Origin of the sequence: Thiohalobacter sp. (genome assembly GCF_027000115.1) — a bacterium.
Taxonomy (GTDB): Bacteria; Pseudomonadota; Gammaproteobacteria; order Thiohalobacterales; family Thiohalobacteraceae; genus JALTON01.
This window is the reverse complement of the sequence record NZ_JALTON010000037.1, coordinates 1-55,584: the sequence shown is the minus strand read 5'-3', so window position 1 is coordinate 55,584 and position 55,584 is coordinate 1. Positions and strand designations below refer to the sequence as shown.

Genomic DNA, 55,584 nt, shown 5'->3' with positions numbered 1-55,584 from the left:
GGATGCCGGCCGCCTCCAGATCGCAGACCTCGTCGCGCAGGGCCAGCGCGATCTGTCGGCAGGTGTCGGCACGCGGCCGGTCGTCGCGGACGAAGGACCAGTTGAGAAGGGTCACCGGGCCGGTGAGCATGCCCTTCACCGGCCGCTCGGTCAGCGACTGGGCGAAGCGCGCCCACTCGACCGTGATCGGCCCCGGGCGCCGGACGTCGCCATAGAGGATCGGCGGCTTCACGCAGCGCGACCCGTAGGACTGTACCCAGCCGAAGCGGGTGATGGCGAAGCCGGCCAGGCGCTCGCCGAAGTACTCGACCATGTCGGTGCGTTCGGGCTCGCCGTGGACCAGCACGTCCAGACCCAGCGCCTCCTGGCGACGAATGATCTCGGCGATCTCATCCCGCAGCAGGCCCTCGTAGGCCGCCGTGTCCAGCCGCCCCTGGCGATGGTCGCGCCGCCACTGGCGGATCTCGGCCGTCTGCGGAAAGGAACCGATGGTCGTGGTCGGAAACGGCGGCAGCCGCAGCCGGGCCTGTTGCAGGGGACGCCGCACGTGGAATGGCGCGTGGCGAGACAGGTCCTCCGCGCCAATGCCCGCCAGCCGCCTGGCCACGGCCTCGCTGTGCAGACGCGGATCGGCCCGGCGTGCCGCGATCGCCGCACGGGCAGCTTCCAGCGCCGGCAAGGCGTCGACATCGCCAGCCAGCACCCGCCGCAACAGGGACAACTCGTCGAGCTTCTGCACGGCGAAGGCGAGCCAGCCGCGCAGGCCCGGATCCAGACTGTCCTCCAGTTCCAGATCCACTGGCACGTGCAGCAGGGAGCAGGAAGGCGCAACCCAGAGCCGTTCGTCGCCGATGCGCTCGCGCGCCTGCGTCAAGGGTTGCAATGCGGCATCCGGGTCGGTCCGCCACACGTTGCGGCCGTCGATCACGCCCAGCGACAGCACCTTGTAGGGCGGCAGCCGGTCGAGCACGGCATCGAGCTGGTCGGCACCGCGCACCAGGTCGACATGCAGCCCGGCCACCGGCAGTCGCGCGGCGAGTCCGAGATTGTCGCCCAGCGCCCCGAAGTAGGTGGTCAACAGCAACCGCGCGCGGCAGGACTGCAACGCATGGTAGGCCCGCTCACAGCCCTGCTGCCAGGCTGGCGGCAGATCCAGCACCAGCGCCGGCTCGTCCACCTGCACCCAGTCGGCCCCCTCGTCGGCCAGCCGCTCCAGCACCTCGCCATAGGCCTCGACCAGCGGTTCGAACAGGTCCAGGCGGTCGAATCCGGCGACCCGCGACTTGGCCAGCCACAACCAGGTGACCGGACCTATGAGCACCGGCTTGAAGGGCAACCCCTGGGCGCGCGCCTCGCGCACTTCCTCGAACAGGCGTTCGCTCGAAATCCGGAACCGCTGCCCCGGCGCCAGCTCCGGCACCAGATAATGGTAGTTGGTATCGAACCACTTGGTCATTTCGCAGGCAGCCAGCGGCGCACCGTCGATGGTCGTGCCGCGGGCCATGGCGAACTGCAGGTCCAGGTCGACTGTGCCTCCCTGCCAGCCGAAGCGGGGCGGCACCACGCCCAGCAGGGCGGCATGATCGAGCATGCTGTCGTAGAAGCTGAAGTCACCGACCGGAATCAGGTCCAGACCGGCCGCGCGCTGCAACGCCCAGTGGCGGGTCCGCAGCTCACGCCCCGTGGCCTCCAGTTGCGCGCGGTCGATGTCCCCGCGCCAGTAGGCTTCCAGGGCCGTCTTCAGCTCCCTGCGCGCGCCGATGCGCGGGAATCCCAGATTGTGTATACGCATGTTGCCGCTCCCTGTTGTATCGGCTGACGGCGGCGAGTATGGTGAGCCGAGGACACTGAATCAAACTCAAATTTTTCACTGCGTCACTGAATTTCATTCATGTTCCTGGAGCTCCGCCATCTGCGCACGCTGCAGGCGCTGGCCGAGACCGGCAGCCTGGCCGGCGCCGCCCGCCGTCTGCACCTCACCCAGTCGGCCCTTTCGCATCAGCTGCGCGCGCTGGAAACCCATTTCGACACCCCGCTGCTGCGCCGCGGCACCCGGCCATTGCGGCTCACCGCCGCGGGCGAACGCCTGCTGGCGCTGGCGCGCCAGGTGCTGCCGGCCGTGGCCGATACGGAGCGGTTTCTCAAGTCCGATGAAGCTGCCGCCGCAGGCCGCCTGCACCTCACCATCGAGTGCCACGCCTGCTACGACTGGTTGCTGCCGCTGCTGGAGGACTTTCGCGACCGCTGGCCGGAAGTGGACATCGACATCCACGCCAGCGCCTTCGACGCCCTGCCCGCACTGCTCGCGGGCGAGGTGGACCTGGTCATCACCTCGGACCGCAGCCGCCACCGCTCGCTGCACTTCGAACCCCTGTTCGACTACGAGGCCCTGCTGGCGCTCGCACCCGATCACCCCCTCACCCGGCTCAAGCGCATCCAGCCCCGGCACCTCGCCGACCAGACCCTCATCACCTACCCGGTGCCACGCTCACGGCTGGACCTGTTCGGCCGCTTTCTCGATCCCGCGGGCGTGGAACCGGCCGCCGTTCGGCCCTGCGAACTGACCGCCGTGATCCTGCAGCTGGTGGCCAGCCGGCGCGGGGTCGCCGCCCTGCCCGACTGGGTGCTTCGGGACGCGCTCGAACGGGAACGGCTGGCCGCACGGCCACTGGGGCGCCATGGCCTGCGCGGACGGATGCTGGCGGCCATCCGCGCCGCCGACGCAGATCTGCCCTGGCTGCGGGACTTCCTCGACCTGGCACGGAAAATGGGGGCTTGCAAGGCACCCTGAACCCCACTATCTTGTGGTTCGTCTCCGGTGCCACCCCAATCCCTTGGGGTGGCTGCAAGAGGGAACCCGGTGCGAATCCGGGACTGACGCGCAGCGGTGAGGGGGAACGAAGGCCGCGCGGCACCGCACCCCGCGGTGCCAGGCACTGTCCGCAGAGGATGGGAAGCCGCGGCCCCAGGCCACATCTGTTCTGCCCCCGAGTCCGAAGACCTGCCGGAGACGACGGCGTCCGCCCGGTCGGCGGCCCGTCCGTAACCCTCGCCTTCGCGTAACAGGCGTCGGGGATGGCGACCCCTTGCGGTTCGCCGGCCGGCCACAAGCCGGCAGACCCAGGTCTTCCCCCACCGTTGACGCGCAGGCGCCCGACCCCAAACCGACGGAGGAGGAAGCGCCATGCCACGACAAGCCCCGACCCCGGGCAGCAACGATCCGATGCCCGGCGTCCCGTTCGCCGGGTCCGCCACAATCCCGCCGACCCTCGACGAGGCGGCCGCGCGCTCGCCGGCAACCACCAGCCACGCGGTGATCCGCCGCAACGGTGCCCGCACCCCCTTCGACCCCACCAAGATCGCCGTGGCCCTGACCAAGGCCTTCCTGGCCGTGGAAGGCGGCCAGGGCGCGGCCTCGCGGCGCATCCACGACACGGTGGCGGCACTGACCGAGGACGTGGTGGCCGCCCTGCTCCGGCGCCAGCCCCAGGGCGGTGCCGTGCACATCGAGGACATCCAGGACCAGGTCGAGCTGGCGCTGATGCGCGGCGGGCATCACAAGGTAGCCCGCGCCTATGTGCTGTACCGCGAACAGCGCGCCCGCGAACGGGCCGCGAGCGCACCCGCCGCCGAGTCCGGGAACGAAGCGCCGCGTCTGAACCTGCGCCGTGCCGACGGCAGCCTGGCCACGCTGGATCCCGCCCTGCTGCGCACCCGTATCGAGCGTGCCTGCGCCGGCCTGGCCGGCGCCGACGCCGGTGCCATCCTGCGGGAGACGGAACGCAACCTGTACGACGGCATGCCCGAGCAGGATGTCGGCCAGGCGCTGATCCTCGCCGCCCGCGGCCTGATCGAGCAGGACCCCGATCACGGGCGCGCGGCGGCACGGCTGCTGCTCGATCGCCTGATCGACGAGGCCCATGCCTTCGTGCTCGATACCCGGCCCGATCTGGACCGGCTGCCGCCGGAGGACCCCTACGCCGACTACTTCGAGCGCTACGTCCGCAAGGCCATCGACACCGAACACCTGGACCCCGAACTCGGCCGCTTTGACCTGGCCCGGCTCGCCGCGGCACTGAAACCGGAACGCGACCGGCAGTTCGGCTACCTCGGCCTGCAGACGCTCTATGACCGCTACTTCCTGCACCACGAGGGCGTGCGCTTCGAACTGCCCCAGGCCTTCTTCATGCGCGTGGCCATGGGCCTGGCCATCCGCGAAATCGACCGCGAGGCACGCGCCATCGAGTTCTACGAACTGCTGTCATCGTTCGATTTCATGAGTTCCACGCCCACCCTGTTCAACGCCGGCACCCTGCGCCCGCAGCTCTCGAGCTGCTACCTGACCACCGTGCCCGACGATCTGGATGGCATCTACAGCGCCATCCGCGACAACGCCCTGCTGTCCAAGTTCGCCGGCGGCCTGGGCAACGACTGGAGCCGGGTGCGCGGTCTGGGCGCCCACATCAAGGGCACCAACGGCACCAGCCAGGGCGTGGTGCCCTTTCTCAAGGTCGCCAATGACACCGCCGTCGCGGTCAACCAGGGCGGCAAGCGCAAGGGGGCCGTCTGTGCCTACCTGGAGACCTGGCACATCGACATCGAGGAATTCCTGGAGCTGCGCAAGAACACGGGCGACGAACGCCGCCGCACCCATGACATGAACACCGCCAACTGGGTACCGGACCTGTTCATGAAGCGGGTGGCGGAGGACGGCGACTGGACCCTGTTCTCGCCCGACGAGGTGCCGGACCTGCACGATCTCACCGGCGCCGCCTTCGAGGCCCGCTATGCCGAGTACGAGGCCATGGCCGAGCGTGGCGAGCTGCGCGTGCACAAGAAGCTCCGCGCCCAGGATCTCTGGCGGCGTATGCTGGGCATGCTGTTCGAGACGGGGCATCCCTGGATCACCTTCAAGGACCCCTGCAACCTGCGCTCGCCGCAACAGCACGCGGGCGTGGTGCATTCGTCCAACCTCTGTACCGAGATCACCCTCAACACCTCCGACGACGAGATCGCGGTGTGCAACCTGGGCTCGGTCAACCTGGCCGCCCACGTCGACGACGAGGGGCTGGACACGGAGAAACTGGCGCGCACCGTGGGCATCGCCCTGCGCATGCTCGACAATGTCATCGACATCAACTACTACAGCGTGCCCCAGGCCCGCCGCGCCAACCTGCGCCACCGGCCGGTCGGACTGGGGCTCATGGGTTTCCAGGATGCGCTGCATCGCCTGCGCATCCCTTACGCCAGCGAGGCCGCGGTCGAGTTCGCCGACCGCAGCATGGAGGCCCTGTCCTACTTCGCCATCCAGGCCTCGACCGAGCTGGCCGAGGAGCGGGGCCGCTATCCCAGCTTCGACGGCTCGCTGTGGAGCCGCGGCATTCTGCCCATCGACTCGCTCGATCTGCTGGCCGAGGTCCGCGGCCCGCTGCTGGAGGTCGACCGCGGCAGCACCCTGGACTGGGAGGCACTGCGCGAGCGCGTGCGCACCGTCGGCATGCGCAACTCCAACTGCCTGGCCATCGCGCCCACGGCCACCATCTCCAACATCTGCGGCGTATCCCAGTCCATCGAACCCACCTACCAGAACCTGTTCGTGAAATCGAACCTGTCGGGCGAGTTCACGGTGGTCAACGAGGCCCTGGTGCGCGACCTCAAGGCGCGCGGACTGTGGGACGCGGTGATGATCAACGACCTCAAGTACTACGACGGCTCGCTGGCCGCCATCGACCGCATTCCCGAGGATCTCAAGGCCCTTTATGCCACCGCCTTCGAGATCGATCCCCGCTGGCTGGTAGAGGCGGCGGCCCGGCGTCAGAAATGGATCGACCAGGCACAGTCGCTGAACCTCTACCTCGCCGAACCCTCGGGCAAGAAGCTGGACGCACTGTACAAGCTGGCCTGGCTGCGTGGCCTCAAGACCACCTATTACCTGCGTACCCTCGGCGCCACGCACATGGAAAAGACCGACGAAGGCGAGCGCGACGCGCCCAAGGCCTGCGCCATAGACGACCCCGAATGCGAAGCCTGCCAGTAACGCGCCAGCCCACGGAATTCAGGAGACGACCGACATGAACGAATGGAACGACCCCCTTGCCGCATTGCTGCAACGCACGACCGCCTCGCCGGAACAGGCCCCGCCGCCGCCCGTGACCCTGCCGGACGACGCCCCGGCCCCGACCGCTGACACGGCACTGGGTGGTCCGGCCCTTCCCGCCGGCCGCTCACAGCCCGCCGCGCGGCCCGTGGACCCCCGCGACAAGCGGGTCGTCAACGGCCTGACCGACATCAACCAGCTCGCGCCCTTCCGCTACCCCTGGGCCTGGAAGTACTTCCTCAACGCCAACCGCAACCACTGGACGCCGCTGGACATCAACATGGCGCAGGACGTGCACGACTATCACCACCGCCTGACCACCGAGGAACGGCATGTCTATGAAAATGTGCTTGCCTATCTCACCACCTCGGACATTCTGGCCATGCGCAACATCGGCCTGGCGGTAATGGAAAAGATGTCGGCACCCGAGCTGCAGATCTACCAGGCCCGGCAGGTCTACGAGGAAGCCCTGCATACCTGGACCTACCAGCACTGCATCGAGACGCTCAACCTCGACCAGGGCGAGATCTACAACCGGTACCGCGTGGTGCCCGAGATCCACGCCAAGATCCGCATTGCCAACCGCCGGCTGGACTCGGTACTGCGACCGGACGTGGACCTCCGCGACCGCGACACCCTGGCGGAGTTCCTGATGGCCTACATCTTCTTCGCTGCCGTGTTCGAGGGCTGCTGGTTCTACAACGGCTTCTCGCCGATATTCGCCTTGCAACGGCGTGGCCTGATGAAAGGCACGGCGGAACAACTCCAGTACATCATGCGCGACGAGGTCATGCATGCCGGATTCGGCATCCGCGTGGCCCGCCAGATCATGGAGGAAGAGGCCATCCGGCCCGACCCCGCCGCCCTGCGCGAGATGTGGGACGAGGCCGAGGCAGCGGAAACCGCCTATGCCCGCTTCCTGCTGCCCGAACCCATCCTCGGCTACTCGGCGCAACTGCATGGCGAGCAGTTCCGCTTCATTGCCAACCGCCGCGCGCGCCAGCTCGGTGTCGAGGAGCCCTTTCCGGGCGCGGAGAACGCCCTGCCCTGGCTGGACGAGCAGGCCAACCTGCGCAAGGAGAAGAACTTCTTCGAGACCCGTGTGACCGAGTACCAGACCGGCGGCGCGCTCAGCTGGGATTGACAAGACCAGTCCGCTTACTGCACCAGAGCACGAGAGGACGCCGACCGACTTCCTGCATTACAGGAAAACAAATGGGATTCGGTTGCCATATCCCAGGGTACGATTTGCGACCGCCCGTTTCCGCCCTGGAGCAATATGCGGGCCAACCAAACCAAGGTCAGCGCACATTGCAACCATGGACAGAATGATTCGCAAGGCCCGTTCGACTCAGGGCTTCATGTTGTCGAAGAAACGCTTGACGCCGTCCAGCCAGGAATGGGACTTGGGATTGTGGTGCGAACCGCCCTTCTCGCCCAGGGTGCGCTCGAACTCGCGCAGCAGCTCCTTCTGCTTCGCCGACAGGTTCACCGGCGTCTCCACCACCACCCGAGCCATCAGATCGCCGACCGGGCCACCGCGCACCGGCTGCACGCCCTTGCCGCGCAGGCGGAACAGCTTGCCGGACTGGGTGCCTTCGGGGATCTTGAGCACCACTCGGCCATCGAGCGTCGGTACTTCCAGCTCGCCGCCCAGGGCGGCGGTGACAAAGGGGATGGGTACCTCGCAGTACAGGTTGTTGTCCTCGCGGGTGAAGATGGCATGCTCCTTTACCCGGATCTGCACGTAGAGATCGCCCGGCGGGCCTCCGTTCTCGCCGGCCTCGCCCTCGCCGGCGAGGCGGATGCGGTCGCCGGTATCGACACCGGCCGGAACCTTCACCGACAGGGTCTTGGTTTCCTGTACCCGGCCATGACCATGACAGACCGTGCAGGGATCGCTGATGATGGTGCCGGTGCCGCGACAGCGCGGGCAGGTCTGCTGGACGGAGAAGAAGCCCTGCTGCATGCGCACCTGGCCGACGCCGCCACAGGTGGTACAGGTTTCCGGCCGACTGCCGCTGCGGGCACCACTGCCGCCGCAGGCCGTACAGGCGGTCATGGTGGGCACCCGGATCTTGACGGTGGTGCCGGCCACGGCCTCCTCAAGCGTCAGTTCCAGGTTGTAGCGCAGGTCCGCGCCGCGGTAGGCGCGCTGGCCGCCGCGGCCACCGCCGCCCCCGAAGATGTCGCCGAAGACATCGCCGAATATGTCCGAGAAGCTGGCGCCACCGGCGCCGAAGCCACCCGGACCAGGGCCGGCATTGGGGTCGACCCCGGCATGGCCGAACTGGTCATAGGCCGCGCGCTTGCGTGCGTCAGAGAGAACCTCGTAGGCCTCCTTGACTTCCTTGAACTTCTCCTCGGCCGCCTTGTCGTCGGGATTGCGGTCGGGATGGTACTTCTGCGCCATGCGGCGGTAGGCCTTCTTCAGTTCGGCCTCGCTCGCATTCTTCTGGACACCCAGGATTTCGTAGTAGTCACGCTTGGACATGATTCCTTACCGGCTCCGGTACGGACCCGGAGCTCGCCGCCCCCACACACGCGAACGCGGCCCGGTGGCCGCCGAACCGCGATTCACGGAAAAGAAGGTGCGGACGGAGCGGCCACCGCCGTTCCGCCCGCACGGGCTCACTTCTTGTTGTCGTCGACTTCCTCGAACTCGGCATCGACGACATCGTCCCCACCAGCCGTGGTGGTCTCGGCCTGCTCGGCGCCCGCCTGCTGGGCACCGGCACCGCCGCCAGCACCCTGCTGCTGCTCGTAGACCTTCTGGGCCAGCTTGCCCGAGAGTTCCGCCAGGGCCTGGGTCTTGGCCTCGATGGCCGCCTTGTCGTCGCCCTTCATGACTTCTTCCAGCGCCTTGATGGCGTCCTCGATGGCGGACTTCTCGCCGGCCTCGACCTTGTCACCCAGGTCCGTGAGCGACTTGCGGGTCGCGTGGATCAGGTTGTCGGCCTGGTTGCGGGCGTCCACCAGCTCGTGGAACTTGCGGTCTTCCTCGGCATGGGCCTCGGCATCCTTGACCATCTTCTCGATCTCGTCCTCGGACAGGCCCGACGAGGCCTTGATGACGATCTTCTGCTCCTTGCCCGTGCCCTTGTCCTTGGCGGACACGTTGAGGATGCCGTTGGCATCGATGTCGAAGGTGACCTCGATCTGCGGCACGCCGCGCGGTGCGGGCGGGATGTCGGTCAGGTCGAAGCGGCCCAGCGACTTGTTGGCGCTGGCCATCTCGCGCTCGCCCTGCAGCACGTGCACGGTCACCGCGGTCTGGTTGTCGTCGGCGGTCGAGAACACCTGCGTCGCCTTGGTAGGGATGGTGGTGTTCTTCTCGATCAGCTTGGTCATGACACCGCCCAGGGTCTCGATGCCGAGGCTCAGCGGGGTCACGTCGAGCAGCAGCACGTCCTTGACCTCGCCACCCAGCACGCCGCCCTGGATCGCGGCACCGATGGCCACGGCCTCGTCCGGGTTGACATCCTTGCGCGGCTCCTTGCCGAAGAACGCCTTCACCGCTTCCTGCACCTTGGGCATGCGGGTCTGGCCGCCGACCAGGATCACCTCGTCGACCTCGCCCACCGACAGGCCGGCATCCTTGAGCGCGGTCTTGCAGGGCTCGATGGTGCGGCTAATGAGATCCTCGACCAGCGATTCCAGCTTGGCCCGCGTCACCTTGATGTTGAGGTGCTTGGGTCCGCTCGCGTCCGCCGTGATGTAGGGCAGGTTGACGTCGGTCTGATTGCTGGACGACAGCTCGATCTTGGCCTTCTCGGCCGCTTCCTTGAGCCGTTGCATGGCCAGCGGATCACCGCGCAGGTCGATGCCCTGGTCCTTCTGGAATTCGTCGGCCAGATAGTCGATCAGGCGCTTGTCGAAGTCCTCGCCGCCCAGGAAGGTGTCGCCGTTGGTGGACAGCACCTCGAACTGGTGCTCGCCGTCGACATCGGCGATCTCGATGATGGAGATGTCGAAGGTGCCACCACCCAGGTCGTACACGGCCACCTTCTGGTCGCCACGCTTCTTGTCCATGCCATAGGCCAGCGCGGCCGCGGTCGGCTCGTTGATGATGCGCTTGACATCCAGGCCGGCGATCTTGCCGGCGTCCTTGGTCGCCTGGCGCTGCGAGTCGTTGAAGTAGGCCGGAACCGTGATGACGGCCTCGGTCACTTCCTCGCCGAGATAGTCCTCGGCGGTCTTCTTCATCTTCTGCAGCACGCGCGCCGAGATCTCCGGCGGGGCCATCTTCTTGCCCTTGACCTCGACCCAGGCGTCGCCGTTGTCCGCCTTGACGATCTTGTAGGGCACCAGCTCGATGTCCTTCTGTACTTCCGGATCCTCGAACTTGCGCCCGATCAGCCGCTTGATCGCGAACAGGGTGTTTTCCGGGTTGGTGACCGCCTGGCGCTTGGCCGCCTGGCCGACCAGCACCTCGCCGTCGTCGGTGAAGGCGACGATCGAGGGCGTGGTGCGATCACCCTCGCTGTTCTCGATGACGCGGGGCTTGCCACCCTCCATGACGGCCACGCAGGAGTTGGTGGTGCCCAGATCGATGCCGATGATTTTTCCCATTTTCGGTGTCTCCAATGCCTGTAGATTGATTCCGTTGTCCGGTCGGTCCGCTCAAATACCCTGAATCTGCCAGCTATCTGAGGGCACCGGCCCTGCGTTTCAAGCCGAACCCGCGGGCGCCTTGGCCACGATCACCATCGCCGGCCGCAACAGCCGGTCGTTGAGCAGGTAGCCCTTCTGGACCACCGTCACTACCGTATTGGGTTCCACGTCGGTGCGTTCCTGCATGGACATGGCCTCGTGAAACTCGGGATTGAACTTCTCGCCTTCGGGATTGATCTCCCGGATGCCGAACTTCTCCAGCACGTCGCCGAGCATCTTCAGGGTCAGCTCGCTGCCCTCCTTGAGCTTGGCAGCGTCGATGTTGTCTCCCTCGGAGGCGGCGGCGATGCCCATCTCCAGGCTGTCCTTCACCGGCAGCAGCTCGCCGGCGAACTTCTCCAGCCCGAACTTGTGCGCCTGGGCCACGTCACGCTCGGCGCGCTTGCGCAGGTTGTCCAGTTCCGCCTGCAGCCGCAGCAGCTGGTTCCAGTGCTCGTCGGCCTTGCTGCGGGCATCCTCCAGCAGCGCGTGCAGTTCGCCCGGGTCCTGGGTCGCGGGCTGTTCCGCGCCGGCCGATTCGGCCTCCTGACCGGAAACCTGTTGCTCTTCGGACATCAAGAAATCCTCCGGATCTCAGATATTGGCTTTACATTCATGCGCTTGCGGGCGACAGGCAATCGCCGCCCGCCTGCTGCACGGGAATATGGGGGTCAAGTCCTGGGATTCAAGGCCGCACCGAGCAATCGCGCGGTGGCATCCACGATGGGAATCACCCGGTCGTAGGCCATCCGCGTCGGGCCGATGACGCCCAGCACGCCGACCACCTCGCCCTCCACCGAATAGGGTGCCGTGACCACGGAGCACTCGTCGAGCACCTGGTAACCCGACTCCTCGCCGATGAAGATTTGCACCCCCTCGGCGGACAGCGACTGGTCGAGCAGGTGCAGCAGATCACGCTTGCTGTTGAAGACCTCGAACAGGTTACGGAGCTTTTCCACATCGCCAAGCTCGCGGAAGGTCATCAGGTTGGTCTGCCCGGCGACGACCACGTCCTCGTCCTCGGCGGCCTCCTCCTTGATGAACACCCGCTCGGCCATCTCCACGGCGGTGTTCATCAGTTCGTTCATGTCCTGCCGGGCCCGACGCATGTCCTCGATCAGGCTGGCGCGCACCTCAGCGATGTCCTTTCCGGCAAACAGCGAATTGAGCAGGTTGGCGGCCTGCTCCAGCTCGGCGGCGGAATAGGCGCGATCGGTCTGGATGATGCGGTTCTGGACCTCACCCTCGTTGAAGATGAGGATCACCAGCACCCGGTTGCCCGACAGCGGCAGGAAATCGAGCCGGCGCAGGGCGGCATGCTCGCGGCGCGGCAGCGTGACCACACCGGCCATGCGGGTGATGCCGGAGAGCAGCGAGGAGGCGCTGGCCACCAGGCGGTCGTGGTTCACCTCGGGGTGCAGCTCGCGGCGCAGCGCGGCCACCTGCTCGGAATCGAGCGGCTGTACCTGGAGCAGGCTGTCTACGAAGAAGCGGTAACCGCGTACCGTGGGCATGCGGCCGGCGGAGGTGTGCGGCGAGCGCACGAAGCCCAGCTCCTCCAGGTCGGCCATGACATTGCGCACCGTGGCCGGGCTCAGGTCCAGCCCGGAGTCGCGCGCCAGCGTCCGCGAGCCGACCGGCTCGCCGCTGTCTATGTAACGTTCCACCAGCACGCGCAGGAGCTGCTGGGCACGCTCGTTGAGCAGCGTCCCGTCCCGATCGGCGGCAGTCTTCTTGGCGGGGCTTCTGGCCACGTCTGTTAGCACTCTGCGCAGGTGAGTGCCAAGCAGGTTAGCAACGCTCCCGGGCCCGGTCAAGAAGCCGACGGCGGGCACAAAACTTCCGTTCCCTTAGGGGGTTCCGGCCGCCCGCCCGATTGCTGGCAATTCGGGCGCGTGCTACTGTCTGCGACCATGAAGGACATCTTCAAGCGCATCGGCATCATCGGGAAATTCGGCGATCCCAACGTCGCCGACACCCTCGCCGCGCTGGTCGACTACCTGAAGCGGCGCCGGCTGGAGGTGCTGCTCGACACCAGCGCGGCCGAGCGCCTGCCCCCGGACACGGCCGAGGTGCTGGAACGCCAGGCGCTGGCCGAGGCCGTGGACCTGGTGATCGTGGTCGGCGGCGACGGCACCCTCCTCAATGCCGCGCGCAGCGTGGCCGACGCCGGCGTGCCCCTGCTGGGCATCAACCTGGGCCGGCTGGGGTTCCTGGCCGATGTCTCGCCGGAACAGATGACCCCGGAACTGGACCGCATCCTCGACGGCAACTTCACCGCCGAGGACCGGACCCTGCTGCATGCCCGGGTCCTGCGCGGCGGCCAGGTGGTGGCCGAGAGCGATGCCCTCAACGACGTGGTCGTGCACAAGTGGGACATCGCGCGCATGATCGAACTCGAGGTGCACATCGACGGCCGCCTGCTGCACACCCAGCGCTCGGACGGCATCATCGTCTCCACCCCCACCGGCTCCACCGCCTATGCCCTGTCCGGCGGCGGCCCCATCCTGCACCCGACCCTCAACGCCATCGGCCTGGTGCCCATCTGCCCGCACACGCTCAACAACCGGCCCATCGTCATCGGCGATACCGCGGAGATCGAGATCGTGCTGCGCAACGGCGCCTACACCCAGGCCCAGATCACCTGCGACGGCCAGATCAACTTCGGCCTGCTGCCGGAGGACCGGGTGCGCATTCGCCGCAAGGGCAAGCCGCTGAAGCTCATCCATCCGCCCGACTATGACTATTTCGGCATCCTGCGCGCCAAGTTCCGATGGGGCGAGCAGGCCTGACGGACAGCGAACCATGCTCGGACACATCCATCTGCGCGACTTCGTCCTGGTCGATGACCTGGAGCTGGAACTCGGCACCGGCATGACCGCGCTCACCGGCGAGACCGGTGCCGGCAAGTCCATTCTGGTCGATGCCCTCGGGCTGGCGCTCGGCGACCGCGCCGACAGCGGCGTGGTGCGGCATGGCGCGGAGCGCGCCGAGATCAGCGTCGGCTTCAGCCTCGATGGCAAGCCCGGGATCCAGGCCTGGCTGGAAGCCCAGGACCTCGCCGACGAGGGCGAGTGCCTGGTGCGGCGTGTGATCCCGCGTGACGGCCGCGCCCGCGCCTACATCAATGGCCGGCCGGTCACCCTCGCCCAGCTGCGCGAGCTGGGCGAGCGGCTGGTCGACATCCACGGCCAGCACGAACACCAGTCGCTGCTGCGCCGCGAGGTCCAGCGCGCGCTGCTCGACAGACATGGCGGACATGCCGAACGGGTGCAGGCCGTCGCCGACACCTGGCGGGAACTGCGCGACTGCCGCGCCCGTCTGGAGGCGCTCCGCGCCGCCGCCCGCGACCGCGCCGGGCGCCTCGAGCTGCTTCGCTTTCATGTCGAGGAACTGCGTGCCCTGGGTGCCGAGGTCGGGGAACTGGCCCGATTGCAGGAGGAGCACCGCAGGCTGGCCAACCGGGGCCGGCTGCAGGAGGCCACCCGCGCCGCGCTCCACCATATTTATGAAGGCGAGCCCAGCGCCCACGGCCTGCTCGGCCAGGCGCTGCGCCCGCTGGAAGAGGCGGCCCGGCTGGACCCGGCCCTCGGCGAGATCGCCGAGCTGGTGAACGGGGCACTGATCCAGGCACGCGAGGCCGCCGACATGCTCGCTCACCATGCGGATGCGGAGGACGAGGATCCCGAGCGACTGGCCTGGCTGGATGCGCGCATCGCCAGCCTGCAGCAGCAGGCCCGCAAGCATCATGTCGATGCCGACGCCCTGCCCGAGGTGCTGGCCGGCTACGAGACCGAGCTGGACCAGCTCGACCATGCCGACGCGCACCTGGAACGGCTGGAGGCCGAACTGGCCGAACTCGACGCCCGCTACCGCGAACAGGCCGCCGCCCTCACCCGCGCCCGGCGGAAGGCGGCCGGCGCGCTGGGCAAGGCCGTGACCGAGGCCATGCAGGGGCTGGGCATGGAGGGCGGCCGCTTCGAGATTGCGGTCACGCCAGCGGAATCCCCCGAGCCGACCCGCCATGGCCCGGACCAGATCGAATTCCGGGTCAGCGCCAACCCGGGACAGCCGTTCGCGCCCCTGTCGCGGGTCGCCTCCGGCGGCGAGCTGTCACGCATCAGCCTCGCCATCCAGGTCATCGCCGCCGACGCCGGCACCACGCCGGTGCTGGTGTTCGACGAGGTCGACACCGGCATCGGCGGCGGTGTCGCCGAAGTCGTCGGCCGCCGCCTGCGCGAACTCGGGGAACGGGTGCAGGTGCTGTGCGTCACCCACCTGCCGCAGGTCGCGGTGCAGGCTCACCACCAGATCCAGGTAAGCAAGCTCTCCGGCAAGGACCAGACCCGGACCCGCATCCGTACGCTCTCCGGCGAGGAACGGGTAGAGGAAGTCGCGCGCATGCTGGGGGGCGTGGAAGTGACCGAATCGACCCTCAATCACGCCCGCGAGATGCTGGAACGCGCGGGTGGGCCGTCCAGACCGCGCCGGAACAAGAAAAGAAAATAGCCACGGAATCCACCGAATCCACGGCAACACTCATGGATATGGCGCCGCGCGGAGCGCGTGCGCCGAAAAAAAGCATTTCGGTGGATTCCGTGGCTATTTCCCGCCCTGTTCCTTGCGGCAGTCGGCGCAGATGCCGTAGATGTACAGGCTGTGATCGGTCATCTCGTAGCCGGCCTTGCGGGCGATCGCCTGCTGGCGCTCCTCGATGACCTCGTCGATGAACTCATCCACACGGCCGCATCTCACACACACGATGTGGTCGTGGTGATGGCCCTGCTCCAGTTCGAACACCGAATGACCGCCCTCGAAATGGTGTCGACTGACCAGGCCGGCGGCCTCGAACTGGGTCAGCACCCGGTACACGGTGGCCAGCCCGATGTCCTCGCCGGCCTCGAGCAGCGCCTTGTAGACATCCTCCGCGCTCATGTGCCGGGAGGTGTCCCGGCTCTCGAGGATTTCGAGTATCTTCATGCGCGGCAGGGTGACCTTCAGCCCTGCCTTCCTGAGATCCTGGGATTCCACGCCTGTGCTCCTCGACAGTGTGAAAGGCGGGGGGCATTGCGCTATCATGCCGCGGTGCCGGACCCGTCATTAAAGCCAATTCATATGCGAAAGCTTCTCATTTTCGGAATCCTGTTGGCAAGCCTTGCCGGCTGCGGTTCCGTGGACCGGATTCCCTTCGTTCACCGCATCGACGTACAGCAGGGCAACGTGCTGACCCAGGAAGCGGTGGACCAGCTTCGCCCCGGGATGACCCGGCGCCAGGTGAAGTTCGTGATGGGCACCCCGCTGCTGATGGACCCCTTCCACGACAACCGCTGGGACTACCTGTACCGGATGCAGCCGGGCCGGGGCGAGGTCGAGCAGAAGCGCGTGACCCTCTTCTTCGACGGGGACCGGCTGGTGGAGATCCGCGGCGACCTGCGGCCCCGTCCCGATGCCGCGACCGATACCGCACCCAAGATCGCCACGGTCACGGTTCCGCCCCAGCCGCGCAAGCCGCGCGGACTGCTGACCCGCCTCTGGAACTGGATGGGGTTCGGCAGCGAGTTCGATGACCTGGGCGTGGACGGCGAACGGCGGCGCCAGCCGGCATCGGCCCCGCACGCCCACTGACCGCCTGCCGCGGCTCAGAGGTCGCCGCCGCCCTTCTTCATGCGCTTGCCCGCCGCGGCACGCTGCTTGCGGACTTCCTTCGGGTCGGCGATCAGCGGCCGGTAGATCTCCACCCGGTCGCCCTCGCGCAATGGGGTATCCAGCTTCTTCAGCTTGCCGAAGATGCCGACCGCCTGCTTCTCCAGGTCGATTTCGGGAAAGTGCTCCAGGATGCCGGACAGGCGGATGGCCTGCTCGATGGTGGCGCCCTTCGGCACCTCCACGGGCAGGATGAGCTGCCGGTCTGGCCGGGCATAGGCGACCTCGACCTGCATCACCTCAGCGCCTGCCATAGACCTGCACCGCACGCTGATGGAAGGCATCGACCAGGGTATTGGCGATCTGGTTGAACACCGGACCGACCATCATCCCCAGCATCCGGCTGGCAAAATCGAACTCGAGATCGAGCGATACCTTGCAGGCGGCGTCGCCGAGGGGATCGAAACGCCAGAAGCCTTCCAGGTGGCGAAAAGGTCCTTCCAGCAGGCGAATCTCGATCATCTTGTTCTTCTGCTCCCGATTGAGGGTGGTGAAGCGCTTGTGCACCGCACCCTTGCTGATCTCGACACAGGCGCGCACCTCGTCGCCCTTGCGCTCCAGCACCCGCGCCCCGCTGCACCAGGGCAGGAATTCGGGATAGGCATCCACATCGCTGACCAGCGCGAACATTTCGGCCGGGCTGTAGGGCACCAGTGCGGAACGGTGAATCTGCGTCGCCATGAAACCCGCGGGGCACTCAGATCAGGCCGGTCTGGTTGAACAGCACCAGGATCACCGCCACCGGGGTGACGTAGCGCACCAGCACCCGCCAGGCGGTATAGCCCATGCCTTCCGGCAGGCCCAGTTCGGCACGGCTGGCATCCCGCGACATCACCCAGGCCGCAAAGATGGCGATCAGCAGCCCGCCCAGCGGCAGCATGACATTGGCCGTCAGCCAGTCGACCAGGTCCATGAACGGCATGCCGAACAACTGGAACTGCTCACCGGACCAGACGTTCAGCGACAACAGCGACACCACTCCCAGCAGCCAGGCAAACAGCCCGGCCCAGGCCGAGGCCTTGACCCGGTTCATGCCCCGGTTCTCCACCAGCCAGGTGACCACCGGCTCCATCAGCGAGATGGCCGAGGTCCAGGCCGCAAACACCAGCAGCAGGAAGAAGGCCGCACCCACGAAGGCACCGCCGGGCATCTGCCCGAAAGCGATGGGCAGGGTCATGAAGATCAGTCCCGGTCCACCGGAGGGCGCCAGGCCGTACTGGAACACCAGCGGGAAGATGGCCAGCCCGGCCAGCACCGCCACCAACGTATCCATGCCGGCGATGATGGTTGCGGTCTTCACAATGGACGCGGTGTGCGACAGGTAGGAGCCATAGATCATGATGGCACCCATGCCCAGGCTCAAGCTGAAGAAGGCCTGGCCCATGGCTTTGAGCACCACCTCCCAGGTCACCTTGGAAAAATCGGGCTTGAACAGGTAATCGATGGCCTGCTCGAACTGCCCGGTGTTCATGGCATAGCCCACCATCGCCACCAGCAGCACGAACAGGGCCGGCATCAGGAAGCGAACCGCCTGCTCCAGCCCGCTCTTCACCCCCCGCGACACCACGATGATGGTCATGACCATAAAGATGGTGTGCCAGCCCAGCAGACGCTCGGGGTCGCCGATGAAGCTGGTGAAGATGGCCTGCACCCCGTCGGCAGTCTGGCCGTCGAAGATGCCGGCCGCGGTGCGCACCGTGTAGGCCAGGGTCCAGCCGGCCACCACGCTGTAGAAGGAGAGGATCAGGAACCCTGCGGCCATCCCCAGCCAGCCCACGTACTGCCAGGCCGGCGTCGCACCCTCCTCCGTGGCCAGGGTACGCATGGTATTGAGCGGGCTCTGGCGCCCCCGCCGGCCGAGCATGATCTCGGCAATCATGATGGGCAGGCCCACCGCGGCCACGCAGATCAGGTAGATGATGACAAAGGCGCCGCCACCGCTCTCGCCGGTGACATAGGGGAAACGCCAGATGTTGCCCAGCCCGACCGCGGAACCGGTCGCCGCCAGGATGAAGGCCATTTTCGACGACCACTCGCCGTGGACCGAGGTGCGACGCGCCATGTGCCCGAATCTCCCTCCCGGAAACTCGCCCCATTGTCCGGGAAATCCCTCCTTGTCTCAACCAATTGGCGCATTTTCCGGGTGAGCGGAACGACCCGGCTGCGTATAATGCGCCAATGGCGAAAAAGAAGAAGCAAGGCAAGGCAGGCGGCGGCAGCACCATCGCGCTCAACAAGAAGGCCCGCCACGAGTACGGCATCGAGGAACGCTTCGAGGCCGGGATCGCGCTGGAGGGCTGGGAGGTCAAGAGCCTGCGCGCCGGCAAGGTGCAGATCACCGATGCCTATGTGCTGCTCAAGGACGGCGAGGCCTTCCTGTTCGGCGCCCACATCACACCCCTGCCCACTGCCTCCACCCACATCCACCCCGATCCCACCCGGACCCGCAAGCTGCTGCTCCACCGCGAAGAACTCAACAAGCTGATCGGCGCTGTGGAGCGCAAGGGCTACGCCCTGATCCCGCTGGCCCTGTACTGGAAGCGGGGCCGGGTCAAGGTCGAGATCGGCCTGGCCAAGGGCAAGAAGGCCCACGACAAGCGCGCCAGCCTCAAGGAACGGGACTGGCAGCGGGAGAAGCAGCGGATCATGAAATCCGGCGGCCGCTGAACCGCCGGGCCTTGTAAAGTACCCCGCCCGCCCCTAACATTCGGGTGGAACTTCCCGCCCCGGCGGGCGTCCAAACGTGCGAAATCGGGGGCGACCTGGTTTCGACGTGGGTTGCGAAACCCGAGGTGCATGCCGAGGATGCAGATTTCCTCGTAAATCCATCTGCAAAATATAGTTGCCAACGACGACAACTACGCACTCGCTGCTTAAAACCCAGTAGGGTGCCGTCCCACTGAAGCCGTGCCTGTGCGTTCAGGTTCGGGGCGTCGACTCTCACAGGATCGCGGTGAAGCGCTCCCGGCGCGGATCCGTTAAAACCCAACCGGGATCGCCCATGGTTTTCCCTGCCCGTCGGGTAGCCATGGGTTAAACGAATAGACGCGGATAAGCATGTAGAGCCGAGGGCGGAGAGCTCACGGACGCGGGTTCGATTCCCGCCGCCTCCACCAAACATAAAGGGCCGCCGCAAGGTGGCCCTTTTTGTTTGGTGGGGGTGGTGTGGATGAGAATCCGCGTATGCGGGTTGCCGGAGCGAAGCGCAGGTACACTTGATGGACCTCCGCAGGAGGTCCTAAGTGTCGATTCCCGCCGCCTCCACCAAATTCCCAAGGCCAACCCATCCGGGTTGGCCTTTTTCGTTGCCGAAGGCTTTGTATTGCCGCGAATTCCTGCGGAAAGCTGCTGACTTCAAGAGCCGCCTCTGCACCCTATCCTGCCCGGGATTTCTCTCTGATCCGGCCGTTCCTCTCTGTTTTCGAGAGGGCGAGCATGTAGCGAAGTCCGGAAGTCGAGAGCTAAACAATTCGAGAGATCAATAGGTTATACGCGGACGGAGCGGAAGGTTAGATGGCATGAATTGCTACCCGGCGGGTACACTGTCGCAGACTGATCGTGCAGGGAGCGTGACGAATCTGTATGAAGAAACCCTCGACCGCAAAGCTCGCCTGGCAAGGCCGCCTCCTCGGCGTGCAGCCTCGTATCCGCCTGTTGCGCTCCTTCGATGAGCGCACGCACAACTATCTGGGGTATGTCCTGCGCATCGAGGGAAGCCTTGGAGACGAGACCGGTGAATTCCTGGTCGCCATCGGCAAGGCCGCCCAGGAGAAGCACCGGTTCCAGGCCGGCATGGTGGTCAGCGGCGCCTCGGTCCCGGTGGCCGATCCCAGGATGGAGACCGCGGGCTACTACAAGACCAGCGGCCTCAAGGTGCTGGAGGAGGTGGCAGATGAGGCACCGGCTGGACCGCCCTTCCATGGCGTGCCGCCGGATCTGCCCACCTACCGGGCCCGGGGACACCGGCGCCTGGACCCGCGCACCTATGAGGCCAAGTGCACGAGCTGTATCTGGGGCTGCCGAATGCCGGTGGAGTTGCTCATCGATCCCTGGAACCCCTCCTATCGCTACCGTTTCGAAACCTTCTGCTATGGCCCCAAAAGCTGCATGTGCTACAAGGCAGGTGCCCCTCGCAAGGTCCCGGGTCGCAAGGGCATGACCTGGGTCGAGGAGGACTGGGTGGATGAGGAGGAGACGGCCCATCGCGGGCCGGATGAGTAAACAGAGGGTAGAACCCGTCTCAATATCGTATCATTTCAAGCTCACGCCACCCCGGCACATGTGCACTCATCAGTGCCTTGAAAACCCGCCCATGGCTTGAATAGCGGAGATGCAATAGTTCATGAACGATGACGTAATCCTGGAAACGCTCATCCTGTTCAACAAGGTCCGCTGACAAGGTAATTGTACCCGCTGATGAGCATGAACCCCATTTGCGACGCATTTCCTGAACCCGAACCACCTTTGGATTGACACGCAGCTTGACCGCCCACGCGATGGTGCGACGTTTGAGCTCCTGAGCCGGATAGAGCGAGCTCTTTGCAGATACCGCTCGAGGTCTCGCCCCCTTCTCACGCCGCCCCGTCCCATTGGCCTTCATCATTCACTCTCCGTCAGTGATAATTTGACCACGAGTTCAACAACGCGGGCGCGCTCTTCCTTGGAAAGCGCCAGAAGGGGTTTGTAGAGAGCCGCCCGGAAGCGCCGCTGCTCATCCGAATTCACTGCCGCATTGGGAAAGCGGATAAGCAGATCTTCGGTCTCCTTTGCGATTTCCATCGCGTCAATCCCAGCTTCAGCAAGCGCCCGATCCTGGCGCAGTGTCCAGTAGACAGAGAAGGCCCGTGGCGACAAACCGCTCTCTTGTGCCGACCTGAGTGCAGCCTCCTTTTCCTCCGCAAGTTGCGCAAGCAGGTCCATGGCTGCCAAGCCCGTGGTCTTGCGCTCCTCGAGATCCTTGAGAATGCGGTCGGCACGATCTTTCAGGGGCTGTAATACGGGTGCGGTTTCTGGATTTTCGTCCATTTCATGCTGCAACCCCCGCACCAGGTTGAACACCTTTCCCTCGTCGGGTCCTTTCTCACTACGCAATGATTCCAGAGTCTGGACGTCGAACGTCACGCTTTTTGTGAGTCGGCCCAGACCTTCCTGTGTTGCACTCTCCTCGATCAACCGTCGGGTCTTGTAGGCAAGATCCGCGACGAACCCCACCTTCTCGGCATAGTAGGCATTGCGAACTGCCGCATACAGCTGGCTCAGGTGTTTATAGGTAGCGATGTGGTCGCGCAGCTCGGGCGATGGAGACAAAATCTCCCACAAGACCTCGATGTCCTTGTAGGCGTCGAAGAAGGCCTTGCGTGCCTCCGGATCGAGGAAACGACCATAGACCAAACGCTCCAACCGTTCGTCCAAACCACCATTTGTTCCAGCCTCGAGGTACTCCTTCTCAGCGTCTGCAATCTTCTCCTGGAAGTCATGAAGCAGGACATCGAGGTCTTCGATGACGCCGCTCACATCACTGGAATCGAATTGCAAGGCCTTCTTGAGCTCGCGGAGCACACCCACGAAGTCCACCACCAACCCCACGCGCTTCTGCACGCCTTTGTCGTCCACGTAGGGACGATTGACACGGGCTATCGCCTGCAGCAGCACATGGTCGCGCATTGGCTTGTCGAGATAGAGGCAGTACAGAAGCGGCGCATCGTACCCCGTGAGCAGTTTGTCTGTGACAATCAGGATCTTGGGGTTCTCGGTCGGCTTCTTGAAGAGGAGCCGGACTTCCTCCTCCTTTTCCGGAGAGAGTTGATGCTTGGCGGCCAAAGGACGGTCGATGGCATCCGCCGCATTCGCCGTATACACGGGCTGCGACCACTCAGGGGGCAAGCGTTTGTCCAAGGCTTCCTTGTATTTGGCGCAGGCCTCGCGATTGACTGCAACGAGAAATGCCTTGTACCCCAATGGCAGCACGTTCTCCTTGAAGTGCTCCGCAACGAACGCTGCCACCTTTTCGATGCGGTCGTCCGCGGACAGGAATGTGCGAAGCCCCACTGCCCGGTCGAGCACCTTGTTGAGTTCCTCGACATCCGTCACGCCTTCACTGTCCGCCAGGGCGAAAAACTCCTTGTCCAGTTGCTCGGCGGGCACGGTCATCGTGCTCGGGGCCATCATGTGCTTGATTGGCAGTGTGGTTTCATCCTCGATGGACTCTGCGATCGAATACTTGTCGAGGTAACCCCGCTCGTCCTGGGCACCGAAGATCTTGAAGGTCCCCTCGCCCTGTGAGGTACGGGCAATTGGGGTTCCAGTGAAACCAATGATAGTAGCATTGGGCACGGCGGCCATCAGGTAAGTCCCCAGTTCCCTGGCCACGGAACGATGGGCCTCGTCGATGAAGACATAGACGTTGTCGCGGGTGCAGCTGTCCTTCTTTATCGCCTCGAACTTGTGGATCATCGAGATGATCAGGCCACGGAAGTCGGCATCCAGAAGGGCCTGCAATTCTGCTTTGTTGTTGGCCCGTTTTACCGCGATATCCTGCTGTTGCATCTCCCCCAATAGCCGTTCGACCCAGCCCTTGAGCTGGCCCTCCAGTTCGGTGCGGTCCACGACCAGCATGACGGTGGCATTGCCAAATCGGGCCTTGTCTTCCAGGATCTGTCGTGCCGCGGACAGCAAGGTAAAGGTCTTGCCGGAGCCCTGGGTGTGCCAGATCAAGCCACGGTTCCTGGCCTTGTCCAGGCACCGATCGAGGATGGCATCGATGGCGCGCCGTTGGTGCTGGCGCAGGACCGATTTGCGCGTCTCCCCGTCCTGAACGTAAAAGAGGATCCAGTGCTGCAAGGTGCGCAGAAAGTCCGTGCGCTCGAAGAACGACTGAACAGCAAAACGATAGGTCTCGTCGGGTTGCTGTTTCCAGCGCGCCATGAAACGCCGATTCACGTTCCAGGTCACCCCGTACCAGTAGTCGAGCAGATGCGTCACATTGAAGAGCTGGGGGGCGGCCAGCAGCTCCGGTGTTTCCAGTTCGTAACGACGCAGCTGCTGGATCGCCCGCTCGATGGCATTACCGTCCTTGGGGTTTTTGTGCTCGACGATACACACGGGCACACCATTGACCACGAACATCAGGTCTGCACGGTTGCCCTTGCGCGCCGGGGGCTTGATTTTCCATTCCCAGGTCACGTGAAAAGCGTTGGCTTCAACATTATCGAAGTCGATGAGCTGCACCCGCCGGTGGCGTTTCTCGGCCTCGTCGTACCATTGGCGCTCGCCCCGCAGCCAAGCCAGCAGCTCACGGTTTCCTTCGATGGTGGCCGGCAGGGCATCCAGCTTCTCCACCACCGCCCGCACCGCGTCCGCCGACAGCCACGGGTTGAACTCGGCCAGCTTGGCCTCCAGCACGTCCCGAAGGAAGGCGCCGGCCTCGCCCCCGCGGCTGGCCAGGGCCTCATAGGGCGTCAACGTCGTCCAGCCAATCTCCTCGACGTGGCGCACCATGGGGAACTGCACCGTGCCAGCCTCGCTGATCTTGAGGGTGGTCATGGCGCACCTCCGGGGCCGGAAAAAGTCAAGTGGACTTGACGGTAGCCGACAGCTATACTGGTACTCAAAGGTCCCCCCCCGATGACAAGAGCCCAAGGGGCTCTCTCCGGTAACGGAGTAGTCGGGGGGGTCGTTTTTTGTGGCGTGGCAAAACCCATATCAGTAGTAATACCTTGTTCCTGTGCGGAAAATATCGAACTCGCTCCGCAGCGCCGGCCTGATCCGGTCGTAGTGCTCCGTCTCCCCTCTCTGCCATTTGCGAAATACCGCCCAGCAGCAGTAATCCGCCACCTGCAGGCCGTAATGGGAGCGAGACTGGTGGTGCAGCACGCGGTAGCGCATCCCCGCCGGCAACATCTCAGCCAGTGTCCCGTGGATCGCTTTCTCGATGGCACGACGTTTCTTTTGCACCGGAATGGTATCGGTGATGACGATCACCTCCTCGGTATCGCCGTTCAGCTCCCTCGGCAGCACATACTTCAGTAGATAGCCCAGCATTTCTGGATAGAAGCGCCTGTCCTCCCGAAGCGCAGGGCCGGTCTTGGGCTTTTCCACGATCAGGCTGTCGATCCGCAGTCCATCCAGATGGGCGGCAATCAGCTCGAACACCCGGCGGCGCACCCGTGGATTGTCCTCGGCGCAGTGGAAATATTCGGTATCGAGTCCATACTCCAGGCAGTCGTGCTTGTAGTCGTCCAATGGCCCGTGCGGGGCGAAAGGACGGCGAGCGCTCACGCTGGTGAGCACGAAGTAGCGGGTTCCGGTAGGCGAGAAATCGAAATTCCCTGCCTCGTCGAGAAAGATGTAGGCGCACCGGCTCAAGCCGCCACCCCGCCCGAATCGGTACCGACACCCTCCAGCGCCGACAGGTCCAGTTCGTCGACCCGGATCTCGCCGGTCATCAACTTGTGGAGCAGGGCTTTGAAAAGTTCCTCCAACACAGCGCGTTTCTTGCGGTGCAGGTCGATCTTGCGTCCAATAGCATCCAGTACAGAAACGACTTCCTTTTGTTCTTCAAGCATGGGGGGAAACGGAACGAGAATTTGCTCAATGCGACTTAGAGCCAGCTTGGGTTGTGCGTTCTTGGACGTGGCACGTCCGATCTGCTCTTGACAAGCGTCACTCGCCAACGCATACATCACATACTGGGGAAGTACATCATCGCGCTCGAACACGATTTTGGCCGCATTTTCCGTAAGATTCGCATCATCCAAATGTTCTGGAACCTGGCCAACCAAACCAATGCTACCAGCGATTGAAATATAGACGTCTTTACTGGAAATTCGATAGCGACGAATGACGTCTTCATAACCAACCGGAACGAACAGAATACCTTCGTCACGCACACTGTGATCCTTGAAGTCAGTGACGCGGATATATGGACGTCCGGTATTCTCCCGAACAAGTGAAACACCTTTCGGCATCCGTTTGCCGCCTTTGACGACTCCGAGCTGAGCAACGGGTATTGCAGCCCAACTCTCCGGCACCGGCCCAATATCAGTTTCCTTCTGCGGCTCACCGCGCAGGCCACGCGTGAACAGCTCACGCATGGCGGCACGTTTAAGATTATGGGCTGTTGAAATAATCGAACCCTCTTGTTCGATCTTCTCTACGAGGTTCCGAAGTATCAATCCGATGGCTACCTGCTCGGCTCTCTCAGGAAAGGGGATATCGAGGTCGTTCAAAGTCGCTTTGTTGACGCTTGCAAACGTCGACCCCGTAGCTCTTCCTTCGAGGACTGGCTTTGAATAGAACAATGCGAAATAGAGGAACCATGGATCAGTTCTTGACCCGGCGCGGATCGCAGCAATACCGCGGCCGATGACGCAATCGCTGGTAGCAATGTTCACATCACCAACGGGCGCCCTGACGGACATCAGGATATCTCCCGCCGCCGCAAACTTTCTCCCAGCGTTACACCATTTCCTAGGAATTGGATGCAACAGACCAAAATCTGCCTTGCCTTGAAAGAAAGGCAGGCCATCACCCACATCGTTATAGGACGATGAAGGCGGTGACTGACCAAGAATAACCTCTGCGACCCCTGGATCGCCGAGTCTGACAGTACTGATCCGACCACTCATTGAAGCTTCTCCAACAGGGAGAATAGTGCTTGGTCGCCTTCGTGTGCTGCGATCGACAACTTCTTCAATTCACTAACTAATTCTTTAACCGAGCCGTGTTCAGCATCAGATATCTGCTCCACCCACCGACTCGGACTCAGGTTGTAATCCGCCTCCCGCGCCTGCTCAATGGTGATCACTGCCAGCTCACCCTCGACCGGCTCCCCCTTCAAGTACATCGCGGCCAGAGGCCGAATGTCTTCCTCGGGCAGGTAGTTCTTGGGCCGGCCCTTCCTGAAACGCTTGCTGGCATTGAGCAGCACGATCTTGCCCTTGCGGGAGGCCGGTTTGCGCTTGTTCAGTACTACGATGACGCCGGCGGCGGTGGTGTTGTAGAAGAGGTTCTCCGGCAGCAGGATCACGCCGTCGATGTAGTCGTGCTCGACGAACCATTTGCGGATATTGCGCTCCTTGTCTTCGTTCTTCGATCCCGAGCCTCGGGTGACCGCGCCCGTGTCGAGCACCACCGCCGCACGGCCATCGTCATCCATGCAGGCCAGTGTGTGCTGCAGCCAGGCCCAGTCACCCTTGCCGCTGGTGATGCCCCCTGCCGGGCGGAAGCGGTCGAAGGGGTCGTTGGCGAAGATGTCCGTGTTGAAGGGCTGGTTCCACATGGGATTGGCGACGACGATATCGAATTGCTTCAGCGTGCCATCCGGGTTGCGAAACTTGGGGTTGATCATGGTGTCGCCGCGTGCGAGTTCCACTTCCATGTCGTGGATGATGGCGTTCATCTGCGCGACGGCGTAGCTCTCGGCCTGGAGTTCCTGTCCGTACAGCTTGAGCGGCACCCGGCTGGTGGGATCGAGTTCGCGGGCGACGAGCTGCAACTTGATGAGTAGGCCTGCCGAACCGCAAGCGTAATCGTGGCAGGTCTCACCAGGCCTCGGCCGGAGGATATGGGCCATGAGGAAACCCACCTCGGTCGGGGTAAAGAACTCGCCAGCGCTCTGACCCGAGCCTTCCGCGAACTTGCGCAGCAGGTATTCGTAGGCCCTCCCAAGGAAATCGGGCTGCACATCGGCCAATCCCAGCCGGTAGCGCGGATCGGAGAAGGTTTCGACGACCCCACGCAGCTTGGCGGGATTGATGTCGCGCTCGCCGTTACGCTCGGCGGCGAAGTCCACCACGTCGATGACGCCCGACAGCGCCGGGTTGTGTTTGGCCACCGCCCGCACCGCGCGTGTCAGGTGCTCGCCGATATCCTTGGGCGCGGTCGAACGGCCCTTCTGATCCAGGGGCCAATCGTAGGATTCCCGCCCGCTAATGATCCCCCAACGAGCCTCGGGTGGGAGGTAGAACCGTAGCAGGGAATGGTCCGACTCGGCGATTTCGAGGGCGGTTTCCCGGTCGCCGTATTCCTCGGCGAGGCGGTCTATTTCGTCATCGAAGACATCAGAGAGGCGCTTGAGGAACAGCAGGGGGAGCAGATAATCCTTGAACTTCGCAGCATCCTTTTCGCCGCGAATGGAACAGGCCGCATCCCAGAGCATCTGTTCCATCGGCTTCGTGGTGGGCTCGCTACTGGCCGGACGCCGCTTTCGTCGCCGCGACACCCTGACCGCCGCTTCCGATGCATCCTGAGGCCCCTCGATGTCCGCTTCCCGCGCCAACTCGGCGATGGCCTCCCTGGCCGCCCGCTGGGGCCTGGTGCCCCCACTCTCCCAGCGATTGACTGTGGCAAAGGAAACACCCAGACGCTCTGCGAGCTGTTCCTGAGTGAGATTGAGCTTGGCGCGAATGGCGCGAAGCGTTGCTGGCAAGGAATCTGTATCTGTCATGTTTGCAATATATGCGATATCGCAAACATTTTCAACCCTCAGTGGCCCGCAGCAACTCTTGACATGCTTAACCCTTTACAAACAATGCGTTATATCGCGATACCACTTGGCGCCAGCTTCACTAACTTGCAGAATCTTTCACCAGGCGAGGGCCCATGTTTGCTGCCTCTGCCGTCGAAGACCTCAGACACTGTTCCTCATAGGCTTCAACGTCAACGATTCGGTATAGCACGCGGCCATGCAGTTTCAGATATTGGGGGCCAAGCCCCTCTCCACGCCAGCGCTCGAGAGTAGCCTCACTCAGGCGCCAGCGTGCGGCAAGTTCGCGTTGGGTCAGATGGCGAATTTCCATGGCTGCCTCCTAATGTCGGATTCGGGAGGCTCATGAAGGCTCGTGGGGGCATGAATAGCAAGTTACGGGATAAGGGTTCGATTCCGGGTGTCGGAATCGAATCGGTTGGCCGCTATGGCGGTTTACGGGCAAAGGTCAGGATTGAAGGCACGCAGCTTTCCGCTGGCTTCTCAATCAGTTATCACGCTCTATAAGGCATCATCATCCTTCTCAGAAGCGAAGGTTTGTAGCGGGAGACCCATCCAGCACCAAACATAAAGGGCCGCCGCAAGGCGGCCCTTTTTGTCTGGTGGGGGTGGTGTGGATGAGAGCCCGCGTTTGCGGGTTGCCGAAGCGAGGCGCAGGTACACTTGATGGACCTCCGCAGGAGGTCCTAAGTGTCGATTCCCGCCGCCTCCACCAATACCGCAAGGCCAACCCGGACGGGTTGGCCTTCAGGGTGTCGTCGATGCGGACGGAAACGCTCATTTCAGTACCCTCGATCCATTTACCACAATTGTAGCCGCGCGAAGATTTTGCAACCATGCGCCTGCCCCATCTCGCCGCCCGCCTCCGCCATGCGCAGATCGCCAGACGTAACCGGGAAACCCGCGCGCACGGGCACGGCACCAGGCGAACCCAGTCTCCTGTACGACCAAATCAGTCTCGCCGACCGGCCGGACGTCCGCCCCCCTGACGCTTGCCACCGCCGGGCCGTCGACGACGGGGATTGCTGTTGTCGCTCTCGTGGCGACGGGTGCCTCGCGCGGCGTGGCCACTGCCGCCCGACTTGTGCCGCTGCCCGCCGTTGCCACCATGGTTGCGCCGGCCCTGCCGGATCGGTTCGGGGCGAATGGAGGGATCGGGTTCAAAGCCTTCGACGACCACCTTGTCGATGCTGCGCTTCATCACGCGTTCGATGTCGCGCAGCAGCTTGTGCTCGTCCACGCACACCAGAGAAACGGCCTCGCCCGAGTTGCCGGCGCGACCGGTACGACCGATGCGGTGCACGTAATCCTCGGGCACGTTGGGCAGCTCGTAGTTGACGACATGCGGCAACTGATCGATATCCAGACCACGCGCCGCGATGTCGGTCGCCACCAGCACCCGCGCCTTGCCGCGCTTGAAGTCGGCCAGGGCCCGGGTACGCGCACCCTGGCTCTTGTTGCCGTGAATGGCCGTGGCACTCAGACCGTCACGCTCGAGCTGCTCGGCGAGCCGGTTGGCGCCGTGCTTGGTGCGGGTGAACACCAGCACCTGGCGCCAGTTGCCGGCACCGATCAGATAGGACAGCAGGGCGCGCTTGCGATCGCGGTCGACCGGATGCACGCGCTGGGTGACTGCAACGGCGGTGCTGTTGCGACGGGCGACCTCGATCACCTGCGGCGATCTCAGCAGACCTTGCGCCAGGCGCTTGATCTCGTCGGAGAAGGTCGCGGAGAACAGCAGCGTCTGGCGTGCCTTCGGAATCGCCGCCAGCAGGCGCCGGATGTCGGGCAGGAAACCCATGTCCAGCATGCGGTCGGCCTCGTCCAGCACCAGGATCTCGATGGCGGACAGATCGACGGTGCGCTGGTTCAGGTGGTCGAGCAGACGACCGGGCGTGGCGATCAGCACATCCACGCCCTGGCGCAGGCGCTTGATCTGGGGAGTGATGCTGACCCCGCCGTGGACGGTGACCGAACGCAGCGGCAGATGCCGGCCGTAGTCGCGGACGCTGTCGGCCACCTGGGCGGCGAGTTCGCGGGTCGGGGTCAGCACCAGCGCGCGCGGCGCCTTGCCGCGACGTTGCGAGGCGCCGAGCCGCTGCAGCATCGGCAGCACGAAACCGGCCGTCTTGCCGGTGCCGGTCTGGGCGGCCGCCATCAGGTCGGCACCGTCCAGGGCCGGCGGAATGGCACGGGCCTGGATGGGCGTAGGGGACTCATAGCCTTGATCGGACAGGGCACGCAACAGCTCGGCCGACAGGCCGAGGGACTGGAAGGTATTCAATGGATAATGCTCCTGGAACCGTCTGTGCCCCCGGGGGGATTCGGTCCAGACGCAATTCACTGGGTTTGACTTCGAGGCTTGCCGGAATGGGGGACCGCGAGGCCGCGATCGCTGACCGAGCGGCGATGCGGATGTGCATCCTAGCACGGATCGTGCCGGAATGCTTGCCGGATCCTGTCGAAGCCGCTTTCGACCCCGGCTGCCGAGTCCGAAAAAATCGCCTGCCCCGGCTCGCATTCGGCGAATTCTTCACCTATACTCAAACGCGATTGCAAATTATTGAGTGCACTCGGCGGTCCCTCCCGGTTCGTTCTGAAAGTTCCCTCGATTATCTGCAAGTCGACACATCTTCTTTTTTGCTTTTGTCAAGGTAAGTTTCATTATGGCTACAGGCACTGTTAAGTGGTTCAACGAATCCAAGGGTTACGGTTTCATCACCCCGGCAGACGGCGGCAAGGACGTGTTCGTTCACTTCTCGGCCATCCAGGGCAGCGGTTTCAAGACCCTGGCCGAGGGACAGAGCGTCAGCTTTGAAGTCGAGCAGGGCCCGAAGGGACCGCAGGCTTCCAACGTCGTCGCCCAGTAACGAAACCTCGTCGCGGAACGGAAGGACCCCGCAGCCGGCTGCGGGGTCTTTTCTTTTCCGATCCCGCAAAAGAAGCCGGGCCGCGCACCCGCGGTTGCCGCCACCCCGCGCCATCCCGCTGCAATCTGCACCATCCCGCGTCCCGCCCCTTGACTCCGTACCCTGCTCCGGGGTTCACAATGCCTCCAACGGTTTCCATCGGAGGACGCATCGACATGAGACCCAACCGCTCCCTCTGGGCGGCCGTGGTTGCCGGCATCGGTGCCTCACTGTGCTGTGTCGCGCCGCTGGTCCTGCTGACCCTGGGCCTGGGCGGCGCCTGGATCAGCCAGCTCACGGCGCTGGAACCCTGGCGCCCGCTCTTCGTCGCCATCACCCTGCTGTTCCTGGCCCTGGCCTTTCGCCACCTCTACCTGCGCCCGCCCGCCTGTGAACCGGGACAGGCCTGCGCCGATCCCCGCACCCTGCGCAACCAGCGGCGGCTGTTCTGGCTGGTCAGCATTCCACTCCTGGCACTGCTGGCCTTCCCCTGGTATGCGCCCCTGTTTTATTAACCCGGCAACCAAATATGTCGTGTTCAGCCGTGCTGTGCCGGTCCACAGCAAGGCGTCGGCGCGCCGCTGTAGCACCCTTACAGCAAGCGACGACAACGCAGACTGTGGACCGGCACAGCCCGGCCTTTCCCTCGATCTTGAATAGGTAAGGGATGCAGAGAAAGCCCCTGTCCGGCGTTGTGGCTCTTGCCAAGGGCTGGGCCATTGCCTGCGAGCCACGCCTTGTTCAGCGGCTTTCTCTGCATCCTGAACACGACATATTTGGTTACCGGGTTAATACTGAAAGGAGACTGGCATGCTTCGCATGTTTTTGCTTCTGAACGCCCTGCTCGCCCTCACCGGCTGTGACGCCGGCGGACCGGAGGCCACCTCCCAGATCGCACCGCAGGCCGTGGCGCGCACCGTTGAAATCGAACTCTCGGTCCCCGGCATGACGTGCCCCGCCTGCCCGATCACGGTACGCAAGGCGCTGGAGGCCGTACCGGGCGTAGGGGCAGTCGAGGTGGATTTCGACCACAAGACCGCGCGGGTACGCTACGATCCCGATCGCGCCACGCCGGAACAGTTGCTGCAGGCCACGGCCAATGCCGGCTATCCCGCGCAACCCGTTCTTGCCAACCGAACCGGAGAATCGCCATGAGCCGGCACTACCGCATCCACGGATTGACCTGTGACCACTGTGTGCTCACCGCCACCGAGGCACTGGAGGCACTGCCCGGCGTGCGGGCCGAGATCCGGCTCGCCGACGGCGACGCCCGCATCGAGGCCCCGGCCTCGGTCTCCGACGCGCAGCTCGCGGCCGCACTCGCGCCCCATGGCTTCCGGCTGGAGCCGGCCCGAGGACCGGATGCGGATGGATTGCGGATCGCCATCATCGGCAGCGGCTCGGCGGCCTTCGCCGCCGCATTGACCGCCGCGGACGCGGGCGCCTCGGTCACCCTGGTCGAGCGCGACACCCGCATCGGCGGCACCTGTGTGAATGTCGGCTGCGTGCCCTCCAAGATCATGATCCGCGCGGCACAGATCGCCCACCTGCAGCAGGCCCACCCCTTCGACGGGCTGGCACACACCCGCCCCGCCGTCGACCGCGCCCGGCTGCTGGCCCAGCAGCAGGCCCGGGTCGATGCCCTGCGCCAGGCCAAGTACGAGGACATCCTGGCCGCACGGCCGGAACTGACCCTGATCCGCGGAGAGGCACGGTTTGCGGACGCGCACACCCTCGTCGTCGACGAAGGGGACGGCCGCGAACGCCGCCTGCAGGCAGACCGTATCCTGATCGCCACCGGATCACGCCCGTACATCCCGGACATCCCCGGCCTTGCCGACAGCCCTTTCTGGACCTCCACCGAGGCCCTGGAAGCGGCCGAACTGCCCCGGCACCTGCTGGTGCTGGGCGGCTCGGTGGTGGCGGTGGAGCTGGCACAGGGCTTCCGCAGGCTGGGCTGCGAGGTGACCCTGCTGGCACGCAGCCGATTGTTGTCGCGCGCGGACCCAGCACTGGGCGAGGGCCTGCGCGCCCAGTTCGAGGCGGAAGGCATCCGCGTGCTGACCGACATGCTGCCACAGGCGGTGCGCCACGGCGCGGACGGCTTCGAGCTGGACACGCCGGCGGGCACCCTGCGCGGTGACCGGCTACTGGTGGCCACCGGCCGGCAGCCGAACACGGATCGGCTCGATCTCGATGCCGCGGGCATCGACACCGATGCCCGCGGTGCCATCCGGGTGGATGCCGGACTGCGCACCTCTGCCGCCGACGTCTTCGCCGCGGGCGACTGCACCGACCTGCCGCAGTACGTCTATGTCGCGGCCGCCGCCGGCACGCGCGCCGCGATCAACATGACCGGCGGCGAGGCGAGCCTGGACCTCGAGGTCCTGCCCGCCGTGGTATTCACCGACCCCCAGGTCGCCACCGTGGGCCTGGACGAGGCACGTGCCGCCGGACAGGGCATCGCCATCGACAGCCGCACCCTGCCGCTCGCCCAGGTGCCGCGCGCACTGGCCAATTTCGACGAACGCGGATTCATCAGGCTGGTCGCGGAACGCGACAGCGGCCGCCTGCTCGGCGCACAGATACTGGCGGCCGAAGCGGGCGAACTCATCCAGAGCGCCGCGCTCGCCATCCGCAACCGGATGACGGTCGACGACCTGGCGGGGGAACTCTTTCCCTACCTGACCATGGTCGAGGGCCTCAAGCTCTGCGCCCAGACCTTCCGCAAGGACGTGTCGCAGCTCTCCTGCTGCGCGGGTTGACTGGGTAAATCCGTCAGGTTCCCGGCTAGCCGGCGCGCCCGTGGGCGTGCATGTCCGGCGGGCAGCAGACCTCGTGCGGCACCACGCCCTCGCGCGCCTCGTACCAGCCCCGGCTGGCGTTGACCCAGCGCACCACCAGCAGCATCACCGGCACCTCGATGAGCACGCCGACCACGGTGGCCAGCGCGGCGCCGGACTCGAAGCCGAACAGCGCAATCGCGGTGGCCACCGCCAGCTCGAAGAAATTGCTGGCACCGATCAGCGCCGATGGCCCGGCCACGCAGTGCGGCGTCCGGAAGGCCCGGTTCAGCAGGTAGGCCAGCCCCGAGTTGAAGAAGACCTGGATGAGGATGGGTACCGCCAGCAAGGCGATGACCAGTGGCTGGGCGATGATCTGCTCGCCCTGGAAACCGAACAGCAGCACCAGCGTGGCCAGCAGCGCGGCCAGCGACAGCGGGTGCAGGCGGTCCAGCACCCGCTGCAGGCGCAGCCAGCCATGCTCGTGATCCAGCAGCCAGCGTCGCCACAGGTTGGCGAGGGTCAGCGGCACCACGATGTACACCAGCACCGACAGCAGCAGGGTGTCCCAGGGCACAGTGATGGCTGCCAGCCCCAGCAGCAGGCCGACGATGGGCGCGAAGGCGAACACCATGATGACGTCGTTGAGCGCCACCTGCGACAGGGTGAAATGCGGCTCGCCACGCGACAAGTGGCTCCACACGAAGACCATCGCGGTACAGGGCGCTGCGGCCAGGATGATCAGGCCAGCGATGTAGGACTCGATCTGGTCGGCAGGCAGCAGCGGCCGGAACAGCCAGCCCACGAACAGCCAGGCCAGCAGCGCCATGGAGAAGGGCTTCACCGCCCAGTTCACGAACAGGGTCACCCCGACGCCGCGCCAGTGCTGACGCACCCCCTTGAGCGCCCGCAGGTCCACCTTGAGCAGCATGGGAATGATCATCAGCCACACCAGCACCGCCACCGGCAGGTTCACCCGTGCCACCTCGAGCGCGCCCACGGCCTGGAAGAAGTCGCTGAAGAAATGACCCAGGCCGATGCCCGCAGCGATGCACAGGAAGACCCACAGGCTGAGATAGCGCTCGAAGAAGCCCATCCCGGCACCCGCTGCCTGCTTCGCGGTGGTTTCGCACTGGACGCTCATGCTTCCTTCTCCCGGTCGATGTTCGACTTACGCAGACGCTCGATCAGGTCGGCCACCCGCTGGCGGATATCATCGCGCGAGGCGCGGAACACGGCCATGATCTCGTCCTCCGCCCCGCTCGCCCGGGCCGGATCGTCCAGCGCCCAGTGTTCCTTCGAGGTGCCCGGCGGCAGTACCGGGCAGTGCTCGTCGGCATGGCCGCACAGGGTCACCACATGATCGGCCCAGGCCAGCATGTCGTCCGTGAGCCGGGTCGAGTCCTGCTCACTGATGTCCACGCCGGCCTCGGCCATGACGGCAATGGCACGCGGGTTCTTGCCGTGGGCCTCGATACCCGCGGAACGCACCTCCAGGTCGGGGCCGCCCAGCGCCCGTGCCCAGCCCTCGGCCATCTGCGAGCGACAGGCGTTGCCGGTACAGAGAAAGAGCACGTGCATGGACTCAACCCCCGCAACCGCCGCCCATCCCGGGCACACAGCAGCGGCCATCGGATGCCGGGCGCTCGCTGAACACGGCCGCCTCGCCCAGGGTATGGAAGGCCTCCCAGGCCACGCCCTGCGGGTCCATGGTCCAGTACTTGTCGGACTCCGCATAGCAGCAGGCAGCGCCACGCTGCGGTGCGCCGGGCAGCCCGGCGGCCTGGATGCGCGCCTCGATGGCGGCCAGCTCGCCGGCATCCTCGGCCTGCAGGCCGAGATGGTCGAGCCCGGACTCGCCGCGGGTGGAAATCGCGAAGTTCATGCGCGGGTCGTCGAGCTGCCACTTGGCGTAGTCCTCGCGCGTGACGCTCGGCTCGGCGCCGAACAGCGCCCGGTAGAAACGGATGGATTGGTCGAGGTCCTCGACCGCGATGTGTACATGCAAACGGGCCATGACGGTCTCCTTCCCTGTTCGGGTGCAGCGGTTCAGGCGCAGCAGCTCGCGCCCGGTCGGTCGGGCATGCCGCACAGGGCGGCACGATCGGATACGAAGGGTTCCAGGCGGGCGGCACCACGTGCACTGGCCTCCAGCACATCCTGTGCCCAGCGCGGCAGATCGGGCCGCAGCCGGTAGTAGATCCACTGGCCCTGGCGGCGGGCCGCCACCACCCCGCCCTCGCGGAGCAGCGCCAGATGGCGCGAGATCTTGGGTTGGATCTCGCCCAGGGCGTGGGTGAGTTCGCACACGCACAGCTCCCCTTCCCGCGCCAGCAGCACCAGCAGGCGCAGCCGGGTCTCGTCGGCGAGCAGCTTGTGCAGTTCAACGGGCTTTATATTCATAGTTCCATATATATGCCAAGCCGAATATAAATGCAACCATGGGATCTACAGGGCATCCGGCCGGTGCTGGTACCGACCCGTTGCCCCGCGCTACCATGCAGGCCGGCGTTCACCGGAGGAGCCGGCATGTCCAGGAAACTCGTTCCCCTCATCATCCTGCTGCTGGCCAGCCTGGGCCTCGGGTGGACCTGGCAGCGCCAGGCCGACCAGAACGCCGATGCCGATGTGTTGCGGCTTTACGGCAATATCGATATCCGTGAAATCCAGCTCGCCTTCAATGGCAGCGAGCACCTGGACGAGATCCTGGTCGAGGAAGGCGCGCGGGTGACGGCGGGACAGGTGCTGGCCCGGCTGCATCGCGAGCGTCTGCAGGCTGCCGCGGCCGCCGCCGAGGCCCGTCTCGCCGCCCAGGTGCAGGCGGTGGCGGCACTGGAGGCCGGTACCCGTCCCGAGGAAATCGAGCAGGCCCGCGCGGCGCTCGCCGCGGCGCGCGCCGATGCCCAGGCCGCCGAACGGACCTACCGGCGCATCGCCGGCCTGGCCCAGCGCAAGCTCGCTTCGCAGGAGCAGCTCGACGAGGCCCGTGCCCGCCGCGATGCCGCGCTTGCCCATGTCGAGCAGACACGTGCCGCGCTGGCGCTGGCCGAGGCCGGGCCGCGCGCCGAGGACATCGCCGCGGCACGTGCCGTACGCGATGCGCTGGCCGCGGAGCTGGCGCTGGCACGGCAGGCGCTCGCGGATGCGGAACTCAAGGCCCCCGCCGACGGCATCATCCGCGACCGCATCCTGGAGCCGGGCGACTTCGCCACCCCGCAGACGCCGGTGCTCACCCTGGCGCGCATCGACCCGGTGTGGGTGCGCGCCTTCGCACCCGAGCCCACGCTGGGCCGCATCCGCCCGGGACTGCCCGCACGCATCCGCACCGACAGCTTCCCCGGCAAGAGCTACCGGGGATGGGTCGGCTACATATCGCCCACTGCCGAGTTCACGCCCAAGACAGTGGAGACACCCGACCTGCGCACCCGCCTGGTCTACCGGCTGCGCATACCTGTATGCAACCCGAACGGGGAATTGCGGCTGGGCATGCCGGTCACCGTGGAAATCGACACCACGGCGGAGCCCCTGGCCAATCCCGGCGACACCCTGTGCCATGCCGCCGATGCCCGGCCCTGAGGCTGCGCCGGCGCTGCGCGCCGAGGGGGTGACCCGCCGCTTCGGCGGCACACCGCCGGTCACGGCGCTGGACGGTGTCGGCCTCGAGGTACGCCCCGGGCAGGTCACCGGCCTGATCGGCCCCGACGGCGCCGGCAAGACCACCTTCATGCGCCTCGCCTGCGGCCTGCTGCGGGCCGACGCCGGCCGCATCGAGTGCCTGGGCATCGATGTCGGCCGCGATCCGGTCTCGGTGCAGGAACGGGTGGGCTACATGCCGCAACGCTTCGGGCTCTACGAGGACCTGAGCGTTCAGGAAAATCTCGACCTCTATGCCGACCTGCAGAACCTTCCCGAAGCGGAGCGCCCGGCGCGCTATGCCGAACTCATGCACATGACCGGCTTGGGCCCCTTCACCGACCGCCTGGCGGGACGGCTGTCGGGCGGCATGAAGCAGAAACTGGGTCTGGCCTGTACCCTGGTGCGCCCGCCGCGACTGCTGCTCCTGGACGAACCGACAGTCGGCGTCGACCCGGTCTCGCGCCGGGAACTCTGGCAGATCGTCTACCGGCTGGTACGTGAACAAGGCATGGCGGTATTGCTGAGTACCGCCTACCTCGACGAGGCGGAACGCTGCGACCGCGTGGTCATCCTGCACCATGGCCGGGTGCTGGGCGAGGGCAGTCCGCAAGGCTTCCGCGAGGCGATGCGCGGGCGGGTACATCATGCCCGGCTCGCCGGCGTCGGCAAGCGCAGCTTGCTCATGGCGCTGCAACGCACCGGAGACATCCTCGATGCGGTGATCGAGGGCAGTCGGGTACGGCTGGTCACGACCGGGGATCGCTTGCCGGACCTGAGCCATCTGAACGAGGCGGGACAGGCAGTGGAGACCCGGGCCGCGGAGCCACGCTTCGAGGACTGGTTCATCACTCGCTTGTGCGAGGAAGGCACGTCCGCCGCCCTGGCCGAACCGCCCGCCGAGGCGCACAAGGCGACAGACGACCGGGTCATCGAGGTAACCGGCGCGGAACGCCGCTTCGGCACCTTTCTGGCCGTACACGACGTCAGCTTCTCGGTGCGGCGCGGCGAGGTGTTCGGCCTGCTCGGCGCCAACGGCGCCGGCAAGTCCACCCTGTTCCGCATGCTCTGCGGCCTGCTGCCCGCTTCCGGTGGCCGGTTGCGGGTTGCCGGCGTCGACCTGCGCCAGGCGCCGGCCCATGCCCGGGCACGCATCGGCTACATGGCGCAGCGCTTCTCTCTCTACGCCGAACTCACCGTTGCCGAGAATCTTGCTTTCTTCGCGCGCGCCTACGGCCTGGGCGGACAGGCGAGCCGGCAGCGCATCGACTGGGCGCTGGCGACCTTCGAGCTCGGTCCCCTTCGTCGCCAGGCCGCCCGCAACCTGCCGCTGGGCTTCAAGCAGCGGCTGGCGCTCGCCGCCGCCCTGCTCCACGAACCGGACATCCTGTTCCTCGACGAGCCGACCTCCGGGGTCGATCCCGTCGCGCGGCGCGAGTTCTGGTCGCGCATCAATGCGCTGTCGCTTGCGGGTACCACCGTGCTGGTGACCACCCACTTCATGGAAGAGGCGGAATACTGCGACCGGCTGGTGATCATGGCCGAGGGCCGGGTGCTCGCCGAGGGCAGCCCGGAGGCCATGCGCGAGCAGGCCCGCAGTGCCGAATGTCCCGATCCGACCCTGGAGGAGGCGTTCATTCGCCTGCTGGAACAGCATCGACGGAGGGAGGCGGCGGCATGACGCCCCCCGGCAACCGCCGCCTGCGTGGCATGATGCGCAAGGAATCGCTGCAGATCCTGCGCGACCCGTCCAGCCTCGCCATCGCCTTCGTGCTGCCGATCGTGCTGCTGATCGTGTTTGGCTACGGCGTCTCGCTCGACGCCCGCGAAGTGCCGATCGCCATCGTGGTCGACCGGCCGGATGCGGCCACTGCGCGCTTCACCAGCGGCTTCCTGCACAACGAGTATTTCGTACCGCACTTCGTCGACAGCATCCAGGCGGCGGAGACGGCGATGCGCCGCCACCAGTTCGACGGCATCCTGTGGCTGCGGGGCGACTTCGGCCGCGCGCTGGCGGCTGGTCGTCAGCCGCGCATCGGACTCATTCTCCACGGCGTCAACGCCAATCAGGCACGCCTGATCCAGGGCTACGTCGAGGGCGTCTGGCAACGCTGGCTGCAGGATCTTGCCGCGGATCGCGGCATCGAGCCGGACATTCCGGTGGCCATGGAATCCCGGATCTGGTTCAACCCGGCGGTGCGCAGCCGCAACTTTCTGGTACCGGGGCTGGTTGCGGTCATCATGACCCTGATCGGCGCGCTGCTCACGGCGATGGTCGTCGCCCGCGAATGGGAACGCGGCACCATGGAAGCGATGATGGTCACGCCCATCCGGGTACCGGAGGTCCTGCTCGGCAAGCTCGCACCCTACTTCGTGCTGGGCATGGGCGGGATGCTGCTGACGGTGGCGCTATCGCAGTGGCTGTTCCGGGTGCCGCTGCTCGGCAGCTTCTGGGTGTTGCTGCTGACCTCCGCCCTGTTCATGCTGACCGCGCTGGGCATGGGCCTGCTGATCTCGATCGTCGCCCGCAACCAGTTCGTGGCCGGACAGATCGCCATCATCGTCACCTTCCTGCCGGCCTTCATCCTGTCCGGTTTCATTTTCGATATCGGTTCCATGCCCACGGTCGTGCAGTGGATCACCCACCTGGTTCCCGCACGCTATTTCGTGGCCATCCTGCAGAGCCTGTTCCTCGCCGGCGACGTCTGGTCGGTGATACTGCCCAACAGCCTGGCGCTGGCGATCATGGCCGCCCTGTTCCTGGGCCTGGTCCGCCGACGCATGCACAAGCGGCTGGACTGACATGCAACGACTGCTGCGCATCCTCGCCCTGATCCGCAAGGAACTGCTGGCGCTGCTCAAGGACAAGCGCAGCCGCTTCGTGCTGATCGGCCCGCCGCTGGTGCAGCTGATGGTGTTCGGCTATGCCGCGACCTTCGATCTCAATCGCGTTCCGCTGGCGGTCTACAACCAGGACGACGGCCCCTGGTCGCGCGAGCTGATTGCCCGCTTCCGGGGCTCCGAGGCCTTCGAAGTGACGCGGGAACTGGAACGGGAAGGCGATATCGCCGAAGTCATCGATCGCCGCGAGGTGCTTGCGGTGCTCATGATCGATGCCCGCTTCGGCGCCAGCCTGGTCCGCGGCAATCCGGCCCCGGTGGCGCTGGCGGTCGACGGCCGCAATTCCAACACAGCGCTGATCCTGCTCGGCTATGCGCGACGCGTGGTCACCGATTTCAACCAGGACTGGGCGGCACGCCACGGTCGCCCGCTGCCGCCGGCACAGGTCAGCGCCCGTGCCTGGTACAACGCCAACCTGCAGTCGCGCTGGTTCATCGTGCCGGGCATCGTGGCGCTGCTGACACTGGTGGTGACGCTGGTGGTGACCGCGCTGTCGGTGGCCCGCGAACGCGAGGCCGGCACCTTCGACCAGTTGATGGTCACGCCGCTGACCCCCTTCGACATCCTGATCGGCAAGGTGACGCCGGGCTTCCTGGTCGGCATCGTCGAGGCCAGCTTCATCATCCTGATGGCAGCGGTCTGGTTCGAGGTTCCCCTGCGGGGATCACTGCCGGCGCTGTATGCGGGGCTGGGGCTGTTCCTGCTCTCGGCCGTGGGCGTGGGCCTGATGATCTCGTCGTTTGCCATCACCCAGCAGCAGGGTCTGCTGGGGGCCTTCCTGTTCCTGGTGCCGGCGGTCATCCTGTCCGGCTTCGCGACGCCGATAGAAAACATGCCGCACGCGATCCAGCTCATCACCCTGATCGACCCGCTGCGCTATTTCCTGGTGGTGGTGCGCATGGTGTTTCTGGAAGGCGCAGGCTTGGGCGACCTGCTCGACCAGTTCTGGCCCATGGCCCTGATCGGCGGGGTGGCGCTGACCACCGCCACCTGGCTGTTCCGTCACCGTCTGTACTGAAGGGTGGCGGGATTCAGTCCGCCATCCCTGCAAGGGTTTCCAGCAGCGACTGGTAGGGATCCACGAACTTGCGGATGCCCTCTTCCTCGAGCTGGTCGTCGATCTCGTGCAGATTGATGCCCAGTTCCACCAGCCCGTGCAGCACGGCGGGCGCGGCCTCGATGGCGGCATCGATGCGCACCGCCGGATCGCCGTGGTCACGGTAGGCATCCAGCGTCTTGGGCGGGAGGGTGTTGACGGTGTCGGGTGCGATCAGCGGCTCGACGTACTTGATATCGCTGTAGCTCGGGTCCTTGGTACCGGTGGAGGCCCACAGCAGGCGCTGTACCCGGGCGCCGGCGGTGGCCAGCGCCTGCCAGCGGCCGGTGTGGCAGCGCTCGCGGAAGCGCCGGTAGGCAAACGCGGCGCAGGCGATGGCCGTCTGGCCGCGCAACTCGCGGGCCCGCGCCGCCCGGTGCGGGTCGTCGCCGGCAATGATGGCGTCCAGCAGCGCATCCACTTTCACATCGATGCGGCTGAGGAAGAAGCTGGCCACCGAGGCCACCGGCGCCAGCGGCAGGCCGGCGATGCGACGGTCCTCCAGCGCGCGTTCGTAGGCATCCAGGCAGTCGAGATAACGCCCCACCGAGAACAGCAGGGTCACGTTGACGTTGATGCCCTCGGCCAGCAGCCGGCGGATCGCCGGGATGCCCTCCCGCGTGCCCGGCACCTTGATCATGATGTTGGGGCGGTCCAGCCGCTGCCAGAGTTCCCGCGCCTCGGTGATGGTGGCTTCCGTGTCGCGGGCCAGCAGTGGCGAGACCTCGATGCTGACATAGCCATCACGCCCTTCGGTTGCTTCGTACAGGGCGCGAAAGGCATCCGCAGCCTGGCCGATGTCGGCGAGCACCAGCCGCTCGTAGAGCGTCTCGCGGTCGGCACCGGCCGCGCGCAGGCGCTCGATGTCGTCGCGGTAGGCACCGCCCCGGGCGATGGCCTTCTGGAAGATGGCGGGGTTGGAGGTGAGACCACTGACACCATCCTCCTGAATCAGCCGATCCAGGGTGCCGTCGACCAGGATCTCGCGATCGATGTAGTCCAGCCAGATGCTCTGGCCCAGGGCCGACAGGGCCTTGAGGGGATTCCCGCTCATTTCCTTCCTCCATGGTTTCCGCTCGACACGCTAACACAAGCCCGCCTGGGCCGCGACGATATCCCCAACGCAAGACCCCGGCACGAGGCCGGGGTCCGCGGACTTGCCAGTCGGAGTGCTCGCTCAGGCGATGCCGAGCTTTTCCTTGATGGTGTTGACCACCACCTCGCTGGAGGTGGCGGGGATGTCGACCAGGATGCCTTCCTTGCGATAGAAGTCGGCCAGCGGCGCGGTCTTCTCGTTGTAGGTGTCCAGACGCTTGCTGATGGCTTCCTCGGTCTCGTCATCGCGCTGGATGACCGGGCTGCCGCACTTGTCGCACACGCCTTCCTGCTTGGGCGGCTTGCTCTTGACGTTGTAGATCTCCTGGCACTCGGGGTTGGAGCAGGTGCGGCGGGTAGTCAGGCGATCGAGGATGACCTCGCGCGGCACGTCCAGGTTCACCACCATGTCGAGCTGGATGCCGAGACGGTCGAGCAGTGCCTTGAGGGCCTCGGCCTGGGGGATGGTGCGCGGGAAGCCGTCGAGCAGGAAGCCGTTGGCGCAGTCCGGTTCCTGCAGCCGCGCCTCCATGATGCCCATGATCAGGTCATCCGGCACCAGGTCACCGCGGTTCATGTACTCCTGCGCCTTCTTGCCCAGTTCCGTGCCTTCCTTGACGGCACCGCGCAGGATGTCGCCGGTGGAAATCTGCACCGAGCCGTCGATGGCGGTCAGCATCTTGGCCACCGTGCCCTTGCCGGCGCCGGGGGCGCCCAGAAGAATCAGTTTCATGTCTCACCTCTAAATGTCGTTCGCGAACCCCTGCGGGGTCGGTCCCCCGGCCACTGGCCGGCCCCTGAAACGGGCCCCGATTGTGCGCGACTTCGCCGGAATCATCAATGAATACGCTGTTTTTATCCACGCCCAGATTCTGCTTGGGGTCGACCGGCGCATCACCGGGCAGATGTGGACCGACCTGCCGGTCCCTGGCGCGGGATGTGATCGCGCGCCGGCTGGCTTCATAATGGGCGGATGTCCACGCCGCTCACCCGCCTGAAGCGCCACCAGTCCCGCCTGCGCCAGTGCCACCGCTGCCCCGACATGCAGGGTCCGCCGGTGGTCGGCCCGCCGGTGCTCTCCCCGATGCTGCTGGTGGGTCAGGCACCCGGCGACCGCGAGATCGTCATCGGCCGACCCTTTGCCTGGACCGCCGGCAAGACCCTGTTCCGCTGGTTCGAGGGCATCGGGCTGGACGAGGCGGCCTTTCGCGCCCACGTCTACATGGCCGCCGTGTGCCGCTGCTTCCCGGGCAAGAAACCGCGCGGCGGCGACCGTGTGCCCAGCGAGGAAGAGATCCGTCACTGCGCGCCCTGGCTTCACACGGAGCTGGAGATACTGGCGCCACGCCTGATCGTGCCGGTGGGCAAGCTGGCAATCAATCGTTTCCTGCATGCGAACCGGCTCGCCGACGTCATCGGCCGTCTGCACCGGGTCACGATCGAAGGCCGGGACACCGACCTGATCCCCCTGCCGCATCCCTCGGGCGCTTCCACCTGGCACCGCACGGAACCCGGCAAGACCCTGCTGGCGCAGGCGCTGGGCCTGATATCGGAACATCCGGCCTGGCGCCAGTTGCTGGCCGACGCAAATGCCGGTTAGTCCACCACCGACATGTTGATCCGCGCATGGTCCGACACCCGGTCGAGCGTCCAGGGCGGATCCTCGACGATGCGCACCCGGCAGCTTTCGATGCCGTCCAGCTCCCGCACCGTGTCGCGGATCTGCTGCGGCAGGGTAAGATTGCCGGGATGGCCCGGGCTGGAGAAGGCCAGGTCGATTTCCACGCCCTGTTCGTCGTCCACGCGGATGTCATAGATCATGCCCATGTTGAACACGTCGATGCGCGGCGTGGCCGGATCGAACACGGTGGTGAGCGCGCTCTGCACGCGGCGGACAATGGCCTGTTTCTTTCGGTCGCGGGAGGAAGCGCGGGCCATGGAGAGAACTCCGTCAAATAAGGAACGAAGCGCCATGATACCGCCCCACCCGCGCGGCAGCCATGACTGAGCCGGCGTTCAGCGCCCGCCGCCGCGGGCTGCTGGCGGCCTGCCTGGGCGCGGCGGCGCTGGCCGCCTGCGGTCGGCCAAGCCACGCCGCGCGCATCGGCCTGGCGCTGGGCAGCGGCGGCGCCCGCGGGCTGGCGCACCTGCCCATGCTGGAGACCTTCGACGAGCTGGGCATCCGCCCCCACCGGCTCGCCGGGACCAGTATCGGCGCCGTGTTCGCGGCCCTCTATGCCACCGGGCTGAACGGTGCCGAGATCCGCCGTCGCATCACACCGCTGATCCCCGAAGCCGGCAACGGCCGCGACGAGGGCCTGGACCTGCTGGGCCCGCTGCGGCTGCTGGAAATCCTCCAGCCTACCCTGGCCGGCGGTGGCCTGCTCAGCGGCGACGCACCCATGCGTTTCATCGCCGACATCCTGCCGGCACGCCGCTTCGCGGAGCTGCAGGTGCCACTGCGACTGGTGGCAACCGACCTGGAAACGGGCGCCCCGGTGGTCATGCACGACGGCGACCTGCTCGAGGCCATCCGCGCCAGTATCGCAGTGCCAGGGCTGTTTCCGCCCGTGCAGCGTCGCGGCCGGCACCTGGTCGACGGCGGTGTCGCCAATCCCCTGCCCTATGACCTGCTGCAGTCCTCCTGCGACGCGGTGGTGGCCGTGGACGTCAGCGGTGACGGTTTCGATGAGGCGGACGGGGAAGAACCCAGCTTCGCCGGGGTGCTCATGCGCAGCGTGCATGCCGCCAGCCGCAACCTGATCGCCGGGAAGCTCGCCTGCAATCCGCCCGATCTCTACATCCACCCGAAGATCCGCAATGTGCGCATGCTCGAGTTCTACAAGGCCGAACGGATCTTCGCCGAGGCCGAGCCTGCGCGCCGCAAGCTGAGGCGCGGACTGGCCCGGCTCACCGGCCAGCGTTTCCCGGGCTGCAGCCTGTCGGCCGACCGCGCCGGCTGAAACAGCCTCAGCCCGCGGCCACCACCTCGGCCAGCGCCTCGGCGGTCACCGGGTGCTCCAGCACCGCATGCAGCGGGAAGCGCTCGCCCAGGCGATCCGCCCAGGGCCGCTCCGCCTTGTCCACCATCACCACCACCCGGGCCGAGGGCGCGTACCTCTGCAGGCTGGCCAGAAACACATCCAGATTACCCAGATTGGCCCCGGCGTAGTTGTTGCCATAGCCGTAGAAGAACTCGGCCACGACCCAGTCGGGCGGCTCGCGCTTGAGGGCGGCAATGGCCTTGCGCACCGAGCGGAACACCTGATGCTCCAGCCCCAGCCGATGGTAGTGAACCGAGGCATCCGGATGGGTAGGCGATTCCATGATGGAATAGAGCCGTGTCATGCCCTCACCCCCTCTCCCGCTTCAACGGCCTGTGGGACTCAGCGCCGATCCGCTGCGCCGGGCCCGGCAAGCCGTTGATTCACGCCCGGCCGACGTTGATATCCGTGGGCGAATGATAGTACTCGCTTTCCTCGGCATACTGACGAAGCTGTTCGCGCAGTTCCGCCATCCGCGCCTCCGCAGTCTGCACGCGCGCGCATTCCTCGCACTGCGGATCCCCGCAGGGCTGGTGACTGTAAAGCCAGAAGTGCACCGCGCCGGCCAGCAGACCGTCGGCGATGTCCCACAGGCTGGCCTCGGGCCGCGACTCGGCAAGCTGGTTGCCCAGCGCCACCACCGCGGCGGCGGCCGCATCGAAGGGATGTTCGTCTGTGTCCATGGGTGCCTGGTCTCCGGGACTGCCTGCGGTCAGGGGCGGACTATTCTAGCAGCAGCGCAACGCCCCGGATAGCCATACAATTTGTTGTTTTCACTGAATGTTTTTCTCTCGCCGCATCCCGTCTCGAGATTTGAAATGTTTTCGTGCCACCGGCCGTCCATTAAAGATGCTGTCATAATCTGCCGCTGAAACCCGTAGCCCGCCTATGGCGCAAGGGTGGAAGGCGGCGGGCCTATCCCCGGGGGACGGATGCCACAGCAACTGCAGCAAACAGGGCCTGGGGCCTTGGCAGTACCGGATTCACTGCTCGCCCACTGTTTCCGCAACCTGTCCGACGGCCTGTTCGTACTCGACGGCAACTACCGGCTGGTTGCTGCCAACTCGGTCCTGGCCGCCTGGCTGGGCCTCGAACAGACCGACTTCGCGCAACCGAAAGCGCGCCCGAGGCTGGATGCGCTGCTCGATTGCAGCTGCCCCCTCGACAGCGCGGGCGAACACCGGTTCGAATGCAGCTTGCCGCGCACCGGAGGCAGCGGCCGGCTGGAGATCAGCCTGATGCCGGTCGAACTGGACGGCCAGATCTACTTCACCGGCATCGCCCGCGACATATCCGATCATCGCCGCCGCATCGAGCAGCTGGAACACCAGGCCCGGCACGATGGCCTGACCGGGCTCGGCAACCGCAGCGCCTTCGAGGATCGGCTGCGCCGGCTGCACGAAGATGCCCGCGCCAACGGTCATACCCATGCCCTGCTTTATCTCGATCTCGATCACTTCAAGGTAGTGAACGACACCCATGGCCATCCGGTCGGCGACCGGCTGCTATGCGAGATCGCGGGGCTGCTGCTCGCACGTGTACGCGACCGTGACCTGGTTGCCCGCCTGGGCGGCGACGAGTTCGGCATCCTGCTCGAACACTGCACCATGCATGACGCCGAGGCGCTGGGGCAGACCCTGGTGCAGGCCATAGACTGCCACCGCTTTGTGTGGAACGGCCATAGCTTCCGGGTCAGCGCCAGTATCGGCCTCACCACCATCACCCGGGAACGGAAGAGCTGTGAGGAAGTGCTGAGCTTCGCCGACGCTGCCTGCTATGTTGCCAAGGACAATGGCCGCAATGGCGTACAGGCCTATTTCGGCGGCGTGCGCTGTACCGGCAAGCGAAAGGAACTCGACTGGGTCAATCGCCTCCATGCGGCACTGGAACAGAACCGCTTCCGGCTTTTCTACCAGCGCATCCTGCCAGTGGCATTTCGTGGCGAACGCGAATACCGCGAACTCCTGCTCCGGCTGATCGACGAAGATGGCCAACAGGTGTCGCCGGCCGAATTCCTTCCAGTAGCCGAACGCTACGACCTGATGCCAGCCATCGACCGCTGGGTACTCGATCGACTGCGACAGTCACTGGCATCCCTGCCACCCTCCGCCCGGCGATTCAAGACCCACTATGCGATGAACCTGTCCGGCGCCAGCCTGTCGGACAGTGCTTTTCGGGAGCAGCTCATCGAGACCGTGGAACACCCCGCCTTCGAACATATCGAGCTCTGTTTCGAGATCACCGAGTCGGCCGCCGTCCGCGACATGGACCGTGCGGTGTCACTGATGGAACGCCTGCGCAGGACCGGCTGCCGGATTGCCCTGGATGACTTCGGCCAGGGCATGTCGTCCTTTGCCTACCTCAAGCACCTGCCCATCGATTACCTGAAGATCGACGGCGCCCTGGTACGGCAGATGCACACCGACGAACGCGATTTCCGCATCGTCGAGGCCATCAACCAGATGGCCCAGCACCTGGGCTTCCGCACGGTCGCGGAATTCGTGGAACAACCGGCGATCCTCGAACGTCTGGCACAACTCGGCGTGGACTTTGCCCAGGGCTTTCACCTGCATCGGCCCGAGGCGTGGAAGGGTTGATCACCCCTACGCTGCTGCCCGCGGACCCTGCAGCCGATAGCCACGGGCTGCGTCCAGATAGGGGCGGATCTCGGGCCACGTCCGCAACTGCTGCCTCAGCGCCTCCAGGTCGCGGTCCCCGCCCCATGCCAGCACCCGGTTGTCGTACCGTGGCAGGGTCGCCACCAGTTTCAGCAATGGCACGCCAGCGAACCCGGCCGCGGCGCACGCCGATTCGCTATCGGTAAAGTTGGCGACCAGCACACCCCCGGGCACCAGCAGCCGCGTCAAGGCCCCTCGCCAGTCATGATCAAAGGGCACGGCGCGTCGCGGATCTCCATCCTGGCCGCCGAACAGGTCATCGATGACGCAGTCGAAGCGCGCGCCCCGGCAGTCGCCGACGAACTTCCGGGCATCGGCCTGCACCAGCCTCACTCCCGTCCGTGACAGCCCGAAGAAACGCCGCGCGACCGACAGATGCACGGCATCCAGATCGACGCCGGTGATCTCTGCCTGCGGAAAGAAGTGCAGCAACTGCCGGGCCACAGCGCCGCCACCGAGTCCCAGCAGCAGCACACGATGCACACCGGCGCTGCGCAGGAAGGCCGGCAGGGTGAGCAGGTCCCAGGGCGCCCCCGACATCACGGTGCGCGGGTTGAACTGGCTGTGAAAGATGCCGTCGGTATACAGGCGTCGCGAACGCCCGGCGCTGCGCACCTCGTAATGATGACCGTTCACGCGGCGCTGCCAGATGACGGCCATGCCGGTTTCCCTCCAGTGGATGCCTCGTGGCATAATACGCGGCCCCGTTTCATGCATCCAAGGACATCGCTGTTTCATGTCGTTCAAGCCAGACCTGCGCCTTCGTCACCAGCCCCAACTCATTGCCCGCAAGGTCCAGGCCCGCCCCTCCGCCATTCATGGCAAGGGCCTGTTCGCACGCCGCCCCATTCGCGCCGGCGAACACCTTGGCAGCTATCGCGGACTGCGCACCCGCAGTGACGGCAAGTACGTGCTCTGGGTCGAGGGCAGCCGCGGCCGCCGCCACGGTCGGCGCGGAACCACCCTGCTGCGCTATCTCAATCATGCCGACGCGCCCAATGCGGAGTTCGACGGCTTCGACCTGTTCGCACTCGAGGACATACAACCGGGCGAGGAAATCACTATCGACTATGGCGGCTGAAGGCCCGGCTGGCGTGCAGAACTGACACCTTCTCCCGGATTACCGCCCCGCAGGCTGCCATCCCGGCTACAGACGTGTTCGGGCAAGGCTCGATGGCCCGCACCTACCGAGGCCGGCGCTCAACGTCGGGCGTGGGACAGCGCCAGATTGGCCTGAATCCCGAAATGACGGAAGGCCGCGCAGGCCTCCTCGTCCAGTGGCCGGCCACTGGGGAGGCGATCTGCGTAGAACAGTCCAATCACCTTGCCCTGCACCTCGATGGGCGTGGCCAGGAAGGGGCCGTCCCCGATCACGGCGCGCACGTCCGGGGTAAGCAACTGCCGCAGGCGCGGATCGGCCTGTTCATCCAGGAGTACCGGCTGGCGGCTGTCGATGACATGAAACCAGATGTTGGCCTGCACCGCGGAAATCGGGAAGCGGAAGCGGGTGCGCAGCACTTCCGCCTGCTGGCCCAGGGCGTAGCGCGCGACCAGCCGGCCGCGATCGGCGGTAAGCAGCGCGAACAGGGTGCGGTCCATGCCCACGCCGCGAAAGATGCCTTCCAGCACCATCTCCAGCACCAGATTGACGTTGAACTCGCTTTCCAGCAGCGCCGAAAGCTCTCTCAGTATACGCAGCTGAAGCATGGGATCGGGCTCGGGGAATTCGGGCGGCCGCTCGGCCCGGGCCGCCGCCTCGGCGGCAGACAGTTTCGAGGTTCGTGGCAACGGGATGCGTTCCACCGCCTTGCCGGCGCCGAAGCAGGCCGCGGTGCGCGCCGCCCTGCTCGCGTTCTCGTACACCAGCTCGGTCAGGTCCCGCAACGGCATGTACAGGGTCTCTGCCAGCCGCGCCATCAGCTTGCGCATGGGCTCCGATTCCCAGCCCTGTTCCTCCGCCAGCCGCGCCAGTTCGTGGGCCAGTTCCACGTTGCTCACCCGCGGATCGTCGTCGCCGCGTTTCTCCAGGGCGTGGATGAGCAGATCCCCCAGCTTCCACTGGCGGGAGAGACCCAGCGACAGCTCGGACAGATCGAAACCCAGCAGCGCCCGGGCCGCGGCGTCGGCATCGGCCCCGGGCACCGAGAGTTCGGCATCGAGCTGCTCGGCAACGGCACTGCCATAGCTCCAGAAGGCCAGCTGGCCGAGCTGGCGCAGCAGGGTCGCGATAAAGACCTCCTCCGGTGCCGGGTCCTTGCGCCGCTCGGCAAAGGCCCGGGCCTGCACGGCGGCGTGGAAGCAACGCGCCATGTCCGCGGCCAGCCGTTCCTTGTGCGCGCCCTCGGCGACCGATTCGACCACGGCGATGGACAGGCACAGGCTGCGCACGGTGTTGAAGCCGAGCATGACCACGGCGCGGGACACGGTGCTGATGTGCTTGCCGGTGAGGTTGTACAGCGGGCTGTTGGCGATGCGCAGCAGGCGCGCGGTCATGGCGGCGTCCTGCAGCACCACGGCGGCCAGTTCCGCGGCCGAGCTTTCGCGGTCTCCGGCCACGCCCGAGATCTGCTCCACCGTGCGCGCAAACGCCGGCATGCCCCGCTCGCTGAGCATTTCCACCCACTCGCCAAGGGATCTGGGTGCGCGCGGCGCCCCGGATTCGGCAGTCGCGGCGGTGCGGGGTTCGGTCATGATCGTTTCCGGGATCGGCGGCAGCGCCCCCTCGGCGCTGCCCGGCCTTCTCCTCAGGTTGTCGGAAGGCGGTGCCCCGGGCTTGAGCTCGAACCGGTGGCCGGGCTTTGGGTAAACTGTCGCCCCACCACAGGCACAGGGAGGGCAGCCCGATGCAGGTCACACTGGTTCATGTCCGGGTCAAACCGGAACACATCGACGACTTCATCGCCGCCACCGGCGACAATCACCGTGGCTCGATCGAGGAGGCCGGGAACCTGCGCTTCGACGTGCTGCAGGATCCGCAGGACCCGGCCCGCTTCCTGCTCTACGAGGCCTTCGCCAGCGCCGAGGACGCCGCCGCCCACAAGCAGACCCCGCACTATCTGGCCTGGCGCGAGCGGGTGGCCGACTGGATGGCCGAGCCCCGGCGTGGCGAACCCTGGCACTGCCTGTTCCCGGAGACGCCGGCTTGATCGCACCCTTCGACATCGCCCGCCTCCCGCGCATCGCCTTCGGCAGCGGCACGCGCCGCCGCCTCCCCGAACTCTGTGCCCGCTTCGGGTCCCGCCTGCTGCTGGTCACCGGCGCCCGCTCGCTGCAGGCCTCGCCGCACTGGCCGGGGTTGATCGAGGGCCTGGAACAGGCGGGGCTGGCCTGGTCGCACTGCACCATCGGCGGCGAGCCCTCGCCCGAACAGGTGGACGCGCTGGCCGCCGGGTACCGGGATGCGGACATCGACCTGGTGCTGGGCATCGGCGGCGGCAGCGTGCTGGACGCCGCCAAGGCCATCGCCGGCCTGCTGCGCGTCGAACATTCGGTGATGGACTATCTGGAAGGCGTGGGCCCGGAGCTGCCCTACGAGGGCCCGGCCACGCCCTTCATTGCCGTGCCCACCACCGCGGGCACCGGCAGCGAGGCCACGAAGAACGCCGTGCTCAGCCGCCAGGGCACGGACGGCTTCAAGAAGTCGTTTCGTCACGAGGACCTGGTGCCGGCCTGGGCCGTGGTGGACCCGGACCTGCTGGACACCTGCCCACCCCATCTCGTCGCCGCCAACGGCATGGACGCGCTGACCCAGCTCATGGAGTCCTACGTCTCGCTGCGCGCCAACGCCATGACCGACGCCCTCGCCATCTCCGGCCTGCGCGCGGCGCGCGACAGCCTGCTGCCCTGGTTCGAGGGCCGGGGCGACCTCGCCGCGCACCGTGCGGGCATGGCCTATGCCGCGTTGCAGTCCGGCATCACCCTGGCGCAGACCGGACTGGGCTCGGTGCACGGCCTGGCCTCGCCGCTGGGCGCCTTCTTTCCCATCCCGCACGGCGTGGTCTGCGGCACCCTGGTCGCCGAGGCGACGCGGGTAAACATCGAGGCCATGCGCGCACGCGAGCCCGACAACCCCGCGCTGGGTCGTTACGCCCGTCTGGCCGAGATCCTGTGCGAGCGCCGCATCCGCGAGCCCGAGGCCGCCTGGTCGGCGCTGGTGGCGCGGCTGGAGGATTGGACGAACCGCCTGCAACTGCCGCGCCTGGGGGGCTACGGCGTCCGCCGGGAGGACATTCCGCGCATCGTCGCCAACAGCCGCGGCTCGAGCATGAAGACCAACCCCATCGTGCTCACCGACGAGGAGATCGCCGCTATCGTCGAGGCCCGCCTGTGAACCACAAGCCCTTCGCCGAATCCTGCGAGGAAAACAAGCGGCCCATCCTGGCGGTGCTTCGGGAGGCGTTCGCCGACTGCCGGCGGATTCTGGAAATCGGCAGCGGCACCGGACAGCACGCGGTGTTCTTCGCCGCCGAGCTGCCGCATCTGCTCTGGCAGACCAGCGACCTGCCCGAACACCATGCCGGCATCCGTGCCTGGCTGGCCGAGGCCGGCCTGCCCAACCTGCTGCCGCCGCTGGCCCTGGACGTGGCTCGGGATCCCTGGCCTGAGGCTCGATACGACGGTGTGTTCAGTGCCAACACCAGCCACATCATGCACTGGCCCGAGGTCGAGGCCATGTTTGCGGGCATCGGCCGGGTGCTCGCACCCGGCGGACGCTTCTGCCTTTATGGACCCTTCAATGTGGACGGCCGCTACACCAGCGAGAGCAATGCCCGCTTCGATGCCTGGCTCAGGGCGCGCGATCCGGAGAGCGGACTGCGCGACATCGAGGCGCTGGACCGGTTGGCGCAATCCGCGGGGCTGACCCTGAGCGCCGACCACGCCATGCCCGCCAACAACCATACCCTGGTATGGACACGCGACTGAGCTGTTCAGCGGACATGCAGCACAGCACGTACCCGGCGCCCGCCCTCCTCGAACACCAGTTCCCGGCTCAGCGACTGTACCAGCCTGAGCCCGCGTCCGAAGGGCAGCCCGCCATGTTCCAGGTCGATCCGCCCTGAAGGCACCGGAAAGCCACGACCCGAATCGGCCACCTCAACCACCAGCTCCTGCCCATCGTCGAGCGGCCGGCTGGTTACATGGATCTCTACATGGCCAGCCTCGAGCCGCGCCAGTGCCGCCTCGCGTTCGGCATAGTAGCGCTCGAAGCCCCCGGGCCCGGCCTTCATCGCCGAGTCCAGCCCGAGCACGCCATGATCGACGGCATTGTTGACCAGCTCTCCCAGCACCAGTTCCAGTGTTTCCAGCCCCTCCTGGCGGCGTTCGAACTCGCGCACCGAGTGATACAGCACGGGCACCGGCTGGATCAGCCGCAGGGCGTCCGCCTCCACCCGGACATGCAACGCCCAATGCCCGTGCGCGCCCCGTGCGGCCACTGTCCCTGGCTGTGTGCCGACACCCGGTTCCAGAACCTCCGCGATCATGAAGGTCAGGTCATCGGTCTGCCCGGCACCCCGACTGAACGCTTCCAGATCCTTGCGCAGCGCCTCGGCCAGAGCCGCAGCGGGCAACGGACGCTGCAGCAGGACCTCCAGTCGCTGTTCGCCGTATGGCTCGCCGGCCGGATTCCGCTGTTCCGTCACACCGTCGGTGGCCAGAAACAGGTGCTGCCCGGGCGCGATCGGCCAGCGCTCGCAATCGGACTCGAAGTCAGGTTCCCCGAGAATGCCCAGCGGCACGTGACGGGACTCGAAGCGATGCAGCACCCCGCCACCCGGTGCAAGAAGATAGGCGGCAGGAATGCCGCCGTTCCAGATTCGCAACAGGCCGCGCCGGTCATCCATCTCGATCAGGCAAGCGGCAAGAAACAGGGCGTCGGGCAACTGCGCCTGGAGCCTGCCGTTGATTTCGGCCGCGATGGCATCGATACCGAAACCCTTTTGCGTCATGCCCTGAAACATGTGCGCCACCGGCAGCGCTCCCAGACTGCCGGCCAGACCGTGGCCGGTAAAGTCGCCGAGCAGAAAGTGCCGGCAACCGTCCGGGCGATCGGCGGCCAGCAGCAGGTCGCCGTTGAACAGGGACTGACTGGACAGGTGGTACACCAGACCGGACCGGTCCAGCGCTGCCCGCGGCACGATGGCATTGAAGACCGACAGCGCAATCTCCTGCTCGGCCCGCATGCGCTCCCCGTGCAATTCGAGCTGCGCCGCGCGTTCGCTGAGCGCCTCGACCAGCGCCCGGTTCTCTATGCCGAGTTCGATGGCGCGCCGCAGCAAATCGCCAGTGCGCCGGGCCACTACCAGCAGAATAGCGAGATAGAGCAGGGTCAGCAGGCCCAGGCCGACATTGGTATCGCCACCGGCGCTGAACAGGCGCAGGCTGACCGGCGTGATGGCGGCGATCAGAAAAACGGCGGCTGCCGGCGGGCTGGGCGCCAGCACCGGTACCGAACCGCCACTGATACCGGCGAGAATGGCCATGAGGAAGAACTGGTGGGCCAGCGAAGCATTGTCGAAGAACAGCCAGCCGGACGCACCCCAGCCCAGCGCCGAGATCAGGACCGCCCACAGGAAGCGCCGTTCCCAGCGTCGCGCCCTGTCCAGGTCGGTCACGCCCTGTTCGTGAAAACGTCGTACCAGCCACAGCCTCAACAGGACGGCGCCCAGCATGAAGCCCAGCCACCCCAGGGTTACGCTGGTACCGGACGTCCGCCACAACACCGCCGCCGCCACCAGCGCCACGCCGAGCGCCCCGTACTGGGCAAGGGGCGATTGGCTGAACAGGGAACGGATCAGTTCCAGGCGCACCTGGTCACGATCGGGGACAGGCGGCCTGGCCCGCGTCTGGAGCCGTTCCGCGCTCATTCGAGACTGAACAGCTTCCCGAAGTTGGCGATGTCCAGAATTCGGCGGATGGTATCGCTGGCGCCGCTCAACACGACCTGCTCGCGGCAGTCACCGGCATGCTTGCGCAGCAGCAGGAGCATGCCCAGGGCCGAACTGTCGAGATACACCACCCCGCTCAGGTCCACCCGGTAACGGCGGTCGGGGGGCAGGCCGCGATAGGCCTCGCGGAAGGCGCGCTGGCTGGCGAAATCGAAGCGGCCGCTGATCTCGATGCGAATCTCTTCGTCACCGGAATGAACGCGAATGGGCATGCTGTCGTCCTGTCACCGGAGGCACAGCGAACACTAAAGCACAGCCGGACGCGGCTGTCATCGGTCCGCCCCGGATCCAGGACTGCCACCCGCGCCGGCAGAGCGGTGGGTGCCCTGTGCCGGGCCGCGAAAGAGGCTCAAAAACCCGAATGGCCGGAACAGATACCGAAACGGGGCCCGTAGGCCCCGTTTTCAGGTACACCAGATGAAGTAAAGAATGCTCAGGCGCTTTCCGCGCTGTCGGTGTGGTCGGCGTGCTTGCGCTGGTAGTCGCCGATGGCCGCCTTGATCGCGTCCTCGGCCAGCACCGAACAGTGAATCTTCACCGGCGGCAACGCCAGCTCCTCG

General features: G+C 65.9%; 53 protein-coding genes, 1 other RNA gene and 1 riboswitch (1 of these 55 only partly in view). Of the genes, 24 read left to right on the top strand and 30 right to left on the bottom strand.

From position 1 onward, the window contains the following. Nucleotides 1-1,792: the 5' portion of a 5-methyltetrahydropteroyltriglutamate--homocysteine S-methyltransferase gene (gene metE / locus MVF76_RS05720; RefSeq protein WP_297527836.1), read on the bottom strand. 503 nt of this gene lie to the left of the window's left edge; only the first 1,792 of its 2,295 coding nucleotides appear in the window; its start codon is at nucleotides 1,790-1,792; its stop codon lies beyond the left edge, outside the window. A gap of 99 nt (nucleotides 1,793-1,891) precedes the next feature. On the opposite strand from metE, the gene MVF76_RS05715 reads away from it, so the two are divergent. From MVF76_RS05715 to MVF76_RS05705, 3 genes are all read left to right on the top strand, one after another. After that, nucleotides 1,892-2,791, top strand: a complete 900-nt coding sequence (locus MVF76_RS05715) for a LysR family transcriptional regulator (RefSeq protein WP_297527835.1) — start codon at nucleotides 1,892-1,894, stop codon at nucleotides 2,789-2,791. Nucleotides 2,792-2,799: 8 nt separating this feature from the next. After that, nucleotides 2,800-3,023: riboswitch (cobalamin riboswitch) on the top strand. Between the two features lie 200 nt (nucleotides 3,024-3,223). Further along, complete coding sequence (locus MVF76_RS05710) at nucleotides 3,224-6,037, top strand: ribonucleoside-diphosphate reductase subunit alpha (RefSeq protein ID WP_297527921.1); 2,814 nt, start codon at nucleotides 3,224-3,226, stop codon at nucleotides 6,035-6,037. Between the two features lie 34 nt (nucleotides 6,038-6,071). Continuing rightward, a complete protein-coding gene (locus MVF76_RS05705) occupies nucleotides 6,072-7,241 on the top strand; it encodes a ribonucleotide-diphosphate reductase subunit beta (RefSeq protein WP_297527834.1) in 1,170 nt (389 codons plus the stop codon). Nucleotides 7,242-7,448: 207 nt separating this feature from the next. Here MVF76_RS05705 and dnaJ read toward each other — a convergent pair whose 3' ends face one another. The 4 genes from dnaJ to hrcA form a co-directional block, all read right to left on the bottom strand. After that, nucleotides 7,449-8,591 carry a molecular chaperone DnaJ gene (gene dnaJ / locus MVF76_RS05700; RefSeq protein WP_297527833.1) on the bottom strand — a complete coding sequence of 381 codons (1,143 nt, stop codon included), beginning with the start codon at nucleotides 8,589-8,591 and terminating at the stop codon, nucleotides 7,449-7,451. A 137-nt stretch (nucleotides 8,592-8,728) separates the two neighbouring features. After that, a complete protein-coding gene (dnaK, locus tag MVF76_RS05695; RefSeq protein WP_297527832.1) occupies nucleotides 8,729-10,669 on the bottom strand; it encodes a molecular chaperone DnaK in 1,941 nt (646 codons plus the stop codon). Between the two features lie 99 nt (nucleotides 10,670-10,768). Beyond that, nucleotides 10,769-11,326, bottom strand: coding sequence for a nucleotide exchange factor GrpE (gene grpE, locus MVF76_RS05690; protein WP_297527831.1), 558 nt, complete (start codon nucleotides 11,324-11,326; stop codon nucleotides 10,769-10,771). 95 nt (nucleotides 11,327-11,421) lie between these two features. Then, nucleotides 11,422-12,504: a heat-inducible transcriptional repressor HrcA gene (gene hrcA / locus MVF76_RS05685; RefSeq protein WP_297527830.1), complete on the bottom strand. Its 1,083-nt coding sequence runs from the start codon at nucleotides 12,502-12,504 to the stop codon at nucleotides 11,422-11,424. 141 nt (nucleotides 12,505-12,645) lie between these two features. Here hrcA and MVF76_RS05680 point away from each other — a divergent pair, with 141 nt between their 5' ends. Both MVF76_RS05680 and recN read left to right on the top strand, forming a co-directional pair. Next, nucleotides 12,646-13,542: an NAD(+) kinase gene (locus MVF76_RS05680; protein WP_297527829.1), complete on the top strand. Its 897-nt coding sequence runs from the start codon at nucleotides 12,646-12,648 to the stop codon at nucleotides 13,540-13,542. Nucleotides 13,543-13,555: 13 nt separating this feature from the next. Continuing rightward, nucleotides 13,556-15,259: a DNA repair protein RecN gene (gene recN / locus MVF76_RS05675; RefSeq protein WP_297527828.1), complete on the top strand. Its 1,704-nt coding sequence runs from the start codon at nucleotides 13,556-13,558 to the stop codon at nucleotides 15,257-15,259. A 93-nt stretch (nucleotides 15,260-15,352) separates the two neighbouring features. On the opposite strand, the gene fur is transcribed toward recN, so the two are convergent. Next, nucleotides 15,353-15,829 (bottom strand): ferric iron uptake transcriptional regulator, encoded by a 477-nt coding sequence (gene fur / locus MVF76_RS05670; RefSeq protein ID WP_317622938.1) that lies wholly within the window; start codon nucleotides 15,827-15,829, stop codon nucleotides 15,353-15,355. Nucleotides 15,830-15,895: 66 nt separating this feature from the next. On the opposite strand from fur, the gene MVF76_RS05665 reads away from it, so the two are divergent. Then, complete coding sequence (locus tag MVF76_RS05665) at nucleotides 15,896-16,375, top strand: outer membrane protein assembly factor BamE (RefSeq protein ID WP_297527826.1); 480 nt, start codon at nucleotides 15,896-15,898, stop codon at nucleotides 16,373-16,375. Nucleotides 16,376-16,389: 14 nt separating this feature from the next. Here the strand turns inward: MVF76_RS05665 and MVF76_RS05660 are convergent, their stop codons facing one another. The 3 genes from MVF76_RS05660 to MVF76_RS05650 are packed head-to-tail and all read right to left on the bottom strand — an operon-like array spanning nucleotide 16,390 to nucleotide 18,515. Beyond that, nucleotides 16,390-16,707, bottom strand: a complete 318-nt coding sequence (locus MVF76_RS05660) for an RnfH family protein (protein WP_297527825.1) — start codon at nucleotides 16,705-16,707, stop codon at nucleotides 16,390-16,392. Next, nucleotides 16,694-17,134, bottom strand: coding sequence for a type II toxin-antitoxin system RatA family toxin (locus tag MVF76_RS05655; RefSeq protein WP_297527824.1), 441 nt, complete (start codon nucleotides 17,132-17,134; stop codon nucleotides 16,694-16,696). Before MVF76_RS05655 ends, MVF76_RS05660 begins: the two co-directional genes overlap by 14 nt. Before the next feature lie 16 nt (nucleotides 17,135-17,150). Then, the gene (locus MVF76_RS05650) at nucleotides 17,151-18,515 is read right to left on the bottom strand and encodes a sodium-dependent transporter (protein ID WP_297527823.1); all 1,365 of its coding nucleotides are present in this window, start codon (nucleotides 18,513-18,515) and stop codon (nucleotides 17,151-17,153) included. Nucleotides 18,516-18,631: 116 nt separating this feature from the next. Between MVF76_RS05650 and smpB the strand changes: the two genes are divergently transcribed. The 3 genes from smpB (at nucleotide 18,632) to MVF76_RS05635 (ending at nucleotide 20,674) form a co-directional block, all read left to right on the top strand. Beyond that, complete coding sequence (smpB, locus tag MVF76_RS05645; protein ID WP_297527822.1) at nucleotides 18,632-19,120, top strand: SsrA-binding protein SmpB; 489 nt, start codon at nucleotides 18,632-18,634, stop codon at nucleotides 19,118-19,120. An 86-nt stretch (nucleotides 19,121-19,206) separates the two neighbouring features. Beyond that, nucleotides 19,207-19,569: a transfer-messenger RNA gene (ssrA, locus tag MVF76_RS05640) on the top strand. A gap of 466 nt (nucleotides 19,570-20,035) precedes the next feature. Beyond that, nucleotides 20,036-20,674, top strand: a complete 639-nt coding sequence (locus MVF76_RS05635) for a hypothetical protein (RefSeq protein ID WP_297527821.1) — start codon at nucleotides 20,036-20,038, stop codon at nucleotides 20,672-20,674. A gap of 19 nt (nucleotides 20,675-20,693) precedes the next feature. Here MVF76_RS05635 and MVF76_RS05630 read toward each other — a convergent pair whose 3' ends face one another. The 7 genes from MVF76_RS05630 to MVF76_RS05605 form a co-directional block, all read right to left on the bottom strand. Further along, the gene (locus tag MVF76_RS05630) at nucleotides 20,694-21,053 is read right to left on the bottom strand and encodes a M48 metallopeptidase family protein (RefSeq protein ID WP_317622940.1); all 360 of its coding nucleotides are present in this window, start codon (nucleotides 21,051-21,053) and stop codon (nucleotides 20,694-20,696) included. Further along, entirely contained in the window at nucleotides 21,053-23,995 is a 2,943-nt protein-coding gene (locus MVF76_RS05625) for a type I restriction endonuclease subunit R (RefSeq protein WP_297527819.1), read from the bottom strand. The genes MVF76_RS05630 and MVF76_RS05625 overlap by 1 nt, the downstream gene beginning before the upstream one ends. A gap of 159 nt (nucleotides 23,996-24,154) precedes the next feature. Further along, a complete protein-coding gene (locus MVF76_RS05620) occupies nucleotides 24,155-24,817 on the bottom strand; it encodes a DUF3800 domain-containing protein (RefSeq protein ID WP_297527818.1) in 663 nt (220 codons plus the stop codon). Continuing rightward, a complete protein-coding gene (locus MVF76_RS05615) occupies nucleotides 24,814-26,079 on the bottom strand; it encodes a restriction endonuclease subunit S (protein ID WP_297527817.1) in 1,266 nt (421 codons plus the stop codon). Before MVF76_RS05615 ends, MVF76_RS05620 begins: the two co-directional genes overlap by 4 nt. Next, nucleotides 26,076-27,899: an N-6 DNA methylase gene (locus tag MVF76_RS05610; protein ID WP_297527816.1), complete on the bottom strand. Its 1,824-nt coding sequence runs from the start codon at nucleotides 27,897-27,899 to the stop codon at nucleotides 26,076-26,078. The genes MVF76_RS05615 and MVF76_RS05610 overlap by 4 nt, the downstream gene beginning before the upstream one ends. A 121-nt stretch (nucleotides 27,900-28,020) precedes the next feature. Next, complete coding sequence (locus MVF76_RS12985) at nucleotides 28,021-28,251, bottom strand: helix-turn-helix transcriptional regulator (RefSeq protein WP_317622937.1); 231 nt, start codon at nucleotides 28,249-28,251, stop codon at nucleotides 28,021-28,023. A gap of 639 nt (nucleotides 28,252-28,890) precedes the next feature. After that, nucleotides 28,891-30,222: a DEAD/DEAH box helicase gene (locus MVF76_RS05605; protein WP_297527815.1), complete on the bottom strand. Its 1,332-nt coding sequence runs from the start codon at nucleotides 30,220-30,222 to the stop codon at nucleotides 28,891-28,893. Nucleotides 30,223-30,604: 382 nt separating this feature from the next. Between MVF76_RS05605 and cspE the strand changes: the two genes are divergently transcribed. The 4 genes from cspE to merA all read left to right on the top strand — a co-directional run bounded on the left by cspE (nucleotide 30,605) and on the right by merA (nucleotide 33,612). After that, nucleotides 30,605-30,808, top strand: a complete 204-nt coding sequence (cspE, locus tag MVF76_RS05600) for a transcription antiterminator/RNA stability regulator CspE (protein ID WP_297527814.1) — start codon at nucleotides 30,605-30,607, stop codon at nucleotides 30,806-30,808. A 215-nt stretch (nucleotides 30,809-31,023) separates the two neighbouring features. Further along, on the top strand, nucleotides 31,024-31,362 hold the full coding sequence (locus tag MVF76_RS05595) for a mercuric transporter MerT family protein (RefSeq protein WP_297527813.1): 339 nt from the start codon (nucleotides 31,024-31,026) through the stop codon (nucleotides 31,360-31,362). A gap of 295 nt (nucleotides 31,363-31,657) precedes the next feature. After that, a complete protein-coding gene (locus tag MVF76_RS05590; RefSeq protein ID WP_297527812.1) occupies nucleotides 31,658-32,002 on the top strand; it encodes a heavy-metal-associated domain-containing protein in 345 nt (114 codons plus the stop codon). Next, entirely contained in the window at nucleotides 31,999-33,612 is a 1,614-nt protein-coding gene (gene merA, locus MVF76_RS05585) for a mercury(II) reductase (RefSeq protein WP_297527811.1), read from the top strand. Before MVF76_RS05590 ends, merA begins: the two co-directional genes overlap by 4 nt. Nucleotides 33,613-33,637: 25 nt before the next feature. Here the strand turns inward: merA and arsB are convergent, their stop codons facing one another. Genes arsB through MVF76_RS05565 form a run of 4 tightly spaced genes read right to left on the bottom strand, consistent with a single transcriptional unit; the run spans nucleotide 33,638 to nucleotide 36,033 of the window. Beyond that, nucleotides 33,638-34,726 (bottom strand): ACR3 family arsenite efflux transporter, encoded by a 1,089-nt coding sequence (gene arsB, locus MVF76_RS05580; protein ID WP_317622939.1) that lies wholly within the window; start codon nucleotides 34,724-34,726, stop codon nucleotides 33,638-33,640. 44 nt (nucleotides 34,727-34,770) lie between these two features. Further along, the gene (gene arsC, locus MVF76_RS05575) at nucleotides 34,771-35,211 is read right to left on the bottom strand and encodes an arsenate reductase (thioredoxin) (RefSeq protein ID WP_297527809.1); all 441 of its coding nucleotides are present in this window, start codon (nucleotides 35,209-35,211) and stop codon (nucleotides 34,771-34,773) included. Between the two features lie 4 nt (nucleotides 35,212-35,215). Then, a complete protein-coding gene (locus MVF76_RS05570; RefSeq protein ID WP_297527808.1) occupies nucleotides 35,216-35,647 on the bottom strand; it encodes an ArsI/CadI family heavy metal resistance metalloenzyme in 432 nt (143 codons plus the stop codon). 32 nt (nucleotides 35,648-35,679) lie between these two features. Continuing rightward, nucleotides 35,680-36,033: a metalloregulator ArsR/SmtB family transcription factor gene (locus MVF76_RS05565; protein WP_297527807.1), complete on the bottom strand. Its 354-nt coding sequence runs from the start codon at nucleotides 36,031-36,033 to the stop codon at nucleotides 35,680-35,682. 126 nt (nucleotides 36,034-36,159) lie between these two features. Here MVF76_RS05565 and MVF76_RS05560 point away from each other — a divergent pair, with 126 nt between their 5' ends. From MVF76_RS05560 to MVF76_RS05545, 4 genes are read left to right on the top strand one after another with little or no spacing between them, the layout of a single operon-like run. Beyond that, nucleotides 36,160-37,206, top strand: coding sequence for an efflux RND transporter periplasmic adaptor subunit (locus tag MVF76_RS05560; protein ID WP_297527806.1), 1,047 nt, complete (start codon nucleotides 36,160-36,162; stop codon nucleotides 37,204-37,206). Beyond that, a complete protein-coding gene (locus tag MVF76_RS05555; RefSeq protein WP_297527805.1) occupies nucleotides 37,184-38,944 on the top strand; it encodes an ATP-binding cassette domain-containing protein in 1,761 nt (586 codons plus the stop codon). The genes MVF76_RS05560 and MVF76_RS05555 overlap by 23 nt, the downstream gene beginning before the upstream one ends. Then, complete coding sequence (locus tag MVF76_RS05550; protein WP_297527804.1) at nucleotides 38,941-40,065, top strand: ABC transporter permease; 1,125 nt, start codon at nucleotides 38,941-38,943, stop codon at nucleotides 40,063-40,065. Before MVF76_RS05555 ends, MVF76_RS05550 begins: the two co-directional genes overlap by 4 nt. 1 nt (nucleotide 40,066) lies before the next feature. After that, nucleotides 40,067-41,182 (top strand): ABC transporter permease, encoded by a 1,116-nt coding sequence (locus MVF76_RS05545; protein ID WP_297527803.1) that lies wholly within the window; start codon nucleotides 40,067-40,069, stop codon nucleotides 41,180-41,182. A gap of 13 nt (nucleotides 41,183-41,195) precedes the next feature. On the opposite strand, the gene tal is transcribed toward MVF76_RS05545, so the two are convergent. Next, on the bottom strand, nucleotides 41,196-42,314 hold the full coding sequence (tal, locus tag MVF76_RS05540; protein WP_297527802.1) for a transaldolase: 1,119 nt from the start codon (nucleotides 42,312-42,314) through the stop codon (nucleotides 41,196-41,198). Nucleotides 42,315-42,437: 123 nt separating this feature from the next. Further along, a complete protein-coding gene (locus MVF76_RS05535; RefSeq protein ID WP_297527801.1) occupies nucleotides 42,438-43,088 on the bottom strand; it encodes an adenylate kinase in 651 nt (216 codons plus the stop codon). A 240-nt stretch (nucleotides 43,089-43,328) separates the two neighbouring features. On the opposite strand from MVF76_RS05535, the gene MVF76_RS05530 reads away from it, so the two are divergent. Continuing rightward, entirely contained in the window at nucleotides 43,329-43,955 is a 627-nt protein-coding gene (locus tag MVF76_RS05530) for a uracil-DNA glycosylase family protein (RefSeq protein WP_297527800.1), read from the top strand. Here MVF76_RS05530 and MVF76_RS05525 read toward each other — a convergent pair. Continuing rightward, nucleotides 43,952-44,293 carry a metal-sulfur cluster assembly factor gene (locus MVF76_RS05525; protein ID WP_297527799.1) on the bottom strand — a complete coding sequence of 114 codons (342 nt, stop codon included), beginning with the start codon at nucleotides 44,291-44,293 and terminating at the stop codon, nucleotides 43,952-43,954. The two genes, MVF76_RS05530 and MVF76_RS05525, sit on opposite strands and share 4 nt — an antisense overlap. 62 nt (nucleotides 44,294-44,355) lie before the next feature. Between MVF76_RS05525 and MVF76_RS05520 the strand changes: the two genes are divergently transcribed. Beyond that, nucleotides 44,356-45,318, top strand: a complete 963-nt coding sequence (locus tag MVF76_RS05520; protein WP_297527798.1) for a patatin-like phospholipase family protein — start codon at nucleotides 44,356-44,358, stop codon at nucleotides 45,316-45,318. Nucleotides 45,319-45,325: 7 nt separating this feature from the next. Here MVF76_RS05520 and MVF76_RS05515 read toward each other — a convergent pair whose 3' ends face one another. Both MVF76_RS05515 and MVF76_RS05510 read right to left on the bottom strand, forming a co-directional pair. Then, nucleotides 45,326-45,703, bottom strand: coding sequence for a hypothetical protein (locus MVF76_RS05515; protein WP_297527797.1), 378 nt, complete (start codon nucleotides 45,701-45,703; stop codon nucleotides 45,326-45,328). Nucleotides 45,704-45,782: 79 nt separating this feature from the next. After that, complete coding sequence (locus MVF76_RS05510; RefSeq protein ID WP_297527796.1) at nucleotides 45,783-46,082, bottom strand: hypothetical protein; 300 nt, start codon at nucleotides 46,080-46,082, stop codon at nucleotides 45,783-45,785. Between the two features lie 285 nt (nucleotides 46,083-46,367). Between MVF76_RS05510 and MVF76_RS05505 the strand changes: the two genes are divergently transcribed. Further along, the gene (locus MVF76_RS05505) at nucleotides 46,368-47,996 is read left to right on the top strand and encodes a putative bifunctional diguanylate cyclase/phosphodiesterase (RefSeq protein ID WP_297527795.1); all 1,629 of its coding nucleotides are present in this window, start codon (nucleotides 46,368-46,370) and stop codon (nucleotides 47,994-47,996) included. 6 nt (nucleotides 47,997-48,002) lie between these two features. On the opposite strand, the gene MVF76_RS05500 is transcribed toward MVF76_RS05505, so the two are convergent. Beyond that, nucleotides 48,003-48,737 (bottom strand): methyltransferase domain-containing protein, encoded by a 735-nt coding sequence (locus tag MVF76_RS05500; protein ID WP_297527794.1) that lies wholly within the window; start codon nucleotides 48,735-48,737, stop codon nucleotides 48,003-48,005. A 76-nt stretch (nucleotides 48,738-48,813) separates the two neighbouring features. On the opposite strand from MVF76_RS05500, the gene MVF76_RS05495 reads away from it, so the two are divergent. Continuing rightward, the gene (locus tag MVF76_RS05495; RefSeq protein WP_297527793.1) at nucleotides 48,814-49,158 is read left to right on the top strand and encodes an SET domain-containing protein; all 345 of its coding nucleotides are present in this window, start codon (nucleotides 48,814-48,816) and stop codon (nucleotides 49,156-49,158) included. A 119-nt stretch (nucleotides 49,159-49,277) separates the two neighbouring features. Here the strand turns inward: MVF76_RS05495 and MVF76_RS05490 are convergent, their stop codons facing one another. Then, entirely contained in the window at nucleotides 49,278-50,768 is a 1,491-nt protein-coding gene (locus MVF76_RS05490; RefSeq protein ID WP_297527792.1) for an HDOD domain-containing protein, read from the bottom strand. A 152-nt stretch (nucleotides 50,769-50,920) separates the two neighbouring features. On the opposite strand from MVF76_RS05490, the gene MVF76_RS05485 reads away from it, so the two are divergent. The 3 genes from MVF76_RS05485 to MVF76_RS05475 are packed head-to-tail and all read left to right on the top strand — an operon-like array spanning nucleotide 50,921 to nucleotide 53,000. Further along, a complete protein-coding gene (locus MVF76_RS05485) occupies nucleotides 50,921-51,223 on the top strand; it encodes an antibiotic biosynthesis monooxygenase (protein ID WP_297527791.1) in 303 nt (100 codons plus the stop codon). Next, nucleotides 51,220-52,407, top strand: a complete 1,188-nt coding sequence (locus MVF76_RS05480; RefSeq protein ID WP_297527790.1) for an iron-containing alcohol dehydrogenase — start codon at nucleotides 51,220-51,222, stop codon at nucleotides 52,405-52,407. Before MVF76_RS05485 ends, MVF76_RS05480 begins: the two co-directional genes overlap by 4 nt. Then, nucleotides 52,404-53,000, top strand: a complete 597-nt coding sequence (locus MVF76_RS05475; RefSeq protein WP_297527789.1) for a DUF938 domain-containing protein — start codon at nucleotides 52,404-52,406, stop codon at nucleotides 52,998-53,000. The genes MVF76_RS05480 and MVF76_RS05475 overlap by 4 nt, the downstream gene beginning before the upstream one ends. A gap of 5 nt (nucleotides 53,001-53,005) precedes the next feature. Here the strand turns inward: MVF76_RS05475 and MVF76_RS05470 are convergent, their stop codons facing one another. The 3 genes from MVF76_RS05470 to MVF76_RS05460 all read right to left on the bottom strand — a co-directional run. Further along, nucleotides 53,006-54,943: an ATP-binding SpoIIE family protein phosphatase gene (locus MVF76_RS05470; RefSeq protein WP_297527788.1), complete on the bottom strand. Its 1,938-nt coding sequence runs from the start codon at nucleotides 54,941-54,943 to the stop codon at nucleotides 53,006-53,008. Next, nucleotides 54,940-55,236 carry an STAS domain-containing protein gene (locus MVF76_RS05465; RefSeq protein ID WP_297527787.1) on the bottom strand — a complete coding sequence of 99 codons (297 nt, stop codon included), beginning with the start codon at nucleotides 55,234-55,236 and terminating at the stop codon, nucleotides 54,940-54,942. The genes MVF76_RS05470 and MVF76_RS05465 overlap by 4 nt, the downstream gene beginning before the upstream one ends. A gap of 221 nt (nucleotides 55,237-55,457) precedes the next feature. After that, nucleotides 55,458-55,584 (bottom strand): iron-sulfur cluster assembly scaffold protein (locus tag MVF76_RS05460; protein ID WP_297527920.1); only part of this gene is annotated, 127 nt, incomplete at its 5' end.

What these genes read in the sequence shown, in the direction of transcription:
- tal (WP_297527802.1), bottom strand. Translation starts at nt 42,314, where the DNA reads ATGAGCGGGAATCCCCTCAAGGCCCTGTCGGCCCTGGGCCAGAGCATC.
- MVF76_RS05590 (WP_297527812.1), top strand. Translation starts at nt 31,658, where the DNA reads ATGCTTCGCATGTTTTTGCTTCTGAACGCCCTGCTCGCCCTCACCGGC.
- MVF76_RS05520 (WP_297527798.1), top strand. Translation starts at nt 44,356, where the DNA reads ATGACTGAGCCGGCGTTCAGCGCCCGCCGCCGCGGGCTGCTGGCGGCC.
- smpB (WP_297527822.1), top strand. Translation starts at nt 18,632, where the DNA reads ATGGCGAAAAAGAAGAAGCAAGGCAAGGCAGGCGGCGGCAGCACCATC.
- MVF76_RS05660 (WP_297527825.1), bottom strand. Translation starts at nt 16,707, where the DNA reads ATGGCAGGCGCTGAGGTGATGCAGGTCGAGGTCGCCTATGCCCGGCCA.
- MVF76_RS05525 (WP_297527799.1), bottom strand. Translation starts at nt 44,293, where the DNA reads ATGGCCCGCGCTTCCTCCCGCGACCGAAAGAAACAGGCCATTGTCCGC.
- grpE (WP_297527831.1), bottom strand. Translation starts at nt 11,326, where the DNA reads ATGTCCGAAGAGCAACAGGTTTCCGGTCAGGAGGCCGAATCGGCCGGC.
- MVF76_RS05595 (WP_297527813.1), top strand. Translation starts at nt 31,024, where the DNA reads ATGAGACCCAACCGCTCCCTCTGGGCGGCCGTGGTTGCCGGCATCGGT.
- MVF76_RS05495 (WP_297527793.1), top strand. Translation starts at nt 48,814, where the DNA reads ATGTCGTTCAAGCCAGACCTGCGCCTTCGTCACCAGCCCCAACTCATT.
- MVF76_RS05560 (WP_297527806.1), top strand. Translation starts at nt 36,160, where the DNA reads ATGTCCAGGAAACTCGTTCCCCTCATCATCCTGCTGCTGGCCAGCCTG.
- MVF76_RS05635 (WP_297527821.1), top strand. Translation starts at nt 20,036, where the DNA reads ATGAAGAAACCCTCGACCGCAAAGCTCGCCTGGCAAGGCCGCCTCCTC.
- MVF76_RS05705 (WP_297527834.1), top strand. Translation starts at nt 6,072, where the DNA reads ATGAACGAATGGAACGACCCCCTTGCCGCATTGCTGCAACGCACGACC.
- fur (WP_317622938.1), bottom strand. Translation starts at nt 15,829, where the DNA reads ATGATAGCGCAATGCCCCCCGCCTTTCACACTGTCGAGGAGCACAGGC.
- arsC (WP_297527809.1), bottom strand. Translation starts at nt 35,211, where the DNA reads ATGCACGTGCTCTTTCTCTGTACCGGCAACGCCTGTCGCTCGCAGATG.
- MVF76_RS05710 (WP_297527921.1), top strand. Translation starts at nt 3,224, where the DNA reads ATGCCCGGCGTCCCGTTCGCCGGGTCCGCCACAATCCCGCCGACCCTC.
- recN (WP_297527828.1), top strand. Translation starts at nt 13,556, where the DNA reads ATGCTCGGACACATCCATCTGCGCGACTTCGTCCTGGTCGATGACCTG.
- MVF76_RS05565 (WP_297527807.1), bottom strand. Translation starts at nt 36,033, where the DNA reads ATGAATATAAAGCCCGTTGAACTGCACAAGCTGCTCGCCGACGAGACC.
- MVF76_RS05625 (WP_297527819.1), bottom strand. Translation starts at nt 23,995, where the DNA reads ATGACCACCCTCAAGATCAGCGAGGCTGGCACGGTGCAGTTCCCCATG.
- MVF76_RS05500 (WP_297527794.1), bottom strand. Translation starts at nt 48,737, where the DNA reads ATGGCCGTCATCTGGCAGCGCCGCGTGAACGGTCATCATTACGAGGTG.
- MVF76_RS05485 (WP_297527791.1), top strand. Translation starts at nt 50,921, where the DNA reads ATGCAGGTCACACTGGTTCATGTCCGGGTCAAACCGGAACACATCGAC.
- MVF76_RS05515 (WP_297527797.1), bottom strand. Translation starts at nt 45,703, where the DNA reads ATGACACGGCTCTATTCCATCATGGAATCGCCTACCCATCCGGATGCC.
- MVF76_RS05615 (WP_297527817.1), bottom strand. Translation starts at nt 26,079, where the DNA reads ATGAGTGGTCGGATCAGTACTGTCAGACTCGGCGATCCAGGGGTCGCA.
- MVF76_RS05715 (WP_297527835.1), top strand. Translation starts at nt 1,892, where the DNA reads ATGTTCCTGGAGCTCCGCCATCTGCGCACGCTGCAGGCGCTGGCCGAG.
- cspE (WP_297527814.1), top strand. Translation starts at nt 30,605, where the DNA reads ATGGCTACAGGCACTGTTAAGTGGTTCAACGAATCCAAGGGTTACGGT.
- MVF76_RS05535 (WP_297527801.1), bottom strand. Translation starts at nt 43,088, where the DNA reads ATGAAACTGATTCTTCTGGGCGCCCCCGGCGCCGGCAAGGGCACGGTG.
- dnaK (WP_297527832.1), bottom strand. Translation starts at nt 10,669, where the DNA reads ATGGGAAAAATCATCGGCATCGATCTGGGCACCACCAACTCCTGCGTG.
- merA (WP_297527811.1), top strand. Translation starts at nt 31,999, where the DNA reads ATGAGCCGGCACTACCGCATCCACGGATTGACCTGTGACCACTGTGTG.
- arsB (WP_317622939.1), bottom strand. Translation starts at nt 34,726, where the DNA reads ATGGGCTTCTTCGAGCGCTATCTCAGCCTGTGGGTCTTCCTGTGCATC.
- MVF76_RS05530 (WP_297527800.1), top strand. Translation starts at nt 43,329, where the DNA reads ATGTCCACGCCGCTCACCCGCCTGAAGCGCCACCAGTCCCGCCTGCGC.
- MVF76_RS05545 (WP_297527803.1), top strand. Translation starts at nt 40,067, where the DNA reads ATGCAACGACTGCTGCGCATCCTCGCCCTGATCCGCAAGGAACTGCTG.
- MVF76_RS05510 (WP_297527796.1), bottom strand. Translation starts at nt 46,082, where the DNA reads ATGGACACAGACGAACATCCCTTCGATGCGGCCGCCGCCGCGGTGGTG.
- MVF76_RS05555 (WP_297527805.1), top strand. Translation starts at nt 37,184, where the DNA reads ATGCCGCCGATGCCCGGCCCTGAGGCTGCGCCGGCGCTGCGCGCCGAG.
- MVF76_RS05655 (WP_297527824.1), bottom strand. Translation starts at nt 17,134, where the DNA reads ATGGCGACGCAGATTCACCGTTCCGCACTGGTGCCCTACAGCCCGGCC.
- MVF76_RS05610 (WP_297527816.1), bottom strand. Translation starts at nt 27,899, where the DNA reads ATGACAGATACAGATTCCTTGCCAGCAACGCTTCGCGCCATTCGCGCC.
- MVF76_RS05470 (WP_297527788.1), bottom strand. Translation starts at nt 54,943, where the DNA reads ATGAGCGCGGAACGGCTCCAGACGCGGGCCAGGCCGCCTGTCCCCGAT.
- MVF76_RS05550 (WP_297527804.1), top strand. Translation starts at nt 38,941, where the DNA reads ATGACGCCCCCCGGCAACCGCCGCCTGCGTGGCATGATGCGCAAGGAA.
- MVF76_RS05570 (WP_297527808.1), bottom strand. Translation starts at nt 35,647, where the DNA reads ATGGCCCGTTTGCATGTACACATCGCGGTCGAGGACCTCGACCAATCC.
- dnaJ (WP_297527833.1), bottom strand. Translation starts at nt 8,591, where the DNA reads ATGTCCAAGCGTGACTACTACGAAATCCTGGGTGTCCAGAAGAATGCG.
- MVF76_RS12985 (WP_317622937.1), bottom strand. Translation starts at nt 28,251, where the DNA reads ATGGAAATTCGCCATCTGACCCAACGCGAACTTGCCGCACGCTGGCGC.
- MVF76_RS05465 (WP_297527787.1), bottom strand. Translation starts at nt 55,236, where the DNA reads ATGCCCATTCGCGTTCATTCCGGTGACGAAGAGATTCGCATCGAGATC.
- MVF76_RS05650 (WP_297527823.1), bottom strand. Translation starts at nt 18,515, where the DNA reads ATGGCGCGTCGCACCTCGGTCCACGGCGAGTGGTCGTCGAAAATGGCC.
- MVF76_RS05630 (WP_317622940.1), bottom strand. Translation starts at nt 21,053, where the DNA reads ATGAAGGCCAATGGGACGGGGCGGCGTGAGAAGGGGGCGAGACCTCGA.
- MVF76_RS05490 (WP_297527792.1), bottom strand. Translation starts at nt 50,768, where the DNA reads ATGACCGAACCCCGCACCGCCGCGACTGCCGAATCCGGGGCGCCGCGC.